General features: G+C 62.0%; 44 protein-coding genes and 4 pseudogenes (1 of these 48 running past the window's edge). 9 read left to right on the top strand and 39 right to left on the bottom strand.

Annotated elements, in window-relative coordinates; translation table 11 throughout:
- The 3 genes and pseudogenes from BFN10_RS20830 to BFN10_RS28975 form a co-directional block, all read right to left on the bottom strand.
- Nucleotides 1-971, bottom strand: the 5' portion of a protein-coding gene (locus BFN10_RS20830) for an Nramp family divalent metal transporter (RefSeq protein ID WP_071491242.1). It extends 352 nt beyond the left edge of the window; only the first 971 of its 1,323 coding nucleotides appear in the window; its start codon is at nt 969-971; its stop codon lies off the left edge, out of view.
- A gap of 41 nt (nt 972-1,012) precedes the next feature.
- Nucleotides 1,013-2,566, bottom strand: coding sequence for a DUF726 domain-containing protein (locus BFN10_RS20825; RefSeq protein WP_071491241.1), 1,554 nt, complete (start codon nt 2,564-2,566; stop codon nt 1,013-1,015).
- A 144-nt stretch (nt 2,567-2,710) separates the two neighbouring features.
- Nucleotides 2,711-2,911, bottom strand: a pseudogene (locus BFN10_RS28975) (type II toxin-antitoxin system RelE/ParE family toxin); the annotation flags it as partial.
- Between the two features lie 117 nt (nt 2,912-3,028).
- Here BFN10_RS28975 and BFN10_RS20820 point away from each other — a divergent pair.
- Together BFN10_RS20820 and BFN10_RS20815 are read left to right on the top strand one after the other, a co-directional pair.
- Complete coding sequence (locus BFN10_RS20820) at nt 3,029-4,837, top strand: monovalent cation:proton antiporter-2 (CPA2) family protein (RefSeq protein WP_071491240.1); 1,809 nt, start codon at nt 3,029-3,031, stop codon at nt 4,835-4,837.
- 73 nt (nt 4,838-4,910) lie between these two features.
- Nucleotides 4,911-5,465, top strand: a complete 555-nt coding sequence (locus tag BFN10_RS20815) for a DcrB/PsbP domain-containing protein (protein ID WP_071491239.1) — start codon at nt 4,911-4,913, stop codon at nt 5,463-5,465.
- A 67-nt stretch (nt 5,466-5,532) separates the two neighbouring features.
- Here BFN10_RS20815 and BFN10_RS20810 read toward each other — a convergent pair whose 3' ends face one another.
- The 4 genes from BFN10_RS20810 to BFN10_RS20795 are packed head-to-tail and all read right to left on the bottom strand — an operon-like array spanning nt 5,533 to nt 8,215.
- A complete protein-coding gene (locus tag BFN10_RS20810) occupies nt 5,533-6,252 on the bottom strand; it encodes an alpha/beta hydrolase (RefSeq protein ID WP_071491238.1) in 720 nt (239 codons plus the stop codon).
- Nucleotides 6,253-6,263: 11 nt separating this feature from the next.
- Entirely contained in the window at nt 6,264-7,019 is a 756-nt protein-coding gene (gene cobF / locus BFN10_RS20805; RefSeq protein ID WP_071491237.1) for a precorrin-6A synthase (deacetylating), read from the bottom strand.
- Nucleotides 7,020-7,064: 45 nt separating this feature from the next.
- The gene (locus BFN10_RS20800) at nt 7,065-7,619 is read right to left on the bottom strand and encodes a histidine phosphatase family protein (protein ID WP_071491236.1); all 555 of its coding nucleotides are present in this window, start codon (nt 7,617-7,619) and stop codon (nt 7,065-7,067) included.
- Between the two features lie 47 nt (nt 7,620-7,666).
- The gene (locus BFN10_RS20795) at nt 7,667-8,215 is read right to left on the bottom strand and encodes a DUF4865 family protein (protein ID WP_071491235.1); all 549 of its coding nucleotides are present in this window, start codon (nt 8,213-8,215) and stop codon (nt 7,667-7,669) included.
- A gap of 93 nt (nt 8,216-8,308) precedes the next feature.
- On the opposite strand from BFN10_RS20795, the gene BFN10_RS20790 reads away from it, so the two are divergent.
- On the top strand, nt 8,309-9,175 hold the full coding sequence (locus BFN10_RS20790; RefSeq protein ID WP_071491234.1) for a LysR family transcriptional regulator: 867 nt from the start codon (nt 8,309-8,311) through the stop codon (nt 9,173-9,175).
- Between the two features lie 73 nt (nt 9,176-9,248).
- Here the strand turns inward: BFN10_RS20790 and BFN10_RS20785 are convergent, their stop codons facing one another.
- The 11 genes from BFN10_RS20785 to BFN10_RS20735 all read right to left on the bottom strand — a co-directional run bounded on the left by BFN10_RS20785 (nt 9,249) and on the right by BFN10_RS20735 (nt 20,500).
- Nucleotides 9,249-10,226 carry a LysR family transcriptional regulator gene (locus BFN10_RS20785; protein ID WP_071491233.1) on the bottom strand — a complete coding sequence of 326 codons (978 nt, stop codon included), beginning with the start codon at nt 10,224-10,226 and terminating at the stop codon, nt 9,249-9,251.
- A gap of 51 nt (nt 10,227-10,277) precedes the next feature.
- Nucleotides 10,278-11,219: a peptidylprolyl isomerase gene (locus BFN10_RS20780; RefSeq protein WP_071491232.1), complete on the bottom strand. Its 942-nt coding sequence runs from the start codon at nt 11,217-11,219 to the stop codon at nt 10,278-10,280.
- Entirely contained in the window at nt 11,216-11,668 is a 453-nt protein-coding gene (locus BFN10_RS20775; protein ID WP_173668605.1) for a YbjN domain-containing protein, read from the bottom strand. Before BFN10_RS20775 ends, BFN10_RS20780 begins: the two co-directional genes overlap by 4 nt.
- 20 nt (nt 11,669-11,688) lie before the next feature.
- The gene (locus BFN10_RS20770) at nt 11,689-12,315 is read right to left on the bottom strand and encodes a DNA repair protein (RefSeq protein ID WP_071491231.1); all 627 of its coding nucleotides are present in this window, start codon (nt 12,313-12,315) and stop codon (nt 11,689-11,691) included.
- Between the two features lie 18 nt (nt 12,316-12,333).
- Nucleotides 12,334-14,034 (bottom strand): putative porin, encoded by a 1,701-nt coding sequence (locus BFN10_RS20765; RefSeq protein WP_071491230.1) that lies wholly within the window; start codon nt 14,032-14,034, stop codon nt 12,334-12,336.
- Nucleotides 14,035-14,076: 42 nt separating this feature from the next.
- Nucleotides 14,077-14,781 (bottom strand): energy transducer TonB family protein, encoded by a 705-nt coding sequence (locus tag BFN10_RS20760; RefSeq protein WP_071491229.1) that lies wholly within the window; start codon nt 14,779-14,781, stop codon nt 14,077-14,079.
- 3 nt (nt 14,782-14,784) lie between these two features.
- Nucleotides 14,785-15,210, bottom strand: coding sequence for an ExbD/TolR family protein (locus BFN10_RS20755; protein WP_071491228.1), 426 nt, complete (start codon nt 15,208-15,210; stop codon nt 14,785-14,787).
- An 11-nt stretch (nt 15,211-15,221) separates the two neighbouring features.
- Nucleotides 15,222-17,021 (bottom strand): DUF2341 domain-containing protein, encoded by a 1,800-nt coding sequence (locus tag BFN10_RS20750; protein ID WP_071491227.1) that lies wholly within the window; start codon nt 17,019-17,021, stop codon nt 15,222-15,224.
- A gap of 24 nt (nt 17,022-17,045) precedes the next feature.
- Nucleotides 17,046-18,629, bottom strand: coding sequence for a ShlB/FhaC/HecB family hemolysin secretion/activation protein (locus BFN10_RS20745; protein WP_071491226.1), 1,584 nt, complete (start codon nt 18,627-18,629; stop codon nt 17,046-17,048).
- Nucleotides 18,630-18,688: 59 nt separating this feature from the next.
- Nucleotides 18,689-19,282, bottom strand: coding sequence for a transposase (locus BFN10_RS20740; protein WP_071491225.1), 594 nt, complete (start codon nt 19,280-19,282; stop codon nt 18,689-18,691).
- Nucleotides 19,283-20,023: 741 nt separating this feature from the next.
- The gene (locus BFN10_RS20735; RefSeq protein WP_071491274.1) at nt 20,024-20,500 is read right to left on the bottom strand and encodes an Lrp/AsnC family transcriptional regulator; all 477 of its coding nucleotides are present in this window, start codon (nt 20,498-20,500) and stop codon (nt 20,024-20,026) included.
- A 159-nt stretch (nt 20,501-20,659) separates the two neighbouring features.
- Between BFN10_RS20735 and BFN10_RS20730 the strand changes: the two genes are divergently transcribed.
- The 3 genes from BFN10_RS20730 (at nt 20,660) to BFN10_RS20720 (ending at nt 25,834) form a co-directional block, all read left to right on the top strand.
- Entirely contained in the window at nt 20,660-22,447 is a 1,788-nt protein-coding gene (locus BFN10_RS20730) for a tyrosinase family protein (protein WP_083351582.1), read from the top strand.
- A complete protein-coding gene (locus BFN10_RS20725) occupies nt 22,444-24,177 on the top strand; it encodes a hypothetical protein (protein ID WP_071491224.1) in 1,734 nt (577 codons plus the stop codon). The genes BFN10_RS20730 and BFN10_RS20725 overlap by 4 nt, the downstream gene beginning before the upstream one ends.
- A 67-nt stretch (nt 24,178-24,244) precedes the next feature.
- Complete coding sequence (locus tag BFN10_RS20720) at nt 24,245-25,834, top strand: hypothetical protein (RefSeq protein ID WP_083351581.1); 1,590 nt, start codon at nt 24,245-24,247, stop codon at nt 25,832-25,834.
- A 67-nt stretch (nt 25,835-25,901) separates the two neighbouring features.
- Here BFN10_RS20720 and BFN10_RS20715 read toward each other — a convergent pair whose 3' ends face one another.
- From BFN10_RS20715 to gspG, 9 genes are all read right to left on the bottom strand, one after another.
- Nucleotides 25,902-38,144 carry a filamentous haemagglutinin family protein gene (locus tag BFN10_RS20715; protein WP_071491223.1) on the bottom strand — a complete coding sequence of 4,081 codons (12,243 nt, stop codon included), beginning with the start codon at nt 38,142-38,144 and terminating at the stop codon, nt 25,902-25,904.
- Nucleotides 38,145-38,349: 205 nt separating this feature from the next.
- Nucleotides 38,350-39,537, bottom strand: a complete 1,188-nt coding sequence (locus BFN10_RS20710) for a substrate-binding domain-containing protein (RefSeq protein ID WP_071491222.1) — start codon at nt 39,535-39,537, stop codon at nt 38,350-38,352.
- A 324-nt stretch (nt 39,538-39,861) separates the two neighbouring features.
- On the bottom strand, nt 39,862-41,073 hold the full coding sequence (gene gspF, locus BFN10_RS20705) for a type II secretion system inner membrane protein GspF (RefSeq protein WP_071491221.1): 1,212 nt from the start codon (nt 41,071-41,073) through the stop codon (nt 39,862-39,864).
- On the bottom strand, nt 41,073-42,491 hold the full coding sequence (gene gspE, locus BFN10_RS20700; RefSeq protein ID WP_071491220.1) for a type II secretion system ATPase GspE: 1,419 nt from the start codon (nt 42,489-42,491) through the stop codon (nt 41,073-41,075). The genes gspF and gspE overlap by 1 nt, the downstream gene beginning before the upstream one ends.
- Nucleotides 42,492-43,308: 817 nt before the next feature.
- Nucleotides 43,309-45,579, bottom strand: coding sequence for a type II secretion system secretin GspD (gspD, locus tag BFN10_RS20695; protein WP_071491219.1), 2,271 nt, complete (start codon nt 45,577-45,579; stop codon nt 43,309-43,311).
- Nucleotides 45,576-46,088 carry a type II secretion system protein GspM gene (gspM, locus tag BFN10_RS20690; RefSeq protein ID WP_071491218.1) on the bottom strand — a complete coding sequence of 171 codons (513 nt, stop codon included), beginning with the start codon at nt 46,086-46,088 and terminating at the stop codon, nt 45,576-45,578. The genes gspD and gspM overlap by 4 nt, the downstream gene beginning before the upstream one ends.
- Nucleotides 46,081-47,139 carry a type II secretion system protein GspL gene (gene gspL / locus BFN10_RS20685; protein ID WP_071491217.1) on the bottom strand — a complete coding sequence of 353 codons (1,059 nt, stop codon included), beginning with the start codon at nt 47,137-47,139 and terminating at the stop codon, nt 46,081-46,083. The genes gspM and gspL overlap by 8 nt, the downstream gene beginning before the upstream one ends.
- On the bottom strand, nt 47,136-48,005 hold the full coding sequence (gene gspK / locus BFN10_RS20680) for a type II secretion system minor pseudopilin GspK (RefSeq protein ID WP_156792155.1): 870 nt from the start codon (nt 48,003-48,005) through the stop codon (nt 47,136-47,138). Before gspK ends, gspL begins: the two co-directional genes overlap by 4 nt.
- Before the next feature lie 8 nt (nt 48,006-48,013).
- Nucleotides 48,014-48,463, bottom strand: coding sequence for a type II secretion system major pseudopilin GspG (gene gspG / locus BFN10_RS20675; RefSeq protein ID WP_071491215.1), 450 nt, complete (start codon nt 48,461-48,463; stop codon nt 48,014-48,016).
- A 148-nt stretch (nt 48,464-48,611) separates the two neighbouring features.
- On the opposite strand from gspG, the gene gspI reads away from it, so the two are divergent.
- Nucleotides 48,612-48,977, top strand: coding sequence for a type II secretion system minor pseudopilin GspI (gspI, locus tag BFN10_RS20670; RefSeq protein ID WP_058427240.1), 366 nt, complete (start codon nt 48,612-48,614; stop codon nt 48,975-48,977).
- Here gspI and BFN10_RS20665 read toward each other — a convergent pair.
- Nucleotides 48,964-49,395, bottom strand: a complete 432-nt coding sequence (locus BFN10_RS20665; protein WP_071491214.1) for a type II secretion system protein N — start codon at nt 49,393-49,395, stop codon at nt 48,964-48,966. The genes gspI and BFN10_RS20665 overlap by 14 nt on opposite strands.
- A gap of 93 nt (nt 49,396-49,488) precedes the next feature.
- Here BFN10_RS20665 and gspH point away from each other — a divergent pair, with 93 nt between their 5' ends.
- Together gspH and BFN10_RS20655 are read left to right on the top strand one after the other, a co-directional pair.
- Nucleotides 49,489-49,941 (top strand): type II secretion system minor pseudopilin GspH, encoded by a 453-nt coding sequence (gene gspH / locus BFN10_RS20660; protein WP_071491213.1) that lies wholly within the window; start codon nt 49,489-49,491, stop codon nt 49,939-49,941.
- The gene (locus BFN10_RS20655) at nt 49,938-50,534 is read left to right on the top strand and encodes a type II secretion system protein GspJ (RefSeq protein WP_071491212.1); all 597 of its coding nucleotides are present in this window, start codon (nt 49,938-49,940) and stop codon (nt 50,532-50,534) included. The genes gspH and BFN10_RS20655 overlap by 4 nt, the downstream gene beginning before the upstream one ends.
- 28 nt (nt 50,535-50,562) lie before the next feature.
- Here the strand turns inward: BFN10_RS20655 and BFN10_RS20650 are convergent, their stop codons facing one another.
- From BFN10_RS20650 to BFN10_RS20610, 11 genes and pseudogenes are all read right to left on the bottom strand, one after another.
- Nucleotides 50,563-50,817 (bottom strand): helix-turn-helix domain-containing protein, encoded by a 255-nt coding sequence (locus BFN10_RS20650; protein WP_071491211.1) that lies wholly within the window; start codon nt 50,815-50,817, stop codon nt 50,563-50,565.
- Between the two features lie 344 nt (nt 50,818-51,161).
- Nucleotides 51,162-51,620, bottom strand: coding sequence for a GNAT family N-acetyltransferase (locus BFN10_RS20645; protein WP_071491210.1), 459 nt, complete (start codon nt 51,618-51,620; stop codon nt 51,162-51,164).
- A gap of 25 nt (nt 51,621-51,645) precedes the next feature.
- Nucleotides 51,646-51,825: pseudogene (locus BFN10_RS28965) on the bottom strand (transposase domain-containing protein); the annotation flags it as partial.
- A gap of 499 nt (nt 51,826-52,324) precedes the next feature.
- Nucleotides 52,325-52,630, bottom strand: coding sequence for a MafI2 family immunity protein (locus BFN10_RS28960; RefSeq protein ID WP_083351579.1), 306 nt, complete (start codon nt 52,628-52,630; stop codon nt 52,325-52,327).
- Nucleotides 52,631-52,683: 53 nt separating this feature from the next.
- Nucleotides 52,684-53,046 (bottom strand): hypothetical protein, encoded by a 363-nt coding sequence (locus BFN10_RS20635; RefSeq protein WP_071491208.1) that lies wholly within the window; start codon nt 53,044-53,046, stop codon nt 52,684-52,686.
- A 464-nt stretch (nt 53,047-53,510) separates the two neighbouring features.
- Nucleotides 53,511-54,005, bottom strand: coding sequence for a hypothetical protein (locus BFN10_RS28950; protein WP_231999494.1), 495 nt, complete (start codon nt 54,003-54,005; stop codon nt 53,511-53,513).
- Between the two features lie 116 nt (nt 54,006-54,121).
- Complete coding sequence (locus tag BFN10_RS20630) at nt 54,122-54,376, bottom strand: DUF7660 family protein (protein WP_071491207.1); 255 nt, start codon at nt 54,374-54,376, stop codon at nt 54,122-54,124.
- A gap of 498 nt (nt 54,377-54,874) precedes the next feature.
- Nucleotides 54,875-55,276, bottom strand: a complete 402-nt coding sequence (locus tag BFN10_RS20625; protein ID WP_071491206.1) for a DUF6911 family protein — start codon at nt 55,274-55,276, stop codon at nt 54,875-54,877.
- Nucleotides 55,273-55,851 (bottom strand): annotated as a pseudogene (locus tag BFN10_RS29775) (DUF637 domain-containing protein); the annotation flags it as partial. The gene BFN10_RS20625 and the pseudogene BFN10_RS29775, both read right to left, overlap by 4 nt.
- Before the next feature lie 123 nt (nt 55,852-55,974).
- On the bottom strand, nt 55,975-56,718 hold the full coding sequence (locus BFN10_RS20615; RefSeq protein ID WP_231999493.1) for a hypothetical protein: 744 nt from the start codon (nt 56,716-56,718) through the stop codon (nt 55,975-55,977).
- Nucleotides 56,715-57,671, bottom strand: a pseudogene (locus tag BFN10_RS20610) (two-partner secretion domain-containing protein); the annotation flags it as partial. The pseudogene BFN10_RS20610 and the gene BFN10_RS20615, both read right to left, overlap by 4 nt.

Below are 57,671 nucleotides of genomic sequence, written 5' to 3'. Positions count from 1 at the left end.
CTTTGCCCGGACGCCAACAGCGCAATACCGAACAAGATGCTGGCAAAGGCACCGCCCACCAGCGGGTCAAGCAGGTGGTAGGCGTCCTGGATCTCGACCACCTCGGTGTGGCCGGTCTTGTGGAAAGCGGCGGCGGCGAGAATCAGGATCGCGGCGTTGACCAGCAGCGCCAGGGCCAATGAACCGATGGTGTCGATACGCGCCAGCTTGACCGCATCCACTTTGCTGGCGAGGTCCTTTCCGATCAAGCGGGTTTGCACGATGGAGCTGTGCAGGTAGAGGTTATGGGGCATCACGGTGGCCCCGAGGATACCGATGGCCAGGTACAGCGGCGCCGCGTCGCTGATGGCCGAGAGTGACGGGGCGAAACCACCGAACACGTCCGGCCAGTACGGTTTGATCAGCACCAGTTCGATAAAGAAACACACGCCGATGGTCGCCACCAGCGCCAGCATGATCGCTTCCAGGCGCCGGAAGCCACGGTTTTGCAGGGCCAGGACCAACAGCGTGTCAAAGGAGGTGATCACAATGCCGGTGGTCAGCGATACCCCCAGCAGCAAGTGGAATGCCAGGGCACAGCCCAACACTTCGGCAAGGTCGGTGGCGATGATGGAGATTTCCGCCAGCACCCATTGGGTGCGAGCGGAACCCTTGCTGTAGCGCTCACGGCACAGCTGCGCCAGGTCTTTGCCGGTGGCGATGCCCAGCCGCGAGCACAGGCACTGCACCGCCATCCCGGCCAGGCTGGCCAGCAACACCACGAACAACAGACTGTAGCCGTAGCGCGAACCGGCCTCGATGGCCGTGGCCCAATTGCCCGGGTCCATATAGCCGATGGAGACCAGCAAGCCAGGGCCGGCGAACATCAACATGCGCTTGAAGAACGAGGCCTTGGGGTCAACGGCGACGGAGCCGGCCACTTCCGGCGGGCAGAACGGGGCGGTAGCAATTTTCGGCAGGCTGAATTTCACGCGGTATCCCAGGCAAACATACAAGACAAGGATGCAGCTTATCAGTCGGACACGACCGTGCGCATCACCGTGTCCCTTGGCAGGTCGAATGCCTCCACTACCTGCACCACCAGGTCCATCTCCTGGTTCAGCGCTTCACGCTCCATGCGCTGGCGAATCACGCCGATCACCAGCACGGCCAACGTGGTGATCGAATACGCCGGGCCGGAAAATGCTCGCACGCCGCTCACCACCAGCATCGCCGCCGCCAACGCCTGGCCCACCACCGGGACTGCCGTGGCCGCGCCACGGCGCAGGATAAAACCGGTGAGCCCGGCCAGCGCCGTGCCGCTCAACGCAGTGGCAGCCGAACGGCCTACGTCAAAACGGCTGAACAAGCCCTGCTCCTTTTGCGCGGCAGCCTTGAGTTCTGCGTCGAACACCTGTCGGTCCGCGTTGCTGAGTTTATCCTTGTACTGTTCGATGAGTTTCTCGGCGACCCTGGCTTCGAGATCGGCCAGAGCGACAGTATCCAGCGCCTCGTCGAACTTGATCCCCAGCCGCCGCACCACATCTTCGGCGATCTGGCGGTAACCCACACCATGCCCACGGGCCAGGTTCATGAAGCTGTCGCCGCCCATGCGTTGCAGCTCAACAGCCAACTTGAGCGGCTCGCGCACCGTGGCGTCTATCGATGCACTGCGCTTTTGCGCCATCAATTCGGCGAGGAACTTCAACTCTTCCGGCCGGGCCTGCACCAGCGCCGGGAACAAATCGATGTCCTCCTCGGCAAAACGTACTTCAGCACTGCGCTGGTCAGAGCGGATCATGCCGCGCCGCTCGTGCAGCAGGTCGGTGTACTGCACCACCGTCTGCAACTGCGGCCAATAGGCGGCGTGATCGAAAGTCGCCAGGTGCACGTTGGTGACCTTGGCCTTGAGCGCCGGTGTCACCGGGATTGCATAACGGCCGATACAGCGTTCGGTGTCCGGCTTTATGGCCAAGGCCCAGTCCTTGCTGGAGTGGCAGTTGATCACTCGCCCCTTGAGCGGCGCCGACACCACGTCCCACGGGCTCGACGTGCAGATCGCCCCGCCCATCAACAACAGGTTGTCCAACGGCAGCTCACGGGCGGTTTCGGGGCTGGCGAGCAAGCTCTTGACCAGGATGCGCGCCCCCAGGGAATGACCGATCAGGTTGATACGCCGCACATCAAGGGATTCACCGTGCAGGTAGTTGGCCAGTTCCGGCAACAGGCTTTTAGCGACTTCGTCCACCCGCGCCTCGACGCTTTTGTAGTGATCGAGAAAATAGGCAATCGCCCTGCCCACCCCGACGGTCGCCGCGCCCAGGCTGCCGCCGCCCAGCACTGCGCCGATCACCTCCTTGAAGGGTGCAAACAGATTTTCCAGGAAATGCCCGGCCGGCCAGAACAGCATCAGGTTGGTCGAACCTTCGATACTCGCCAACTGCTCCTTGAAGCCACCCAATTGTTGCCGATTGAAGAACGCCGAATAACCGTGAACATAGAGATTGAGCACGTCGCCCTGAGGCTCGCCGCACAGTACGAAGGTGGGCTTGCGGGTGCGGTGCATTTCATCCCACTGGTGCTGCATGGGGCAGTGACTCCTGGCGACAAGGGACGGCGATAGTAACAAAGGACGAGGCTCATCGCCGTACCGCTGGGGGAAAAGGCGCCCGGTTGGCAGTAGGGTTGTATCGCCGGCCAGTGAATCTCGCACCGGTCGGGCAAGTTGCGGTCATGCAAGGCGATTGATAACCGGATAAAACAAAACCCTGCACGTGCCGGGCTTTTGCAATGTTTCCAAATGCACGTCATATAGCTTTTCTGCCATCGGGACGTGTTCCTCATACCATTGGTGTCGCCCTGTCTTGTCTCCACCGATCAGCAACAACGCACATCGGCGTGGATCAAAGGCATACAACACGCGAAGCGCTCGGAACCTTGAAAAATACTGCGTGTTCCCCCTCCTGCGCCGCAAAAACACAATTATCCAAATGTAAAAAGCGCTCTAATACCTGTCTGTTGATTGGTTTTGAAGATCCTGGAGTTCCCAATGCCCCATGAAGGCAACCTGTTACAAGCAGCCGTGGTGTTCCTGCTCGCCGCCGTGCTGACCGTGCCCCTGGCCAAACGCCTGCAACTGGGCGCGGTGCTGGGCTATCTGTTCGCCGGTGTGATCATCGGCCCCTCGGTGCTCGGCCTGATCGGCAACCCGCAAAGCGTCGCGCAGTTCTCCGAGCTGGGTGTGGTGTTGCTGCTCTTCATCATCGGCCTGGAGCTGTCACCCAAGCGTCTGTGGGTGATGCGCAAGGCGGTGTTCGGCGTCGGCCTGGCGCAGGTGCTGCTTACCGGCCTGGTAATGGGCGTGGTGGCGTTGTGGCTGTTTGGCCAGTCGTGGAACAGCGCTATCGTGCTGGGCCTGGGCCTGGCGCTGTCGTCTACTGCCTTCGGCCTGCAAAGCCTGGCCGAGCGCAAGGAGCTGAACCAGCCCCACGGTCGCCTGGCCTTTGCCATCCTGCTGTTCCAGGACATCGCCGCGATCCCGCTGATCGCCATGGTGCCGCTGCTGGCCGGCAGCGATCACCCGACCACCGAGGCCCAGGGCCTGCAACACGTACTGCAGATCCTCGGCAGCATCGCCGTGGTGATCATCGGCGGACGCTACCTGTTGCGACCGGTGTTTCGCATCGTGGCCAAGACCGGCCTGCGTGAAGTATCCACCGCCACCGCGCTGCTGGTGGTGATTGGTACGGCGTGGTTGATGGAATTGGTGGGCGTGTCCATGGCCCTCGGCGCCTTCCTCGCCGGCCTGCTGCTGGCGGACTCGGAGTACCGCCACGAACTGGAATCGCAGATCGAGCCATTCAAGGGCCTGCTGCTGGGGCTGTTCTTCATCAGCGTGGGCATGGGCGCCAACCTCAGCCTGTTGCTCAGCTCGCCGCTGGTGGTGATTGGCCTGACGCTGCTGTTGATAGGCCTGAAATTGCCGCTGCTGTATGCCGTGGGCCGCATGGTGGGTGACCTCAATCGCGAAAGCGCCCTGCGTCTGGGCGTGGTGCTGGCGGCCGGGGGTGAATTTGCCTTCGTGGTGTTCAAGATCGGCCGCGACCAGGGCCTGTTCGAACCGCACCTCTACGACGTGCTGGTATTGACCATCACCCTGTCCATGGCGGTGACGCCGCTGTTGCTGCTGGTGTGCCCGAAGCTGTTCAAGCCCAAGGCCAAGCCGGTGGAAGTGCCCGAGGAATATCGCACCATCGAAAGCGATGCGCCGCGCGTGGTGATCGCCGGCATGGGCCGTATGGGCCAGATCGTGGCGCGGATCCTGCGCGCGCAGAACATCTCGTTCATCGCCCTGGACACCTCGGTGGAAACCATCGAGCTGACCCGCAGCTTCGGCGGCATGCCGGTGTTCTACGGCGACCCGCAACGCCCCGAGATCCTGCACGCGGCCAAGGTCGACCAAGCGGAGTTCTTCGTTATCGCCATGGACGACCCTGAGATCAACATCAAGACCGCCGAGTTGGTGCGCAACCTCTACCCGCACATGCAGATCATCGCCCGTGCACGTAACCGCCAGCACGTGCACCGCCTGGTCGACCTGGACGCCTCGCCGGTTCGTGAAACGTTCTATTCCAGCCTGGAAATGAGCCGCCGCACCCTGGTGGGCCTCGGCTTGAGCCAGGCCCAGGCCGATGCACGCATCACCCGCTTCAAGAACCACGACCTGCAAGTGCTGGCCGCGCAACACGCAGTGTACGACGACGCGGCCAAGGTGATGCAAACCGCCCAGGAAGCACGGGCAGAACTGGCGCGGCTGTTTGAGATGGATCGACTGGAGGAAGAGTCCGACAAGCTGTGAGGCTGCCGGTGAACGAGATTGCGACTTTTCTGACAGAATACGCCGCAATCTTGTTCATCCCCTGGAGCGCTTCATGGCCACTTTCACCAAGACCACCGTCCTGCTGGCCCTCGCGCTGACCGCCGGCAGCGTATTCGCCGCGTCCAAGCCGACCACCCAAACTATCTCCACCTTGGGCGGCAAGTTCACCTTCAACCTGCCCAAAGCCTACGCCGCCGACACCCTGCCGGCTGGCAAGGCGGAGGACGGCACTGCCGATACCCAAGGCACGATGTACGCCAACCAGACCACGAAAAGCGTGGTGATCGTCGCCGAAACCGTGCGCAACGATGGGGTAACCATTGGGGATAACGACGCGAAATTCCTGGACGGCGCCGTGGCCGGCTTCGTCAAGGACCAGAGCGCCGCCCTGCCGGACTTCAAGAAACAGAGCGAGAAGAAGCTGACCTTCAAGGGTCTGGGCCTGCGCCAGGTGGACAGTACCGCCACCCAGGGCGGCGGCAAGACCCTGAATTCGACGTTCCTGGGCGGTTCGGGCAATCACCTGCTGGTGATCCAGGCGATTTCGCGGGCGGATGATGCGAAGGGGCATGCCGCGTTGGTGAAGCAGATTACCGGCGGGAAATAACAATCTTCCAGACAACCCGATCCACATGTGGGAGGGAGCAAGCCCCTCTCACAGTGCTCGACCACGTTTAATTCAGGCTCTTTTCCAGCCAGGCTTTCAGGTCCTGCACTTCCGTTTCACTGATGGTATGCGGCATGCCCGGATACCCGTGGAACTCCGGCTTCAATCCCAACCCCGTCAACACCTCATTCGCCCGAGTGGCCGACGCATAAGGCAGCGCCTGGTCCAAAGTGCCGTGGCCAATGAAAATCGCCAGCTTGCCCAGTGACGCATCCGGCTTCAGCTCAGCCTTGAGCACCGGCAACACGCTGCCACTCAACGCTGCAATCCCACGCAGCAGTTCCGGCCGACGCAACCCCACCTCGTAAGACATGATCGCGCCCTGACTGAAGCCCACCAGGAACACCCGATCCGGCTGGGTGTGGTATTTGGCGGTGGCTTTGCCGACAAAGTCTTCGATCAGCCGGGCGCTACGTTGCAGGTCGGCGGTCTCGCCATCGTATTCGCCGTCACCGGGCGTCTTGGTAAACCAGCGATAGCCGTGGGGGTCCACCGGCATCGGCGCGCGGGCCGACAGGTAAGTCCAGGTGGACGGCAGCGCGTCCTTGATGCCGAACAAATCCTCTTCGTCACTGCCGAAACCGTGCAGGAAAATCACCAGCGGCTGGTTGCGCGCATCGCCCTGGGTCTGTTCCAGGTACGACAACGGCAAGTCGGTGTGCAGCGTATCGTCGGCATGAGCGACGCCGACCACCAGGGTCAGCGCCAGGGCAAACAGTTTGAGCATGGGACGTGACCTCAGGGTTTGCGCAGCAGATAAGTGTCCATGATCCAGCCATTTTCCAGGCGCGCCGCCTTGCGCACCCGTTCGATTTCTTCTGCCACTTCACTGACCTTGCCGCTGATAAGGATTTCATCCGGCGTGCCCAGGTAGGCGCCCCAGTAGATGTCCAGGCCTTGATCGGCCACGGTGCGGTAAGAGTCTTCCGCGTCGAGCATCACCACCAGGGTGTCCGCATCACTCGCCTGCCCCGCCGCCAGACGGCGCCCGGTGGTGATCTCGACCGACTTGCCGATACGGTTCAGCGCCACTTTATGCTGTGCGGCCAGCGCCTGCACGCTGGTGATACCGGGGATCACCTCGAACTCAAAGGCGCAACGGCCACTGGCCAGAATCGCCTGCAAAATGCGGATGGTGCTGTCGTATAACGCCGGGTCGCCCCACGCCAGGAAAGCACCTACTTCACCGTCAGCCATTTCTTCGTTGATCATGCGTTCGAAGGTCTGCTGCTTGTCGCGGTTCAGGTCCTGCACGGCGGTGGTGTAGTCGATATCGCCGCGCACGCGCTCCGGGCACTCGGCCTCAACGAAGCGATAACCCGGCTCGGTGATGTAGGTCTCGCAGATCTCGCGACGCAGGTCGATCAACTTGTCTTTGCTCTGGCCCTTGTCCATCAGGAAAAACACGTCGGTGCGGTTGAGCGCCTTCACGGCCTGCATCGTGATGTAGTCAGGGTTGCCGGCGCCAATGCCGATGATCAGGATGCGTTTCATGGGTTGCTCTCATTGCGGGGCGTGGATTTTGCCATGTTCAGGCGCTCAGGCGTGAGTTTCCAGGCGCAGGCGCCAGACGTTGTTGAAGCGTAGCTCGGTGGCGGACAACGGTTCGACGTCGATACGGTAGAACATCGACAGCGGGAACTGCATCACCTGCAACAACGCGGCGCGGATCACAAAGGGGTGGGTGATTGCGACGATATGGCCGGGTTGGGTTTCGAGGGTTTTCAGCCACTGCGCTACACGTGCGCATAGGTCATCGACTGACTCCCCACCCTGGGCCGCGAAGGTGCTGTCGGTGAGCCAGGTATTCAACTCATCACGATTGAGCTGGTTGATGGCCTGGCCTTTCCACTGGCCGAAATCAGCATCGCGCAGGGCGTCTTCGATCACAGCGTCATTGCCGAACAAGCCCGCCGTCTGCCGAGTACGCAGCTCGGGAGCGCAGAGTAAACGCGGCTTTTTCCTATAACGCCCAGCGAGAGATCCGGCCGCCCCCTGCCAATCCATCGCCACCGGCTCGTCATCGCAGAAACGCCCCTGTTTTTGCAGGGGCGTGAGGGCATGGCAAATGAGTGTCAGACGTGTGGCTTGCATCGCAGCGTGCTTGGACCCAGGGAATGAGGCCACCAAGACTGGCGCAGTTATCCCAGTCGCGCAACGCCTTGTGCCAGATAGAGCACCTGGTAACCCGTCCCTGGGTGCTGCGCGTCCAGCGCCTTGGCCGACAAGGTGACCCGCACCAGGCGCCATGCTTGCACATCCAGCGCCAGGAACACCGCAAAGGTCTCTGCGCTGTCGGCCACCTGTTGATTGCGCCGTTTTCCCTCGGCCAAGGCCACCGCCCTGTCCGCGCCCGCCTCCAGCGGCCATTCCTCGCGGTACAAACTCACTGCGCCCTGCGCCGGGCCACGTTGTACATCCAGCGGCAACCAGCTCTCGATATGCGGGCGACCAAAGCTGTCGAGCACCTTCTGGAAGCGCTCGCCCAATAAAAAGTCAGCGGCCTGCAACGGGTCGGCCCACAGGTACACCGACGAATACACTTTGCCCCCCTGCTCGCGGGCGATAAACGCCTTGAACAGCAACCCCTCGGCGTCATCCCACAACGGCCCCAATTGCGCGGCGCGCCGGTGAATCACGCCCATGTCATAGTCGGCTGGCAAGCGGTGTGAATACTGTTTGGCAAACATGCGAGAACTCCTGTGCAAGATGAGCGTTCAGCTTGCGCAGCGTCGTTGATTTCAACAAGATATCCGTCGATATATATGCGATAAGGATTGAATATGACTGACGCCCTCAGACCGCTGGATATCGATACCGTCCAGGCCTTTGTGCTGGTGGCGGATTTCGCCAGTTTCACCCGTGCCGCCGAAGCCCTCGACACCTCCCAGGCGGCCATCAGCCTCAAGCTCAAACGCCTGGAAGAGCGCCTCGGCTACCGTCTGCTCGAGCGCACGCCTCGCCATGTACGGCTGTCGCCCCAAGGCGAACAGTTCATCATCGCCGCCCGCGCCCTGCTCAATGCCCATGAACGCGCCTTGGGCGACATGGCGACTCACACGCCCCGGCGCCTGGTCATCGGCATCAGCGACCACGTGGCCGGCCCCGACCTGCCGGCCTGGCTCAGCCGCCTGGCCGCCTACGACCCGCTGGTGATCCTCGAAGTGCGCATCGCCTCCTCCCGCGACCTGGTTGCCGCTTTTGATCGCAATGAGTTGGACGCCGTGATCGTGCGCAACGAAGGCGACCGCCGGGACGGTGAAGTGCTGGCAGTGGAACGCTTCGGCTGGTTCGCCGCCCCCACCTGGCAACACACCCCAGGCACGCCCCTGCGCATGGCGACCATGGCCGCACCCTGCGGTGTTCGTCACCTGGCGACCCGCGCACTGGACACGGCGCGCATCGACTGGACCGAAGTCTTCGTGGGCGGCGGCGTCCTGGCCGTCGGTGCTGCCGTCAGCGCCGGATTGGGCGTCGCCGCCCTCGCCCGCCGCGTGGCGCCGTCTGGCGCGGTAGATGTGAGCGAGCAATACGGCCTGCCACCCTTGCCGGTGAGTGAAGTGGTGCTTTACAGCCGCATCACCGATGTGCGCTCACGGGAGACACTGCGTGCCCTGAGCGCGACCTTTCGCGGCGTGCTGCAACACTGAAATAACTGTTTTTTGTGGCGAGCGGGCATGCCCCGCTCACCACAGGGGAATTCGGTGATCTAAGAGAAATCTGTCAGTCAAACCACTCCCGCCGACCTTCAAAGGTGCCAACGATCAGTTCAACAATCATCCGCACCGCCTCCTCATCCCGCACCTGCGCATTCACCGCCAACCACACCTGGCGCTGCATGCTCTCGGTCAATAACCCCGGCAACGCCACCAGCCCCCGGTCAAAGCTGCTCATGTAATGCGGCAGCAACCCAATGCACGCGCCACAACGGATCATCTCCAGCATCAGCGAATACGCCTGCACCTGCACCACTGCCGCCAGGCGCTCCTGTACAACCTGGTTCCACGCCTGCAAAGCCCCCACCTGCGCATCCGGCTGCCATTGCACCAGCATGTAATCGTCGAGGTCCTCCACACTGTCCGGCCGCGTGGTCAACCGCGAATAACGCTTGGCGATATGCGGCAGATACTGCAAGCGCGCCAAGGCTCGGGGTGGCTCAGTGGCAAAGCTCGGACCCGGCACCGGCCCGTCGGCGTCTGACAGCCACAGCACCACGTCCACATCCATCGCCTGCAACGACACGTGACTGTCGATGGAGATGATCTCCAGGCGCACGCTGGCATTGCGGCGCAGCAACGCGATCAGATCGCGCCCAAGGATGTCATGCAGGATCGGCTCGGCCACGGCCAGCCGAATCAACGGCTGCTCCGTCACCGGCAGGCGTCGTTCATGGGCCAGGGCAATCAGCTGCGCCTGCAGCTGCTGGCCATCTCGACTGAGCACCAAACCATTGCCCTGGTAGCTGAACAGCGAATGCCGCAGGTGTTCCTCCAACTGCGCCAGACGCTTGCGCAACAGCGTGGCCTTGATATTCAAACTGCGCGCCGCCTGCATGAAACAGCCGCAGCGTGCACTCACCAAAAAGTAGCGCGCCACTTCCGGGTCGATCTCATGGGCCAGGGCCAGCCAACTGTTGCGGCCCTCGGCTGGCGCACGATAAGCGGACGGCCCCTGAGGGGCAGACGGTTCTAGAAATGCCATGGGAGACTCCCTGTCTTGTCAGTCTGTGCATCCAATGCGGGTTGACGTGTATTACTCCAGCACTTTGTTCAACTCGGCGCCGTCGATACTCAGGGTGGCGGTATTGAGCATGCCTTCGAGGTAAGCCTTGGCGATCTGCTCCTGGCGCTGGGCACGCAGGGCCTGGGTCAGGCGTTCACGCAGTTCGTCGAGGGTCGCGGTGCGTGCCGGTTGCTGGCCGGTGAGCTTGAGCACATGGAACCCCGCCGCGCTCTGCACCACGTCCGACACGGCACCGACCTTGAGGCGCGACACCGCACTGCGCACTTCCGGCACCAGTTGCTGCAACGGCTGCATGCCCGAGTCGCCAGCGCGTGCAGCAGAGTCGGTGTCCTGGGAAAACTGCGTGGCCAGGGCGGCGAACTCATTCGGCGCCGCCTGGGCGCGACGGCTCAGTTCCTGGGCCTGGCGGCGCACACTGTCAACGGCTTGCGGGTCATTCACCGCGAGGAAAATCTGGCTCACGCGATACAACGCCGGCGTCACCCACTGCGATTTACCGCTGTCGTAGGCCTGCTGCAATTCGGCGGCGCTGGGGTAATCGGCCGGCACCTGGCTGACCGACAACATGTAGTCGCGAAACACAATCTGCTCGGCGGCGGCGCGGGTTTGCTGCTCCACGTCCTGGCGCTGGCGCCAGCCCTGGGCGTCAGCCTGTTCGAGCACCGCCTTTTGCGCCAGGCGTGAACGGATCCAGGTTTCCAACGCGCCACGATTGCCGCGCAATTGCTCGCGGGACTCGACAGGCAGGCTGGCCAGCACGGTTTTCAGTTCCATGAGGTCAATCTGCTGATTGCCCAGGCGCGCCACTGCCGGCCCGCTCGCTGCCGGGTTGCTCACCGGCGCCGGTTGCTGCGCCGCCACCGGGTCGCTGCCCGGCCGCAGGCTCAAGCCAACCGCCACCACCAGCAAGGCCAGCGCACCCGCGCCGACCATCAGGGTTGGCTTTTTCACAATACCGGCGCCTCGGCTTCAGCCTGCAACTGCGCCGCCTGCTGGCTGTATTCACGCAGGTAAACAATAAATTCCTGCAATAGACGGTCCCACAATTCCAGCTGGCTGCGCAGGTGCGTAGCGCCGACACCGGCCACCACCACGTCCATTTCCATCAGCAGGAATTCGCTCTGCACCGACAACCGCGCAAAGCGCCGCGAAGCGTTCCACACCTGGGCCAGGCCTTCGGGCAGCTCGCCCTGGATACGCAGTGCGCAGCTGTAGGTGAAATCCACATAACCGCCCTGCTCCGCCGCCGGGTTGCCGAAGCGAACCGCAAAGCCGATGCCCTGGCTGGCGCTGAGCAATTGCACGATGCCGTTTTGCTCAGTCTGGTTGACCCGGTAGCCGGCTTCCTGCAGCAACTCGGTGAGGCTCTGGGGGGTGACGCTGGTGATCAATTCGCTCATGGAGATCTCTTCCCTGTCTATCAATGATTGGCAGTTGCCTGGGGCGCATCGAAACGGCTCTTGTACAAATCGTCGCCGAAGCCCTGGGCCAGTTCCTCGAACTTGACCCGGACGCTGCTGGCGAACGGCTGGCGGATACTCATCACCTCGGCCACGTCGATTTTTTCGTAGGCGGTGAGCAACTGCCGGGCCACGCCGTACATCTGTTGATTCTTGACTGAACATTGCTGCACTTGTGTGTCACGTTCACTCAGTTGTGCCTGCAAGCGCGCTCGCTCGGCCTCTTTACCCTTGGCCAGCACCAGCAGTTCGTCATAGGCCTTCTTGAACTTGCCGATCTGCTCATTGCTGGCCGCCACCTGGGCCTGCGCCTGGCTGTGCAGGCTCTGTTGCTGGCCGGCCATTTGCTCGGCCACGGCGCGGGCCTTGTCCAGCTCGGCCGTCAGTTGCTTGATTTGCGCCTGGGCCTGCCTGGCCTGGTTTTCCGCAGCAAGGCGTGCGGCGCTGGCCTGAGCCTGCTCGCTTTGCAGGGCCTGCAATTGCTGGGTGGTGCTGCGCAGTTGCGTGCGCAGGCGCTCCTCCATGCCTTCAGCCGACGCGCCGCTGGCGACCAGCAGCAGTAACAGCCCGCAGATTCGCGTGTTCATGTGGCGTCTCCCTGCGCATCAAAAGCGCGTGTTGAGTTCCAGTTGCATCACATCCACCTCGAACGGCGCGCCATACACTTCGGACGCACTCAACCAACGCGCACTGGCGTAGATGTTCTTTTCGATGCCGTAGTTGGCGCCAATGAAGTAGCCCTTGGCGTTGGTGCCGCCCAGGTGGAACGACGAATCGTTGAAGCCGTCGGGCAAGGCGTCAGGCTGGATGTACTTGTAGCCGGCCAGTACGTTCCAGTCGCCACGCTTGCGCATTTCCAGCGCGCTGCCGAGGGTGAACGAAACCATCAACGCATTGCCGCCACTTTCAAACTGACCGTTGCTGTTGATGTTGTTGACGATCTGGCCTTCGCTGCGCTTGAGCATTTCGCCCTTGTCGTAGGCCAGGTTGTGGATGTAATTGCCCTGGGTGCGCAGTTTGAAGTCGCTTGGCAGCTCGGCATCCCAGGCCAGGTTGAGGTCGAGCACGTCGAACTTGGACGCCAGGCCCACGAACTGCGGCTGCGGGGTCAGGCCGGGCGTCGCCGGGTTGGGGGTGATGTCGCGTAGCAGGAACACGCTGTTGCCCTTTTGCATGAAGGCCAGGCGTGAACCGTCGCTGTCACAGGCCGGCTGGCCGGACCAGGGCTGGCAAGCGCCGGAGCGCTTCCCTTCGATATCGTCGAAGTGGTAGTACGCCAACGCGCCCTTGAGGCTGTTTTCGCGGTTGATTTTCCAGTTGGCGCCGATCTGCCCGCCAAACAGCCATTTGGTATCGCTGTCTTCCTTGTCGAAACCGTTGCTGCTGGCCGAGTCGGAGGTGTACTCCACCGGGAACGCGCCCAGGGTGCCGAACAGGCCCCACTCACTGTTCAGCGCGTGGTTGAAGTTGGCAGCGATACCGTCGAAGTTCAGGTCGCCCGAATACATCATGTCGGTGGAATAGAACGGGTTGGCGAAGCGCCCGGCGGTAAGGGTCACGTCCGGGCTGGCCTTCCAGCTCAGGTAACCCTGGTCGAGCCAGATGTCCTTCTTGCCAAAGCCACCGCCCAGGGTCTGGGTGGTGGACACCGGGTTGTTGTCGGAGCCGGTGCCCACCCGAATGCCAGCGGTCCAGTCCGGCGACAGTACCGCTTTCATGCCCAGGCGAGCGCGCAGGCGGAACAGGTTTTCGCGGTCCTTGGTGGTGTTGAGCAGCGGTGGCAGCTTGGTGTTGGTGTCTTTGTTGGTGTCGTACGGGCCACTTTCATTGAGCTTGGCGTAGTCGACGATCTCGTTGCTGTTGTTGCCCGAGAAGTAGCGCGACTCATCCCGCAGGCGGATATCCCCGTCAAAGCTGATGCGCGAGACCCAGTCCGGGAAAGTATTGGGCTGCGCCCAGTTTTCCTGTTTGGCAGTGGCCATGACCTCGGCCTTGACCTGGTCACGAATCTGATCCTTCACCGCCTGCGGCACGTATTGCACCCGCACATCGCCGGGGGCTGCGGTCGGGCCTGCGGCCACCAGCGGCGCGGCATTCGCCTGGCGCGCCTGCCGGGCTTCTTTTTCGGCCTGGGCGATCAGCCCGTTGGCGGTGTCCTGGCTCAGCACGCCCTGCTGCACCAGCAGACGGATCAGGTTGATGGTGACGTTTTCCGAGGGCGCAACCGGGGCCGCAGCCGCCTGGCCGACCAGGGTCGCGATGACCATGCCGACCGCCAGGGTCAGTCGATTCACGGGGGAAATCATGTGTACGCAACTCCTGTAAAAACCGTTGAAAAAAGGATTCAATCAATCCGGGCGCCGGCCCTTGAGGGACAGGCGCATGGGCAGCGTCAGCGACGCCGGTGGTTTCTGTGTGGCACGCGGCGCCTGGATCAAGGCGAGCATCTGCGCATCGGTCTCGGCATCCCCGCTGGACTTGGCCACCAGCGCCTTGGTGACCTGGCCATCGGCGCCCAGCCACAGGTCTATCTGTATCGAGAAGGCCTTCTTGCGCAGCTCAGGATCCTCGCGCATCAGCCGTTGATAAGTGCCGGCCAGGTACTGCTTGTAGGTGCCGGTCCCCAGCCCGCCGCCACCGCTGCCGGCCATACCGCCGCCCTTGCCGGCACCGATGTTGAAACCGTCATTGCCGGACTGGGCGTCGCCATCGATCTGCATCGGGTTGGCCAAATCCTCGTTAGGCGAAGGCGGCGCTTCCTCGACCGGCTTGACCTCTTCGGGCTCGGGGCTCGGCACCGGTTCCGGGACTTTTTCTTCGACCTGGGGCTCGGGCTCCTTGGGTTTTTCCGGCGGCGGTGGAGGTGGCGGCGGCAACGGGATAATCGTCGGCACCTTCGGCGCTTCACGGCGCACGCCGCTCATGTCGTTGGCCCACTGCCACAAGAACCAGGCGGCGACGGCGCCCAGCAACAGGCCGGCGCCCCACTTCAACGGGCGCAACGGCGGCGTGTTTTTCACAGGCGGTGGCGCGATCGGGATCTGTACAGTCATGACTTAGCCCTGGCTCGGTTTGCCGGTGACCAGCCCGACCTGGGACAGCTCCAGCCGGCGCAGCAGGTCGAGCACTTCGATGACTTTCTGGTACTGCACCATCGCATCGCCGCGCACGATCACCGGGAAGTCCGGGTTCAGCGCTTTCTCGATGCGCAGGCGTTCTTCCAGCTCGCCGAGAGTCACCGGATAGGCGTCGAGGAACACCTGGCCGCCGTCATTCACGGAGATGGCCTTGGTCTTGGCCTGCGACAACGACACCGAGGCGCTGGCCTTGGGCAGGTGAATCTGGATGCCCGACACCTGGGCGGTCGCAGTGAGGATAAACATCACCAGCACCACCATGAGCACGTCCACCAGGGGCGTGATGTTGATGCTGTCGACGGCCGCGTCATCGTCATCGTCGAGGGAGGCATTTACGGAAGCCATGGCGATTCTCCTCAGGCCGGAACCGATGCGTGATGTTCGCGGCGGTGCGCGGCTTCACTGTGCTGGCTCTCGCCGTGCATCTCCGCCAGGCGAGTGATGAACTCGTCGACGAACACGCGCATGTCCGCACTGACTTCCTTGTTGCGCGTGATCAGGCGGTTGTAGCCAAACAGCGCGGGGATCGCCACGAACAGGCCCATGGCTGTCGCCAGCAACGCCGCCGCCATGCCAGGGGCGATCGCGTTGATGTTCACGTCACCGGCCATCGCCGTGCCGAGGAACACCACCATGATCCCCAGCACCGTGCCGAGCAGGCCGATGTACGGGCCGCCGGCGATGGCGTTGGACAGGGTCGACAACTTGGAACTCAGGGCCTGGTTCTCGCGAGTGCGCACGCCGTCCATGGAGCAACGAATGGCTTCGATGGTGGCGGCCGACACCGACGAAGTGTCCGCGCCCTGGGCACGGCGGGTGCGGATCTCCTTGACCGCCACCAGGTACAGGCGCCACAGCGAAGAATGGGTCAGGCGCTCACCCAACAGGGCGTCGTCGGCATACATCTCCAGGCGGGTGCCGATCTGCGCGAAGTGCTCGCGAAAGACCTCGTTGGCACTGCTTACACGGCTGACCTGGCGGTTCTTGCGCAGCATGATGACCCACGACTGGAACATCATCGCCACCAGCACCAGGATGATCACCCAGGCATCCACCGGTACGGCGTTGAGCAAAAAGCCCAGGCTGCCGAAACCGAAGCCGGATTGTTCTTCATCCACCCCGTAGGCCACCAGCTTCGACTCGGCGCCCTGGGCGCTGGCATCGGCCAGCAACAGCGCAGCCGGGCGTGCCACCTTGGACAGGCGCAGCTCATCGATGGCACCGGCGAATGGCAGGTGGGTGCTGCCGGCTTCCGGCAGGTCGGCGCCAATGGCGGTCTGAGAATTGAACGCCGGCAGAGCCACTGCCAGAGTCGCGGTTTCGCGACCATTCACGTACAGCGTGACCTTATCGCCCTCGGCGGTGAACGCCAGGTGCTGCCACTGACCAGGGTTCAGCGGTTGAGTGGAGACGGCGCGCTGGCCGTCGACGTCCACGAACGGCATGCCCTGGTTCAGGCCCAGTAACAGACTATGGCCGCCGTCGCGACGGGCCAGCACCGCTTGCTCGCCGCTGGCCTGGTCCAGGCGCAACCAGGCGCTGAACGTGAACGCGCCGCCCGCAGCGTGCTGTAACGAGGGGCTGGCCGGCAACATCAACGCTTGGCCGCTCAACTGCAAGGCGCGGCCGATCACGCCGTCGATGCTCGCGCCGGTGGCGTTCAACGCGGTGTTGGCGTAGGCCGTGGTGTCCCGGGCCGGGGTGCCATTGACCCCGTCAAAGTGGTAGAGCGCGGTGTAGCTCGGGTCGAAGGTCAGTTGCCCATTGGCCGTGGCCGGTGCCTTCTGGTTGCCGTAGTACATCCACAGATCCTGGCGCTGGCCGCCTTCGACCTTGGGCACATCGACCCAGATCAGCGCCATGCCCATCAGTGGGTCGAAGCTTTCGATCTGGTGGTTGAACACGGTCTTGTCGTCGGCACTCACAAAACGCAGGTCAGAACCGTCGTCCTTGACCCCGTCAAAAGTGAAGTTGCCGGTGTGCAGGCGCACCAGCAGTGCAGTGCGACCCAGGGCCTGGCTGATCGCGGCGCCTTGGGCGGTGGTGTCTACCGAAATCTGTTTGCGGTAGTGCCAGTCGTCCTGCCACCAGGCATGGGCGGTGGCCGGGAGCGCGAAGCCCAGGCAGATCAACAGGCTCAGGAATAGGCGTTGCATGGGTGAAGTCTCCGGAAGAAAAAGTCAGAAAGTCGCCTGCACACTGAAGTGCAATCGCGAGTCCTGTTTCTGGGTGTTCGGTCCATCGAGCAGCGGGTAGCCCCAATCCAGGCTGCCGGACAACCATTTGCTCAAACTGGCGCGGGTGCCCAGGCCGACACTGGCCAGGCTGTATTCGTCTTCTTGCTCGGGCAGCGGGTCGTGCAGGCGCATGCGCGCGCCTTCGGCGAACGCATAAAAGCGCCACTCCTGCACATAACTGCCGAGGAACTTGGCCAGGGACGGCGTGCGCAGCTCCTGGGAGAGCAAGTAACCCTCATCCCCGGTGCGCTCCGCCGCCAGGTAACCGCGCACCGAAGTGGCGCCGCCGGCGGAATACTGCTCGTTGGAAACCAGCGGCCCCGACGCGAGCTGGAAGCCGCCCTTGGTTGCCGACTGCCAATCGTTGGCAAAGGTGTAGGTGTAATTCAGGTCGCCCTTGAGCACGGCGAAACTGGCGCTGGCCTTGTAGCGCTTGTAGTCGAACTCTTCGGCATCGCTGCCGTAGCCGAAGAACGCGCGGGTACCCACCACCAGGTTCAGGCCCAGGCCCAACTGGGATTGTTCGGTGTAGCGAAAGCCGTTGTAACCCAAGGTGAACGGTGCGTACTTGAGCGGCACCTGGTCGCTGCTGGAGCCGAATTTCATCTGCTCGTCGAAGTCCTTGAAGTCCACGCCGAACGAGAACGAATTGGCCCAATTACCCGCCGCCGGCAGGTTGTAGATGGCCGACACGCCGTAGGAATGGCCCTTGCCCAACACGTTACTGCCGCCGATGGTGGCGATGTTGCTGTCGGACTGGTAACCCGAGAACTGCAAGGTCCAGCGCTCGTTCAACGGCGCACTGTAGGAACCGGACCAGACCTTGGCGTTGTCGGTGTCCTGGGGCGCGGTGAAGTAGGTCAGGGAAATGCTGTGGCCCAGCTGCCAGAGGTTGTCGTAACCCAGCGTGGCGACCGAACGCAGCTTCTCGGTGTCGGCGCTGTAGTCGTTGTTCAGGCCGAGGGTGGCGTGCCAGGGGTTCTGGTCTTCCACCTGCAGGTCCACATCCATCGTGCCCGGGCGCTGGCCTTCGCGCACCAGCGGCGTGACCTGGCGCCCGGCACTGCGATTGAGGCCGGCCAACTGGGTTTGCACCGTGGCAAAGTCCGGCACCGCGCCCTCCTCCAGGGCCGGCACCTGCTCGCGGATTTCCACCGGTGAATAATGCTTGGCGCCGACCACCCGTACGCGGCCAACCTTGGTTTCGCTCACTTGCAGGTAGACGATGCCGTCATCGACCTTCTGCTCCGGCAGCTCGACAAACACCGACTGGTAGCCACGCGCCTGGTAGATCTTCTGCAATGCATCGCGGGCACCTTCGATATCGTCCAGGGTCTTTTGCGGTCCCAGGAACGGGTACACCGCCTCCTCGATCGTCGCCGCATCGAGCACGGTATTGCCGCGCACGAAGTACTCATTGACGTCGACCCTGCGCGCCGCCGCCTCTTCCTCGGCCAACACCGGTTGCGCCAGGCTCCCCAGCGTTACGCAACACAGCGCCAGCGTTAATTTGAACAGATGCTCCACACCGCCCCCTGACTGTCTGATTGTTTGCACCGTCGCCGAATGCCCGGCGTACGGCCTGCTCAATTGCTGGTGATCGCGGTGTTGCCGTGGCGTGCCAGCCAGGTGTGCAACAAGGCGAAGTTCAACGAGAACTCCGGCATGTGCAGCAAGGCGCCACAAAACACGTCACCGATGATTTTCTGGATGAGTTGCACCGCACGCGGGTTGTTCAGCAGCGTGGCGATGTCGCGAGTCAGGACATGAACACTCCAGACCTTCTGGTTGAGGTCCAGGCCGACGAACCAGCGGAACAGCAGGTTGTAGTTCAGCTGTTCATGCAGTTGCTGCTCGCTGGGCACCGAATACAGCAGTTGCAGCAGCAGGATCTGCAGCACGGTCGGCGCAGGGATCGACATCACGGGTTCGGCGGTGAGCCAGTCACGGTGCTGGTCGAGCACTTCGTCGATCTGCGGGCGCAGCAACACCAGGGAATGGCCTGCCGGGATATAGCTGGCCACTTCCTTGCGGGCGCCCTGCCAGTCCTCCTGGGAGACAATCCATACCCAGGGTGCGCCGTAGCGATAGACCGACACCGGCTTCTTGCGCGCCGCTTCGACGATCTTCGACAGGCGCTGGTCGAGCTCCTGCATGCCCACTTTCGAGTAACGTTCCATAGTTCCCATCGCCCCACTCCTGGCATCCTGCTTGCGGCTGAAAAGCTCACCTTTCTGGTGGGCTCAAGCGCGTTACACAGAGGAGACGGGAGTGGCCATGGGCTACCGAACTTTTGTCATGAAAGCTTCATTTGGGATTGGGTGGGGGGCAATTCTTGGTGGTGTGTATATCCGTTATTTGGGTAACGGCGGCTATTGGTTCCGCCCTTACGGCGGCTCACTTTTGAAAAGCCGGAATGCCGGCCCAGTCAAAAGTAAGCAAAACGCTCTTGCCCCAACACTCGGCACCTCGCTTAGGCTCGGTGTACCCGTAATCCGACAGGGATTTGGGGGGCCGCCTAACATCAAAATCAAAAGCAGATCAAAAGCCAGAGCCAGAGCCAGAGCAAACCACCCTTCAACTGATACATGAAGATCAAACTGTGGGAGGGGGCTTGCCCCCGATGGCGGTGTGTCAGCCAACTCATCAGTGACTGACCCACTGCCATCGGGGGCAAGCCCCTCCCACACTTTGACCGAGTACCGGCCATACAATCCGGTCGGCTCCAAGGCCGCCGCGCTCTTGCTTTTGATCTGGGATCGCCCCGTCAAACACGCTGGCCGAACCTAGGCGAGGTGCCGAGTGTTGGGGCGAAGGCCTTTTGCTTACTTTGGGCTGGGCCGGCATTCCGGCCTTTCCAAAAGTGAGCCGCTGTAAGAGCGGAACCCTAAGTAGCCGTTACCGAAGAAACGGATATGTACTCAACTTCGAGAACAAAACCCAACCCCCTGCAACGGCAACTCATAAGACTTCTTAACCGTCCTAACCACCAACGTCGACGAATAGGTCCGAATCGGAATATCCCGATAAGTCTCCAGAAACCGATAGATATACTCGGTGTACTCCGCAGCATCCCGAAACTTCGCCACCATCACAAAATCAAACTCCCCCGTCATCAGGTAACAATCCTGAATCTCCGGATGAGTCGAAAGGATGTGCTGCATCTTGCGGTCAATATCCTGGCTATCCCTGTCCAGCTTGATCAGGAAAAACGCCGTCACCTGAATGCCCAATTTGCGTTCATCCAGCACCGCGACCTTGGCCTTGATGATCCCCACGCTCTCCATGCGACGAATCCGCCGATAACAACTGGTGGAAGACAGCCCCACGCTGTCGCTCAACAACTCCAGGCTCTGGTCGCAATCCTTCTGCAACTTGCCCAGGATCTTCAAATCCATGGCGTCTGTCATCGGTTCCGAATCGTCCTTGAAAAAATGCAATGAATACGTCGCAAAGACGGGCCAATTTGCACAAATCCTGCGCAGTGGCTAGTTAACATCGTTCCAGCTTAGCAGCCCGGCCAACACCTGGCCTGAAGGCGGCATGAGAGGGATCTGATGATAGTCGCGAAACCGACATGGACCGGTGATATCAAGGCGCTGTTCAGCGCCCCCTACTGGATACCCGCCGCCCAGCGCGCCGCCGTCGCCGCCACCTGGGTCGGTTGCATGAACGCCTATGAGGTGTTCCTGGAAGACCCGGCCTCGGTCCAGACCTGGTCGCAAACCATCTACCAGCACCTGGCCTCGCGCAACATGCCGCTGACCACCGATCAGCAACAGTTCTGGCCGATGGATGCCCTGGAAACCTTCCGCCTTTGGGTCAACCAGGGTTGGCGGCTGGACAGCATCTCGCCGTTTGACCTGGCCGAGCGCATTCCGCCACCGGCATTGCCACACCCGGTCAAGCGTGTGCGCCAGGACATCCGCTCCCTGAGCCCCGAAGCACTGAACCTGTACCGCGCCAAGCTGGATGACGTAATGCACATCGGCGACCCCGACAGTGGCTCGCCCTGGCAGCGCTATGCCTACATCCACACCAACTGGTGCCTGCATTACCAGGAAGCCTTCGCCCTGTGGCACCGCGCTTACCTGCTGTACCTGGAAGCACTGATCGACTGCGCGATCCCCTACTGGGACTGGATGGCCGCAGACGCCAGTGTCGACGGCAGCCCCCAGGCCGGCTTGCCCCAGGCGTTCCTCGATGAAACCTACGTGCACCCCCGCACCGGTGTGGTGCGGCGTAACCCGTTGCGTTATGCGGCGGCCAAGGATGGCTGCTCCAAGGTCTGCGCCACCGCGCCGGTCGAGGGTGTCGACTGCCTGTACGTGCAGCGCAACCCGCTGTTCTACACCCAGGGCGAGGCCTTTCGGTTCGAGCGCACCCAGCTGTATGGCATGAGCCGGATCTTCCAGCAGCAGGTGGTCGATGCGCTGGCGTTCACCACCTTCAGCCAGCCCCAGGGTGTGCCAGGCTATCCGTGGGCCAACATCACGGCCTTCGACCCGCCGCAACCGGACAACCTGTACCCCAACCGTGCGCTGAATTTCGACGGACTCTACGAGCAGCCCCACGACAACTATCACGGCTGGATCGGCGGCGACATGGCCGACAACGCCTACACCGCCTTCGACCCGGTATTCTGCTCCTATCACGCCAACATCGACCGCATGCTGGAGGTCTGGATCCGCGCCAACCCGGCGGCGCAGTACACTACCCAATGCCTGTTGCAACCCTTCGCCGGGCATCAGGCCGATGACGTGACCTTCACTAGCGCCGACGCCTGGCGCTACACCACCCTCGGCGACATGGCCCAGGACAGCCGGCACATCGGCTACGACTATGGCACGCCAGTCGCCCCGCAGTTCGGCGCGGCCAAGGCTGCGTGCTGCCGTCAGTCCCAGGCGGCAGGCACCGGTCCGTGGGTGGTGTTCGACCATGTGCGCTGCACCCACGACACCTACCTGATCGACGTCTTCCTCAACCAGCCCGACGCCACCGCGCAACACGCCCGCGCCGATAACCCGCATTACGTCGGGCGCTTCAGCCGCATCGGCATGGGCCTGGTCGACGACAAGGGCCGCTGCGTCACCCTGGGCGTGTCGCGGGCGCTGAACGCTGCGCGCAATGCCCGGGTACTCAAGCTCAAACCGACCGACACAGCGCAGTTATCGCTGGTCGTGACCCACTCCGATAGTGGCCAGGTATTGACGGCCGATGCATACGCGCCGCTGCCTGGCTTTATCGCCGAACTGGTGTGGGACGACCCGCGCCAAACCTCTGCCGGCCCCGCTCCGGGCGCCGGTTGCTGCTCCACCAACACCGATGCTGGAGAACCGACATGAGCACACCCTTCACCCAATTCACCTCCCCTGCCGAACAAGCGCCCAAGGACTACAACAAGTTGGGCCTGGAGGACCAGTTGCCGGCGTTCGAAACCGACTGGAACAACAACGTCACCGGCTGGACCCAGATGTCGATCATCGGCAACCCCTGGTCCAACCTCAACGATGCACCGCGCTCGGGCTATTACAACCCGCTGGAGAGCGGCTACGGCACGCTGAAGCCAAAGACCATCACCTGGCAGCCCTTCCCCAATCGGCTGTGGACGTTTTTCTATAACGAGGGCGCTGCCGTGGTCCCGCAACTGGGCGGCAAGGCCATGACCCTGGACCAGGTGATGCAACTGACCGACCACGGCCAGATCACCCTCAACGACACCCTCTATTCGCTGTACCCGGACCCCAAGGCCACCCAACTGCAGATCCCCAGCGTGCTGTGCAAATCCATCAACTGGAACGGCCCCTACGCCGACTTTTCGCCCTCGGGTCCACGGGGCTGGCTGGACGAATACTGCGAGTGGTCGATCACCCGCGACCCCGACGGCAAAATGCGCAGCATCATGTTCACAAGCGAGAACCCGGCGTATTTCCTGACCATGTGGAACATCGACCCGGGTGCCGTGCTGGGCCTGTACCAGGCGTATGTCGACCCGCAGGTGAAACTCGAAGACCTGTACCTGCGCTACACCGCCGACGGCCCGACCGGCAAAGCCGGCGAACCGGTACTCGACCCCACCACCGGCCAGCCCGCCTACGACACCGTGAACAAATGGAACAGCGGCACCGTGCGCATACCGGGCGTGTCGGGCGGCGCGATGCACCTGACTTCCGGCCCCAATACCCTGAGCGCCGAGATCTACCTGGCGGCGGCGGCCACCATCCTGCGGCCACTCACCAGCAGCCAGAACCAGCAGAGCCTGATCTGCTGCGCGCAATACGGGCAGAACTACCGCAACTCCGACCCGCATATCGGGTTCTCCGCGAACCAGGCGGCGGTCAACAACCTGATCTCGTTGACCAACCCTATCGGCCTGTACCTGCAGCAACCCAAGTCCTTCAGCACCTGGAAAGGCCCGCAAGGCCAGGATGTCAGCAGCTACTGGCGCGTTACCCGTGGCACCGCCGGCACCGGCCCGAACAACTCCGACCAGATTCTCCAGGCGGTCTTTGAGGTGCCGGCCAGCGCGGGGTTCTCGATCAATGAGATCACCATCAACGGCGCGCCGATCGACTACGTGTGGGTGATCGCCAACGAACTGAACGTGGCCCTCAGCGTGACCCCTGCGCCGCTCACGGCCCAGCCCAAGGAGTGTGCCTGCGTGGCGGCCAACACCACCGATGCGCAACCCTGGCCCGTGCAGTTGCTGCCGATTGACCTGTTCTACGGCCAATCCCCCAGCGACTTGCCGGCCAGCTTTGCCCCCGGCAGCTCAGGCCAGTTCGTATTGGTGGTACAAGGCGCCGACCCGAACACCACGGCGGCGGATGCACGGGTGCAGTTCTCCAACCCGGGCATCACGGCCCAGGTCACGCAGTTCCTGCCGGATGCCTCGGCGATTCCCGGCCAGACCGACGGCGGCGGCACCCAGGGCTACATCATGACCATCACCGTCAGCAGCAACGCGGCGCCGGGGCTGGTCAGCGTGCGTGCGCTGAACCCCAGCGAAGCGGCCAACCCGAGTGCCTCCGAGCACCCCTGGGAAAGCGGCCTGGCCCTGGTGCCCAGCGCCTGAGTGCCTCCCGGCCGCCCATGCCTGGCCTGGGCGGCCGCCCCTTGAGTCTTGAGCAAGGAATGCGATCATGAACGGATGGCTTCGCCCGCTGCGCCGGGCACGCTTGCGTATTGCCTGCGCAATCACCTGCACCCTTCTCCCACTGCTGGCCGCCACACCGGCCAATGCCGCCTCGGACGCCCAGAGCTGCGTCAGCCAGCTGGTGTTCGATCCCACCAGCGGCGGCTTCCTGCCGGTGAACAATTTCGGCACCGAGCAGGCTTTTCTCAATTGTTTCGGCTGGCAGTTGTTCATCGCCATGAACTGGCCGGTCAATCCCGGCTGGCCGGCCAACCCAAGCCTGGCCGGTGAGCCGGACACCCAAAGCAGCGCGGCCCAGTTCGGCGTGCCGCCAACCCCCGGCCAACCGATGAGCAATGCCCCGGTGTGGGCCAGCTACAAGGATGCCAGCGAAATCTTCCTGCCCGGCGCGGCCAAGCCGTCCGGCTGGGGCGTGGAAACCCTGGTGCCGTCCAATTGCACCGCCACCGGCAACCTCAAGGCGTTTGCCACGGGGGCGCGTAAATTCATCACCGCCACCTCGGAAAGCGCGATCAACCGCAAGCACCGCTTCCACCTGTCCAGCGGCACCCAGGTGACCCTGCCGGATTCGATCATGGAAGCGTCCGGCGGCTGGCTCACGGACCAGTCGGGCAACCTGGTGTTTTTCGAGCGCAAGGTGGGCAAGGCCGAGTTCGACTACATCGTCGACAACGGTTTGTACGACGCCGCCAACCAGCTGATCGTGGCGCAAAACAGCGACAACCGACACCCCGCCGGCCTGTCACTGCCGGCCGGCAAGCCGGTGCGCGAGCTGCCGGCCAAGGCGCTGCCCCAGGAGGAGCTGGGTGCCCTGGAACTCAAGGCGGCCTGGCGCGTGCTCACCAACAAGCCCGACTTGTACGGGCGCTACCTGACCACCGTGGCCTGGCTGCAACGCCCGGACACGCTGCAATGCACCCAGGAAGTGATAGGCCTGGTAGGGCTGCATATCATCAACAAGACCCAGACCCAGCCGAACTTCATCTGGACCACCTTTGAGCAGATCGACAACGTGCCCGATGGCGGCGCCGCCCCACCCCAGGGCTACAGCTTCAACAACCCCGAGTGCACCGGCGATGCCTGCGCGCCAAACGTCGCCCGCGTGCAGTGCGACGCCACCCACACGCCGCCCGACTGCACGCCCCTGGACCAGCCGGTGCAGGCCACCCGGCTCAACGCCACGCCCCAGGACATGCAGGCGCTGAACACGGCGGTGCAGCAGACCTTCGCCCAGCAGACCCAGGGCCAGTCGGTGTTCCAGTACTACAAACTGGTGAACGTGCTGTGGTCCAAGACGCCCAACGCCCCCAACGATCCAGGCCCTGGGCCGAACGTGAAGGTGCCGCTGTCCTATGGGCCGTTTGTCAGCGACCAGAGTGTCGTGGTCGCCAACACCACGATGGAAACCTACGTGCAGACAGACAACTGCAATGACTGCCACCAGTACGCGGCGATTGCCGGCAAATCCGGGCTGGCGTCGGACTTCTCGTTCCTGTTCGGCAATGCCGACTCGGCGAAAAATACGCGGCTGATCAAACGCATCGAGTCGTTCAAGACCCTCAAGGACAACCCGTAACCGGCGCAAAAAAAGGGGCGATCATTGATCGCCCCGAACGGTACATCGAGAGGTCCCTTCCAAAGCCTTACAAACTGATCTGCTTGCGCTCCTCATCCGTCAGCCGCGCTCGCGCCTGTTCGCTCAGCGGCCCGGCGCCCAGCACCTGCACCGGGCTGTTGGGGTTGTAGCCGGAGGTTTTCTGCGCCGGCGCAGGCTCCTGCGGCAACGGTTCGGTGCCCAGGCTCAACACTTCCACGGTCATGATCGACGGCCTGCCCTGTTTGGCGGCCGCCTGCTGGCTGCGCGCCGCGTCTTCCGCGGCCTGGGACGCCGCCGCTCCGGCCGCGCTGGCCGACGTCATGGCGTTGGTGTTGACCGCAGCAGACACCGGCACCCCGGACGACTTGCCCTGGCTCTGGATATTCGCCGCGTTCACCACGCGCAAGGCGGCAATGTTGACGTTGCCGGACACACGAATGCCCGCCTCGCCGGCATCGATGGTGCCCAGCGGTGCGATCAGGTCGATGTCCCCCGCCGGCACTTCCGGGATCGGGTTGAGCGTGGCGATCCCCGCACCGGTACTCGGCACCGACGGCGACAGGCCGACGTTGCCCCAGTTGTCATACACACGCTTGGGCGGCGTGTACACCACGGTGGTCTTGGAACCGCGCCCGGCGTTGATGTCGCCTTCGCTGGTCCAGCCCATGATCGAGCCGCCGAAGGTGGTCATGATGCGGCTCTGGCCCAGCAGGATGCTGCCCAGGGAATACAGCTGGATATCCCCCGCGCCCTGGGTGATCACCCCCGCCGTCGACGGTGGCGCCGCGCCTTCGATACCGAAGGTCTGGCTGCCGCCCGGCGTGAGCATCTGGATGGAACCCCCGAAGTTGGTGTGCACACCCGCGCCACCGAACATCGTGATGTCGCCTTTGTAGGTGATCGGGTTGCCGGCCACGTCCTTGTCCGGGAACAGCGCCGCAATCGCCGCGCGGCCACGCAGGTAGCTGCCCTGGCGCACGCTGCCAGCGGTGTTGTACTCACGGCCGGCGGCCTTGAGCTCGGCGAAGTACACGTCGCGGGCGAACACCCGTTGTTGCTCGGCGGGGAGCGCCGCGTAGTAAGTGCGGGCCTGTTCGGCGTCTCCGGTAAACCCGAAGCGCTCGACCAGCCAGGCGAGCAATTCCCTCTCGTAGGTCTTGGCGACCTTGCTGCCCTGGATCGACTCACCCGGCAGCGCCAGGTTGGCGGGGTTCAAGTAAGCCTCGACAAACCGACGGTAGTCCGGCCCCTTGGGCCCGACACCGGCTTGCAGGACGATGCTGGCACCCGCTCGGTTGTCGCCGGCCGCCACGGCGCCCAGACTGTTCACGCCCACCTGATCGTCCATCTGGATAGTGCGCCCGGCCGTCAGCTCAAGGGTCCCGGGGCCCGCGACATTAAAACTGCTGTAGAGGATGTCGCGCCCGGCGCTGGCAATGGAGATATCAGTCGCCCCCGTGTGCACGAACAGGTTACCGATGAACGTGTATTCACCGGTGCTCACGTCCCCGCCAAGGGCACCATTCAAGCGGGTGCCGCTGCTGACGATATCGCGCCCGGCGAGCATCCAGACCGGGCCTGCACCTTCGTAGTAGGTCTGACCGAAGCGTGGATCGTTTGCCCCATAGAGACTGAGCGCCCGTCCACTGTTGACCCCCAGCAGGTCACCGCTGAGCGCATAGAAACGCGCCGGTTCCAAGGCGCCGCCCCATGCCATGCTCGCGGTGTCAGGGCCAAACGCGAACAGCGGGTGAAGCCCCAGGCGTGCGATGTTGCCATCACTGGAAAGATTGCCGCTGCCTGCGACCGGCAAGCTGTTGATGAAGCCCAGGAACGCCGGACGCTGGATCGTCGCCAGGCTTTGCGGACTTGCGCTGGAACGGCTGATGGTCAAGTCGCCGCCGTAGATCGAATCGCCCGCCAGCAATTCCAGTTGACCGTTGGCCGACGGTGCCAGCACCAGCGCCTGCAATGGCTGCGGCACATTCGGGTTACTCGTCGACGCACGGCCGTAGTACAGGCTGCCGCTGGCGGCGACCGCACGCAATGTGGCGGGGTAGACCGCCGCCATATCGGTTTCCAGCGTCTGGGTCAGTGGTGTGAGGTTACCGCCGGAGGAGAACAGATCGACTGCCGTACGGTCGGTCCACAGGCTGAACCAGCTCTGTCCTACCCCGTTGACGCCTTCCTTTGCGTAGGCCAAGGCATTCATCTGCGGTACGCGGCCTGGATCGGCGACATCCTGGAGGACCAGGTCGCCCCGGGTAGCCAGGCTGAAGGTCGAATCCCCTGGCAGCAGGCTCAAGCCGCCGGCCGCCATGGCCGAGGTGGAGCGCAGCGGGTCGTAGGCGCGCACTTCGCTGGGGCTCTGGTCCCTGGACTGGTTGCCGTAACGCAAGGTCAGGCTGCCCAGGCTGCCGCCCGTCACTTGTACGTGGCCGCGCAGGTTCACCAACGAGCCATTGAGGTGATCGACGGTGACCTGACTGGCGGGGTTCAGCGCATCGCCCACCCGCAGGTTCAAGTCGCCACCACCGCTCAGTTGCACACTGCCATCGGCCGCGACCCGCCCTGTACCGCCGACCGCCAGAACGAGGCCTTGGCTGCGTGGGCTGACGTTCTGGGCGGTTGACGACAGCGCACTGATGATTCCCGCATTGCCCCCCACATCAACCGTGAGGTTGCCGCCACCCAGGGTGCCGAACCCGGTAAAACCGACCATCTGGTCCGAACGCACGTTAGCGACGTAAGAACCGAAATTGATCCACCAGGCGGTCGCTTGTGCCTGGCTGCCCTCCAGGTTATTACCCTGTCGCCACAGCCAATTGCCGACATTGGCTGAATCCAGCCCCAGGTCGACAGGCACAGGACGCGCAACGCCATTCTGCGCAGGGCTGGTGATATTGCCTGTCAGGTCGCCCCCCACTTTGACCAGCACATTGCCGCCCGTGTCTGGGTACCAGGCGCGGTACAGGCTGTCGGGGCCACCGTTGACCCACTTTTCGTTACCGCCGACGTTACCCAGGACCTTGCCATTGCCGCCAAGGGCACGCTTGAGGTTATACGGGTCGCCAGCCGAGGTGCCCGTGGAGGAGCTGCCGGCGGTGTAGACACCGTACAACGACTCCATGCTCAGGTTGCCGCCTGCCAGCAAATCCAAGTCCGCAGCGCCGGTGCGGATGACACTGAAACGCGTACTGCCGCCCGCCAGCAAGGTGTAGGCATCGCCCTCGGACGAGCAGTATTCCGGCATATCGTCACAAATCCCGGGGTAGGCGTAGCCATCATTCACATCGATGGGCTTGCCCACCATGCTGTTGTCGCCATAGACATCCAAAGAGCCCTGCTCGGTCCAGACCAGCGCACCCTGCCCGTACATCCCATAGTGACTGTCGGCCAACCGAAGGTTGCCGGTGACCGGGTGCGGTTGCAGCAGGCGACTGTCCGCCGCGCCGGTATCCGCGCCGGCCACCAGCCGAATCGACCACGCTTGCGAGCCTTCCTCCAGCATCGGCGCAATCGCCCAGTTCTTGCCCTGGCGCCCGGCATCGGCGACACGCAGCTGTACCGACGCCGCACCGTCCGGCAACTTGACATCGGTACCCGACGGCAACAGCGCGCCACGGGGCAAGACTTTACTGCCTGCCAGCTTGAGGCTGGTAGCCAAAGGCACTCCCTTGGGCCAGATCAGCCCGTTGACATTGGCCGCACTGCCCAACAAGGTGCCGGCGTCCAGCGTGCTGCCGGCGGCGAGGGTCTGGCTCTGAACCAGCAGCGTGCCCGCGGCGAACAGCACATTGCCCGATGCGTCCCGCACGGCGGCGGCCAACACCGTCCCGGCAGGCAGCACCAAGGACTGGCTGAGCGTTGCCGCGACGGGCAACCGCGTGCCAGCAGGCAGGAACAGCGGCTGCGTCGGCACATCGAAATTGAGCGTCACGCCGCCTGGGAACAGGGTGCCATCCGCCAGGGTCACACCACTGCCCGGCACCACCACCGTGCCGCCGGTGTAGTCGATACCTGCACGCAGGACCCAGCCATTGTCATCATCGGTTTGCGGCGGCGGCGCAAAGCCGTCGTTGATGCTGCCGTAGATATTCAGGTCGCCACCGGCGCGCAGGGTCAGGCTGCCGGCCTCGGTAGGTTGGGTCGACTTGAGGCTGGCGTAGCGATAGCCGGACAAATCCAGGTCGCCCTGTACCACCAGGTCGCCGTCGGGCGTCTTGCTGATAATCTCCACACCAGGCCGCAGGTGGAAAACATCGCCGTAGGTGGCGTTATTCAGGCCTGCCAGTTTGTTCTGCAGCAGGTTGGTATTGCCGAGCGCAGCATTGATGAACGCCGTGCTCAGTGCGTGCTTGCCGTCGAGGTAGGCTTGGTCGATCGCCTGGTACGGACGTCCGTTCGGGGTGGCATCGGTCCTGGTCGGGGCATCGTCGTAGGTGACCATGCCATTGAGCGCGATGGAGCGTGCGCCGGTGATGGTCAGGCGCCCACTGGCATCGATGGCAATGTCATCGCCGCCCAGACGGGGCGCGTTGAGCTCCAGGGTGCCGAGACTGCGTCCGTCATTACCGGCCCCTGCCCCCGTGCCATGGCGCAGGTCGATGCGCACGCCATCGGCCAGGGTCAACTGGCCCTGGCCTGAGCCGAGCACAACGGTGGCGCGGTTCGGCGCGTCGATGACCTTGCCATAACTGTCCACGCGCACTTGCGTGCCATGGGCATCGAGCACCGCCGTACCGTCCAGGACCAGGCCGTTCCTGGCGGCCAGGTTGATGCTGCCGACGCGCTCGCCGCTGGCGTCTACCAGGCCGGTAACGCGCAGGCTGCCATTGTCTAGCGAAACGTTGACGCTGTTGGCCTTCACATCGCTGCCGATGATCAGATCGCCTTGCTTGAGCTGAAAGCTGCGCGAGCCATACACCTGGCCTTGATTGAGGCGTTGATTGAGGGCGGCGAACTGTTCATTCAATGTGCCGCTTGTGCCCAGCCGCTGGGCCTGGATCTCCACCGCGCCCGCCAGGTAAGGCACCCGCGTACCGCCGGCATCGTAGTCGCCGCTGCTGCCAGCGACGATCCTGCCCGCCAGGTCGACGGTGCCCGCCGCGCCCTCTACGGCCACCGCCCGCAGCCGACCCGCCTGGTTGTGCTGCGCCGACAGGTCGATGGTCGAACCGACCGCCTGCAGCACGTTGCCCGCACGGCTTTCCAGCAGGACCTCGCCGCCAGCGCTGTATTTAGTCAGGTCGTTGAAAGCAATGGCCCGGCCGGCCACATCGATCAAGGCCGCATCAGTCAACACCACATCGCCACGGGCGCCCAGGGTGAGCTTGCCGCTGGGCAATACCACCGCGCTGGCCAGGCGGATGCTGTCACCCTGCAAGGACAACTCGCCGCCAATGCCCTTCGCTTCGCCCACCGGCCCCGCCGAGGCGCGCACATCAATCGCGCCACCGGCTGTGATCCGGTTGACTGAGCCGGCTTCACCGCTCATCAACGGTGTGAGGATATTCAGGTTGCCGCCGTTGTAGGCAAAGCCCTTGATCGCGTCATAGGCGCCCTGACGCTGATACACCGAGAGGCTGCCCTTATGGTTGGCGGTGATGCGCTGGCTGGCGTTCAGGTTGACGTTGGCAAAGCCCAGGGCCAGGCGGTCAAAGGACTGGGTGGTGCTTGGCTGGGCAAAATCCCCATAGCCGAACTCGATGCGCTCGGCATGGATATCCAGGCGCCCGCTGCCGCTGCCGGCACCGTCAGTCACTGCCGCCACGGGCGGTGTCGCGGCCCCCTGCCAGATCAGGTTGGCGGTATGGATGGTGGCTACATCGTTGGCGCCGCCCGCACCATAAATAGCCGGCGTGGACAGCATCAGGTTGCTCAGCATCGACTTGCCGGTCGCCGAGTCATAAGTGTCCAGGGTCGTGGTGCCATAGAAGTTGAAGCTGTCGCGTGCCGACAGTTGCAGGGTTTCCAGGGCCGGCGCGCCAAATTGAGTGTCCCCCCGCAGCAGGCGCTCCAGGACTTGCTGGGTGAGGGTCATGCCCGCCGGCAGGCGATTGCCGGCAGCGGCGGCGGCCAAGGCTTCGGGGCTGCCGACGTTGATGCTGGATACGCCCAGGTTCAGGTGACGGGTGCCATAACGCACGTCCGCCCCCATCTGCAGGGTGCTGTCGGTCAAGGCAACGAGTGTGCCTTCGGAATACAAAGCGGTCTGGCCGCTGCACAGCGTGCCAGTGCAAGCCCCCAGCTCGATCCCGCCGCTGGTCACACCTGCCATCGGCGTTGCTGCGACCACGTTGAGCAGGCCGTTGGACACCGCCAGCATATTGGGCATGTTGTACACAAAGCCGTCACGTGCGTCATAACTGGCCTTGCCGCGACCGATGGTGTTGATCGAGGCCCCCTGTTCGACGGTTACCTTGCCGGTAGAGGACACCAGCAACACTTCCGGCGCCGCCAGGTTCGCGCCTTCGCGCAGGTTGATGTTGCTCAAGGCTCCGTTGGCCAGGTTGATGTAGTTGCCGCCCTGACCGTAGGTCACCACGGTCAGGCCACCGATCAACAGACGCGCCGCGCCGAGCGCGTTGAGGCTCTCGGCCTCGACGCTGATGCCGCTGAAACCCGAGGTTGCGCCCTTGCCTGCCGCGACGATCTCAATGTCCTTGCCCGTGCTCCTGTTGCCATTGGTCAACGCCACGGTGCCACCGTAACCGCCGTCGGCGGCCTCGAAGCGACCGATACCCTTGAACGAAAAGGCATTGGCACCCGCCCCCGGGCTGAGGTTCAGTTGCAGGGTCTTGGCATCCACCGGCAACAGCGCACGCGGCACCCCGAGGCGGGCCGCGTCGGCCACGGCGAATTGCGCATAACGAGTCTCGTTGTATTGGGAATAGCGGCGCAGGGTGTCGGCGGCGGTGAGGATCACCTGGCTCGCCGTACTGTTGCCGATGCCGGTATTGGCGATGGACAAGCGCCCCGCAGTGGACCATGAGCCGTTGCGCAGCAACTGGGTCGTGCCTTCGCTGCCGAGCCCCGCCAAGCCGTTGATTTCCAGGCGGAAGGCCCCCGGCATCAGGGCATAAGTGGACGGCATCAAGGTGTAGGTGCCCGCTGTCAGCCCCGGCACACCGGCACCGATCGTGATTTGCTGGCCAATCAACGGGTCGGTCGCCCCGCCCTCCGGCCCCACCGGGGCATAGCCCGGTTGCGCGCCCGGCACAATCGCGTAGACCGGGTTGGTGCCCAGCCCCGGCAACACAAAACCGCCGGTTGCCCCGAATTGCACCAGGGGGTTGTAGCGCGCATCGGTAGATCCGCCGCGCCCGGAAATAAACCCGGCCCCAAGCAGCTCGCCGCCACCGGAAAGGTCCACGGTAGCGTCAGGCTGCACCACCACCGATTCGCCACCCAGGACCATCCCGACATTCAGGCTGCCGTTCGCGTTAGGCAACGCCCCCTGCCCAAGGAACGTCACAGTCTTGCCGTTGTATTTGTAGACCTGGCCGTCTACCGTGCCGCCGTAGGGCAACACCAGTCCCTTGCCACTCACCGAGGTCAGGCTGCCGGGCAGCAGCTCGACGCGGCTGGCCCCGAGGTTGCCGATTTCGATCAGGCCCAGGGGCGCACGCACCACCCCGCCCTGCTTGATCGTCGGGCCGCCCAGTTGCAGGCGGCCAAACGCCGAGTACGGCATGGCGGCATCAGCAGTCCCCGTGCGCGCGATCGTCAAGGTACGGGTCGGGTCGTACTTGAAGCCAGAGAAGGCATCGATAAAGCCGGCCAGCACCCGTGCGCCAACGTCCGTCGCCGGGTACAACTGCGCGGCGCGCAGCGTCATATCGCCTTTGGTCATCAACTGAGTACTGATGCCATGCGCGATCACGTCCGCCCCGGCACCGGCCAGGAAGCGCAGGTCACCCTGGCTGCTCAACTGCACATCATCGAAGCCACGGCGATCGATGCTCTGCTTGCTGGCATCGCTCAGCGTCAGGTCACTCTGGTTGCCGAACAGCACATTGCCGCGCACGTCGATCAGATTGCCACTGGCCTGGAACAGCGCCTGGCTGGCACGTTGCGACAGGTTGGACGCCAGCACCGGATGCAGGTACTGGTCCTTGCTGGGGTCCAGCGGCGCAAGGATGCCGGCCAGCAGCAGATAAGGCGCAGACAGGTTGATGCGAGCGTTGGCGGCGGCGTTTTCGGCAAGGCCCATGGCGCCGCTGTACAGGCGCAGGCTTTGCCCCATGTTCAGCGACACATCACCGTCGAAGCTCAACACGCCGTTGCTGAGCAAGGCCAGGTTATCAAAGCCGCCGGTGGTGACCTGGTCCACACCGAGGCGGCCATGGCCGTACTCGAGGGTGTCCGGGAGGGGGCTGGCTTGATGGGACTGGCTGAGCACCAGTTCACGCACCTTGAGCATCGGGTCGGTGACCGCCGCCTTGAGGTAGTAAGGCGTTTCCAGTGCCAGCGATAAACTGCCGCCCGCCGCCGCGGCACCGCCGGCCCGGGCGACCAAGCTGCCATCCAGATACAGGCCATTGTTGGACGCAACGCTGATGCTGCCGCCATTGCTGGCCACCTGCACCCGGCCCTGGCCCGGAATGTCGAGCATCGCCTGGGCACCGGAAGCGTCCAGGCGCGCGCCGTCGCGCACCACCACAAACAGGTCGCTGGCCTTGGCAATGCCGGTGGCCAGGTCAATTTCGCCGCCGAGGCTGATCCTGCCACCCTGGCCGACCTGGCCGTAGAGGCGCCCGCGATTGTCCGCGGCACTGATCGCACGGGCTGCTACATCGATCACCGCGTGGTCGCCGACCCAGATCGAGCGGTTATGCCCGGCGGCATTGGCCACCTCGGAACCGACAGCGGTCAGGCCTCCCAGATTGACGCTGCCGCCCCAGGCATTGAGCGTGCCGTTGACCGTCAACTGGCCGACGCTGCGCAGGTTGATGCTCTGGCCCGGGTCGACGTTGATCACCGCGCCCCGGCCCACTGTCAGGGCCGTGGTAGCCAGTTCGGCCGCCGTGGATTCCTGCCGACCGGCAGTCAGGCTCAGGCTGGCGCCACGGCGCTGGGTCAGCACGCCTTTGGCAGCGTCTTGCTGATACAGCGCAGGGGTCCAGCGCTCCAATACCGTGGCAGGGTCGCCTCCCGTTGGCGCAGCGGACGTCTGCTCGCCAAGGCGATACACCGGCGTGGTGACATCCACCTGGGTGCCGTCAGTGACCAGCAGGCCCTCGTTGCCGGTGATGTCATAGGCCGAGAAGCCCTTGTTGAAGAAGTCTTGCGCCAGTTGCACGGTGCCGGCGTCAGGCGCCCCGGTGCTGTTGCCGATCTGTACCTTGCGGGCCTGCAACGCCAGGGTGCCGCCGCCATTGACACCATAACCGCGAATCTCGCCCTCCAGCCCCAGGCTGCCCAGTGCACCCAAGGTCACGTCACCGCCCTTGCCGCCGATGAGCTTGCCATCCACGCCGAGCGTGGCGCCGGAAGACGCCTCCACCACGCTGCCTGACGCCAGGTTCAGGTTGCCGGTGCTGCGCAGCGACACCCTGCCGCCGTTCACATAGGCCACGCCTTCACCAAGGCTCGGGTCCAGCGCCAGGTTGTTCCAGCGCCCGGCGGCGTCCAGCTTGACGCCTGTCGCCACATCGACCCGTCCGCTGCCCGCGAGGATCACATCGCCGACGGTGTTGCCCGCGTTGAGGTTGACCTGAGTGAGGATGTTGCCCGCGTTGATACTGCCCCCCCGGGCGGTGAGATTGGCGTTGATACCGACCCCCGGCCCGAACAAGGTGATGTCGCCGCCGTCTGCCACCTTGAGCGCACCATTCACCGTGATCTGCTGCTTGGCGCCCACCTTGATCGCGCCCAGTTGGTAACCGTTGAGCGGGTCGCTGTCGAGCACCATCTGGCCCTGGCGATCCGCTGGCAGCGCCGTGGTGAGGTCCAGGCCATCGGCGATTTTCCGGGTATTGCCATCGATCAGCACCTGGTCGGTGGTGCCGCTCAGGGCATAGCGCAGCGTGCCGGTGGTCTTGTTGTAGATCGGAATGTACTGGCCGATGATCAACTGCGCCCGCTGGGCCATGGCCTTCTTGGATTGCTGGTAGCCATCTAGGTTGATGTTGGGCGCCTGGGTCTGCCGATCGCCCTGGAACACATCACTGATCAACTGACCTTCCAACACCGCACTGGTGGTGCCGACCACCAGTTTGCCGGCGTCGCGGCCTACGGTGTAGCCGGCCTCGTAGCGGCGTTGCGGCGCGATCAGCGGGTTGTAGTAATACTCGGTCTGGCCCCAGCGCGCGCTGGTGTCTTCATAGCCCTTGTAGAACCCCGAATAGAGGATGTCGCCGGGCGCCTTGGACAATTCATACAAGCGGCCATTGGGCCCCTTGAGCCAGGTCTGCTGGATGTAACCGGCCTGCACGTCCACGGTGCCGCCGGACAGGTTGATCTGCGCGCCCGTCTGAGTGACCACATCCTTGCCGGTAAAGGTCACCGTGCCGCCCTGGGCCATCCATTCGCCGACCGAATGTCCTTGAGTACCGAGGTAACCGCCCACTTCCAGCAAGCCGCCGGCGGTGTACCAGCGATCCGTCGCGTAACCGTTGGTGCCTGCCGGTACAAACACCAGCTCGCGCAGGTCGACCCACACATCGTTGTTGATCAGTTGCCCGCCGTCACGGTTCACCGGAGCATCACGCTGCTCGTTACCCTGCACGTTGATCTTGATCGTGTTGGATGCCATCGACACCTTGACGCCGACCGCGCCTGAGACGTCGATCATCGCGCCATCGCGCACCAGGCTGCGCCCGGTAGCGCTGACCGCCACCTGGCCGCCGGTGGCCAGGGTGATCGAACCCTTCTGGAAGTCCACGGAGCCACCGCTGACGATCTCGACGCGTGATTGGTCGGTACGGTCAGCCACGGCACTGAGGTGGTTGAACCGGCCGGTGATCAGGTTGGCGGGTGTTCCGTCGAGTTTGATCAGCCCGTTGTCTTTCTGGCTGTTGAGGGCGGTGCTGCCACTAGCGTCCAGCAAGATCGCGGTGGTGCTGCCCTCGCCCAGGGTCACGCTACCGGTGCTGTCGCTGGCAGCGTTGAGCAGATGAATCGTGCCGCGAGTGTCCACCGAGGTGCTGGCCAGCGCCACGCCGTTTTGCTGCACCTGGTGGCCGGTGAGGGTGATATCGCCGGTGGAGGCCATGATCAGGCCGCTGTTGGTGACTTTGCCTGCGCTGCTGCCAGGGTTGAGGCTGGTCGCCACCTCATTGCCACGCGTGGTGGAGCGGTCGTTGCCCGTGGTGCCGACACCCTTGCGGATGTAGAAACTGTCGCCGGCGGCCAGGGTGGTCTGGCCCTTGGCGGTGATGACGGTGCCGGCGTTTTCCACTTCGGTACCGAGCAGCAAGGCATAGCCGCCGGCGTCGGTGGAGGTGGCCGGATTGTGGGTCTGGATCAACGCACCGCGCTGCACCTGGACCTTGCCCGCCGCATCGGTGAAGGTCGGCTGGGTGCCGTTGGCATCGACGTAGAGGCCGCGTTGGGTGAACTGCTCGTCGGTGATGTTCGCGGCGGCCGCCACCAGGTTGCGCACGTTGACCTGGCTGGTGCCGCCGAACACCACGCCGTTGCGGTTCATGATCATCACCGTACCGGCGCCGTTGATCTGGCCCTGGATCTCACTGGGGCGCGCATTGGGATCGTTGACGCGGTTGAGCACCGCCCAACTGGCCTGCTGCTGGAAGTCCACGGTGGTGTTGCGCCCGACGTTGAACGTCTCCCAGTTGAGGATCGCCTTGTCGGCGGTCTGCTCGATGGTCACCGTGGTCTTGCCGCCGGACTGGATCTGGGTCGGGTTCTTGGCGTGGGTCCAACCCTGGGTCAGGCTGTTGTCGACCTGCAGGCCGCCCTTGCCCAGGCCATCGGGAATCGCCGAGACCTGACCGAACGCCGCCTGTCGCCCTGCCGCTTGCGCAGCCTGCTGGGCCGCAATGGCCGCGACACTGGTGTTCAAGGTACTGATGGAGCGCGCCAACTGCTGCTTGACCCGCGCCTGCTGGTTCAATGAAGGAATCCCCGGCACCTGGCCGGCACCGGTACGCGCTGCCGTGGCCGCCTGGGACGCGCCCTTGTCGGCAAACCAGCCGGAACTGAACGCCGTGGCTGCCTGGGCGTTACCCGCCACCATCAATAAGGCAATGGCATGGGCCAAAGGCTTGAGACGCAGGACGGTCTCGGGGGCTTTCAGGTTGACCGGTGATTTGCAGCGGACCATCGGGAATCTTCCTTCTTTGTTATTACGCAGGGAGCAGGACAGGCTCACGTATGAGGATTAGGCGGTTGGCGAGGGACACGACTGAACTTCTGTCATGCAAAGTTCACATGACGCTGTCGGCGCGGCGGTGAACAGCACAAACGCAAAAATCAGCAACGGCGCAGGCCGTTGCTGATCAGGTGTTGCGGGTCTTTGAAAGCGTGGGTTACAGCGGACGACCGATGCCGTTGCAGACGTTGGTGTTGCCGATGCTCAGGGCATTGGTGGCGGTCAGGAAGCTACCGCGAATAGCGATTTTCCAGTTGTTTGGCAGTGGCACGAACGCGTTGGCTTCGATCGCTGCGTCGTTGTTGGCAGACGAACCGTAGTGCTTGGTGAAGAAGTCACGCACTTGGGTGGTCTGGGTGGCATCGGCGTAGCACTGGCTGAAGATCACGTTGGTGAAGCCCAGGATCGGGTAGCCCGACGTTGGGTAAGGCACCACACCCGCGGTGTTGGCTTTGCCGAACACGGGCACCCAAGCGTCAGGGTTGCCACGGTCAGCGACAGCAGGCAACGGCACGGCATTGATGGCGGCGGATACGTTGCTCGCTTTCGGCGATACACCCTGGACCGCCACACCGTTGACCACGTCCTTGCCCACGCGAGCGACTTTAGTTGCGTCATCCAGACCGGCCAGGGTCGGGGCGGCGAAGTCAGGGCTCATGTAGGTGATACCGCCGTCGGTACCGGCCAGGGTGGTCATCACGCCTTGGCTGCCAGTTGCGGAAACCGCGCCGGCAGGCAAGCCACCGGTGTAGCTGGTGCCGAAGGTGGTGGTGACATTGAAGGTGCCGGTTTCAGCGCACTTGGCATTCAGAAAGCGCGTGAACAGTTCGGTGGTGCCACTGCTTTCGCTGCGGTAAACCACTTTGATGGCGCCACTGCGACCCGAACCTGTGATACCGCTCCAGTCGGCGATACGGCCGGAGAACACACCGCACAGCTCGTTGATGCTCAAGTCAACGGCCGCAGTCCCGCTTTTGTTGAACGGGATGGCAACCGAAGTACCCACCGATGGCACTTGGATCAGCTTGCCCCAGGCAGGTTGCTTGGCCGACGCATACGTCGACAGTTCAGTAGCGCTCAGCTTGGAATCGCTGCCCGCCCAGTGCACGTTCAGGTTGGAAACGCCAGCCTTCAACTTGGTGTAGTCGTTGGTCAGGAAAGCTGCCTTGCCATTGCCGCTGCCCACACCGATGTACGGGGCAAAACCTGCGGTCAACACGCCAGACGTCTGGTACAGCGCTTGTGGCAGGGTTGCGCCGCCGCCGTTGATGTCAGCCATTGCAGCCTGGGCCGAGCACAGTGCAGCGAGGGTCATGGATACCGCGAGAACGTTGCGCTTAAACATGAAGAATCTCCTTTCGTCGTGTTTGTACGTTTGGGGTAGAGGGCTCTTGCATGACGCCATGGCTTCGGTCCCGAGCCGTGTTCAGGGGGGTGGCCAGGGGTTAAAACCATGGGACAGAAATTCGCAGTTTCCGATGACGTTTGTAGGAAAAAACCTCGGGAGGAACACCTTGATTTTTAAAAAGATTCTCGGGTGTTCCGGTCATGATTCCGAGCGCTTTGGGCGCAGGTGACAGTCAGGTTTCAGCGCGTATGGCTGGAGGCGACATGAGCTGTCGGAATGTGACGGAACGAGGAACCCGAGGTTGGACGGGAGCAGGTGCGGTCAGGTGACCAGTTGGTTGATCTCGATGATCGGCAACAACACCGCCATGACGATCACCAGCACCACGGCCCCCATCACCACGATCATCAGCGGCTCCAGCAAGGCGGTCATGCCCATGGCACGCCGTTCGATATCCCGCGACAGTGTCTGCGCCGCGCGCTCCAGCATCGGTGGCAGCGAGCCGGTTTTCTCGCCGCTGGCGATCAGGTGGATCAGCACCGGCGGGAAGACCTTTTCCACCGCCAGCGCCGGGGCCAGGTTGACGCCCTCGCGCACCTTGGCGGTGGCATCGCTGACGCACTGGTCGAGCCGGTCGTTGGACAAGGTTTGCCGCGCGGCCTCCAGGGCACGCAGCAACGGCACCCCGGCACCGCCGAGAATCGCCAGGGTCGAGGCGAATCGTGCCGTGTTCAGGCCCAGCACGAAGCGCCCGATCAGCGGCAAACGCAGTACGCGACTGTGCCAATTCAAGCGCGCCACGGAATTGCGCAGGTACAGGCGCCAGCTCCAGAAACCGCCGACGATCCCGGCAAGACACAGCCAGCCCCAGGCGCGGATGAAGTCACTTGCGTTGAGCATCGCCAGGGTCAGCCCCGGCAGGTCCTGGCGGGCCTGGGAGAACGCACTGACCACCTGGGGCACCACGTAGCTCAGCAAGAAAATCACAATGCCGATGGACACCAGCCCCACCACACCGGGGTAGATAAACGCGGTGAGAATCTTGCCACGCAGGTTGTTGCGCTCCTCGATGTAGTCGGCCAAACGCTCCATCACCTGGGCCAGGTCACCGGACTCCTCCCCCGCCGCAATCAGCGCGCGGTAGATCGACGGAAAATCCCGAGGTCGCGCCGCCAACGCATCCGCCAGGCGCATGCCGCCCCGCACATCGGCGCGCACGGCGGCCAGGGTCTGGGCGATATGCTTTTTCTCGGCCTGCTCCACCGTAGCACTCAGCGCAGCTTCCAACGGCAGGCTCGCGCCCAGCAGGCTCGCCAGTTGCCGCGTGGCCCAGGCCAGGTCGTTGTCCGACAGTTTGGCGCTGAACAGGCTGCTGCCCGTCGCGGCCGGCTGATTGCCTTCGATCTGCACCAGCAACGCGGTCAAACCGCGACTGCGCAGGTTGGCAAAGGCTGCGCTCTGGCTGTCGGCCTCCACATGCCCGGCCTCGACTTTGCCGCTGCTATCGGCGGCTTCATAGCGATAGCGATTCATCAGGCGTCCCGTGTCACACGCAGGATTTCTTCGGGGGCGGTGGCACCGCTGCGCACCCAGCGTTCACCGTCTTCACGCATGCTCAACATCCCGGCGCGGCGCGCGGCCAGGCGCAGGTCCTGCTCGTTGGCGCCCTCATGAATCAGGCTGCGTACCGCATCGTCGACACAGAACAACTCATGGATCCCGGTACGTCCGCTGTAGCCGACCTGGTTGCACTGCGCGCAGCCGACCGGGCGCCAGGTGCCGGGCGCGGCGGGGTCTTCCTGCTTGCAGTGCGGGCACAGGCGCCGTACCAGGCGCTGGGCCAACACCCCCAGCAGGGACGACGCCAGCAGGAACGGCTCCACCCCCATATCGATCAGGCGGTTGACCGCCGACACCGCATCGTTGGTGTGCAGGGTCGCCAGCACCAGGTGACCGGTGAGCGAAGCCTGCACGGCGATTTGTGCGGTCTCCAGGTCACGGATTTCGCCGATCATGATGATGTCCGGGTCCTGGCGCAGGATCGCACGCAGGGCCAGGCCGAAGGTCATGTCGATCTTGGCGTTGACCTGGATCTGGCTGATACCCGGCAGGTCGTATTCCACCGGGTCCTCCACGGTGAGGATATTGCTGGTGCTCGCATCCAGCCGCGCCAGGGCGGCGTACAGGCTGGTGGTCTTGCCACTGCCGGTGGGTCCGGTGACCAGCACGATGCCGTGGGGCTGGCGGATCAGCGTATCCAGGCGTGCCAGCAGCTGCGGCTCCATGCCCAGGGTTTCCAGCTGCAGGCGCCCGGCTTGTTTGTCCAGCAGGCGCATGACCACCCTTTCGCCATGGCCGGTGGGCACCGTGGACACGCGAATATCGATGGGCCGCCCGGCCACGCGCAGGGCGATACGGCCGTCCTGGGGCAGGCGTTTTTCGGCGATATCGAGTTGGGCCATGATCTTGATCCGCGAGACCAGCGCGCCATGCAATGCCTTGCGTGGCGAGACCACGTCACGCAGGGTGCCGTCGACACGGTAGCGCACCACGGAATGGGTTTCGTAGGGTTCGATATGGATGTCGCTGGCTTCGTCGCGGGCGGCCTGGGTCAGCAAGGCGTTGATCATGCGGATCACCGGGGCGCCGTCCTGGGTGTCCAGCAGGTCAGTGACTTCGGGCATGTCTTGCATCAGGCGGTCGAGGTCGACTTCGTTTTCGGCGGCGCCGACGACGGCGGCGGCGCTGCCGGTGTCGGCGTAGGCGGCGGTGAGCAGGCCGTCGAGTTCGTCGTCGCGTACCTGTTCGAGGTGGGTTTGGCCGAATTGGCGGTGGACTTCGCTGATGGACCAGCCGGGGGTTGAGGGGCAGACCGTCAGCAGCATGCCTTGGTCGCTGGGGCGCAGGATGATGCGTTGGGATTTGGCCCAGGCGTAGGGCAATAGGCTCATTGGGTTGGACCTGTTTTTAGGTGTACATATCCGTTTTTTGGGTAACGGCGGCTTATGGTTCCGCCCTTACGGCGGCTCACTTTTGAAGAGCGCAAAAGTAAGCAAAACGCTCTTGCCCCAACACTCGGCACCTCGCTCAGGCTCGGTGTGCCCGTAATTCGACAATGATTTGGGGGGCCGCCGCCACGCGCCATCCATGGCGCGGGGCGGCTAAACCGGCATCCCTGCCGGTTTACCCCCCAAATCCCTGCCGAATTCCGGCCAGCGTGTTTGACGGGGCGCCTAAGATCAAAATCAAAAGCAAAGCGCGGCGGCCTGGTAGCCGACCGGATCGTTGAGGCGTGCGCGTTCCCCCTGAGCCGGGCTTGCCCGCGATGGTTGTTAACGATGACGTGGGAAACCAGAATGCACACGGCGCGCTCACTGGTATTAGGGCTGCTTCGCAGCCCAACGCGGGGCAAGCCCGCTCGCCACAGTAAGGCGGCGACACAGAACAAAAAACGTATCCACGATGCGCAGCGAGTCGCTCTTGCTCTTGATCTTCGGCGCCCCGTAAAACCACGCTGGCCGAACGCAGGCTTGAATCCGTGGGTAACCCGGCAGGACACCGGGTTAGCCACACTGGGCCATGGATGGCCCATTGCGGCGGCCCACGGATTCAAGCCTTCGTTACGGCACACCGAGCCTGAGCGAGGTGCCGAGTGGTGGGGCGAGGACCTTTTGGTTACTTTTGGGTCCTTCCAAAAGTGACCCGCTGTAAGAGCGGAACCATAAGCCGCCGTTACCGAAGGAATGGATATGTACACGGTCAAAACGTTCAAGGCCGGCCCCCAGGAATCGCCTTGTCCACAGAAGGCAACTGCGGCGCCTGCACATCCGGCATCGCCCAACTGTGCTCCGGCTGCAACCCCCCTTGCGCCCTGCGCATAAACTCATACCGATTCAACGTAATACTGCGCCCCGCCCCACTGTCCCGAATAATGTACGGCCGCAAGAACACCATCAGGTTGGTCTTGTTCACACTGCGCTTCTCATTGCGAAACAACGCCCCCAACCCCGGAATATCCGACAACCACGGCACCGCGTCATTGCTCTGGCTATACCCATCCTGCAGCAACCCGCCGAGCACCATGATCTGCCCGTCATCCAGCAAAATACTGGTATCGATAGCGCGCTTGTTGGTCACCGTACCCGCCTCCACCGACGCCCGCGCATCCACGGTGCTGACCTCCTGATAGATATCCAGCTTCACGGTGCCGCCTTCGGAAATCTGCGGCCGCACGTTCAACTTGAGCCCCACCTCTTCACGCTGCACGGTCTGGAACGGGTTGTTGCTGGTGCCCCCGCCGCCGGTCACATAACTGCCGGTGACAAACGGAATGGTCTGGCCCACGAAAATACTCGCCGCTTCGTTATCCAGGGTCAGCAGGTTGGGCGTGGACAATATGTTGGTGCCGCCCTTGCTCTTCAGCGCACGGGCCAACACCTTGAGGTCGAGTACCTTGCCGATGCCGGGAATATCAACCGTGCCGTTGACCACCCCCACATTCAGCCCCTTGGGCAGCACATCAATACTGGTGGGGCTATTGGGCTTACCATTCACGCCGCTACCGCCGAGGTTCACGCCACCAAACCCGCCCTTGCCCCCCAGGTTGCCGGCCTGCCACTGCACGCCAAACTCGGTGGCATCGTCCTCGCCGACTTCCACGATCAAGCTTTCGATCACCACCTGGGCACGGCGCTGGTCGAGCATGTCGATGACTTCGCGCAGGTTGCGGTACAACGGGTCCGGCGCGGAGATCAGCAGGGTGTTGGTGGTGGCGTCGGCCTGGATCGTCACGCCGCCGGCACTGAACGCGGTGTCCTGGTCCTTGGGGGTGCCGTTGGTGCCGGTGGTCGAGCCGGTGACCTGGCCATAACCCGACTGCACGCCGCTGCCGGTGGGCGTGCCGCTGCTGTTTTGCGCATTGCTCGCGCCTTGGGCGGTGTTCTTGCCATTGCCGCCCATGGCGCTGAGCTTGCCCCGGGCATCGTCGCTCACGCCGGAATCGCTCTCGCCGGTGAGCAAGCCGCGCAGTGACTGGGCCAACTTGCCCGCCTGGGCGTTGCGCAGGTACACCACGTGCATATTGCTGGGGTTGCTCTGGGCGTTGTCGAGTTTATAGATGAGGTTGCGCGCCAGTTCCGTCCGCTCCGGGCTGCCGGAGCGGATGATGATCGAGTTGGAGCGCGGGTCGCCGACCACGTTGATCTTCTGGGTCTGGTCGGCGCCCTGGGTGTCCAGCAGCTCGGAGACCATGGCGGCGATGTCCACGGCGATGCCGTTCTGCACCATCACCACGTCGGTGTCGATGGCACTGGGGGTGTCGATACCGTTGATGATCTGCGCCACCCGCGCCAGGTTTTCCGCGTAGTCGGTGATCACGATGCTGTTGTTGCCGGGGTAGGCATTGATCGGGTTGTTCGGCGACACGATGGGGCGCAGCACCGGGATCAGGTTGACGGCGTTTTCGTATTGCAGACGGAAGGTGCGGGTCTGCATGCCACTGCTGCCGGCGCTGTAGATCGGCCCGCCGAGCAGCTTGGCATCGGCCTCGGGCACCACCTGGGCGACGCCGCCCACATCGACCACGCTGAAGCCCTGCATGCGCAGCGCCGCCAACAGCATGTCGTAGGCCTGATGCGCCGGCACCTGGCCTTCGCTGACCAGGGTGAGGTTGCCCTTCACACGCGGGTCGACCAGGAATTGTTGGCCGGTGGCGCGGGAGAGTGCGCGCACCACGGCCTGGATGTCGGCGTCGACAAAGTTGAGCTGCACCGGTTGGTCACCCAGCGGGTTGCGGGCCTTGACGGTTGCCGGGGCATGGCCGCGAGCACTGTTGGTGACGCGGTGCTGTACCGGCGCTTTGGGGGCGGGTTGGCTCTGGCGGTCGAGAACGGTCTCGCCACTGCGACGGGTGTCCGCCAGGGGCTGGCCGAGTTCGCTGTCCACCAGCAGCGGCTTGGACGCGTCCTGGTTGCTGCACGCACTCAGGGCCAGCACCAGCAACGGCGCGACCATACGGAAAGGGGGGACTGACCACTTCATGAAGCTTCCTTAGCGCCAAGCGCCTGATCCATGCGAACGGTCCCGGACACAGTGCCGGCCGAGTTGTCGACGGTATCGAGCACGCGCTGCAAATGCGCCTCGGACACCTCCAGGGAAAACGAACGGGCATTGCCCAGCAGCCAGCCCACCACCGCATCGGCCGGGGCGTTGTCCAAGGTCAGGCGCCACCCAGCGGGTTCGAGCGCCTGCAACTGGTAATGCCCCTGCAGACCGGCACTGTCCAGGGCCTGGCGCAACGCGGCTTCGTCGCCCGGCCTGGGCGCGGCGACGTCCTGCAACAACACCTGCAAGGCCTCGGCCTGGGCGCGCAGCTTGGGGGTTTCGGCCTGCCAGTAATCGATCTTCTTCAACGCGGGCTGCACCAGCACCAGCCAGGTCAACAGGCTGGCCAGGACCAGCCCGGCGCCACCGAGCATGCGCTTTTCGCGCAGGGCCAGGCCGCTCCAGAACACCCGGGCCTGGCTGCGCAGTCGCTGCACTTTATTCATCGCCGGCTCCGGCTTTTTCTGCGGGTGGCACGGGAGCAATGGTCCAGGCCTGGCCCTCGCGGCTGGCGGTGAAACCGGCCTGGGCCAACGCCGCCTGCCATTCACCTTCGGCGGTCGGGTGACGACTGTCGGCGAGCAGCTCGACACGCAAGCGCCCCTGTTCAAACGTCAGGTTGTCGACACTGCCGACCATGAACGGCAGGTTGCTGCCCACCAATTGCAGCAGGCCGGGGAAGCGTTGGCCCGGGTCGGCGGCCGCGCCGGTCTGGCGTGCGGCCAATTGCTGGCGGGCCTGTTGCAAGGGGTTGAGCACCACCGGCAACGCCGGAAACGCCTGGCGCACCTGCTGGCTCATCAGCGCCTTGAGTCGCTGGCCTTGCTCCACCTGGCGCGCGGCGTACAGGTTGAGGCCCAGGGTCCAGATGGCCGTGGCCAGCACCACACAGGCCAATGCCCTGCCCCACCCGCCGGTCGAGGGCTGTGTGAGGCGACCGTGCAACCCCCACATGGGCAGCGGCCCACTCCAACGCTGCGCCGCTGCCACCAATGGCAGGTCCAGCGCCTGCAAACCCAACGGGTGCACCGTGCCTTGTTGCAGGCTGTCACGGGTCAGCAGGTAGCCGTCATCCAACGCAGCGGCGCCCACCGGTAACGCATAGGGTGCCGGGTACAGGCCGCGCAGCTTGAGCGGCAACTGCGCCAACCGCTCCAGCCCGGCCTTGGGCACCCAGGCCACCTGCACGCGCCCATCGCTTTCACGCGGGCCGTGGGCCACCTGCATCTGTTCAACCGGGCCGAGGATCAACGCTTGTGCGGCACAGGCCACGGCGGCGGCGGTCTTCGCCGCCGGCAATGGCGGCAGTTCCAGGCTGGTCAGCAGGCTGTCCCGCGGATGCAGGAAACAGTCCGCTGCCTGGCGTGACTGGCCCAACTGCGCCAGGCTGGCGTCGCCCTCTTCAATGACCACGCCACGCTCCACCCAGGCAAACCGGACCTGGCTCTGCGCACTCAATTGATCCAGCGGCGGCAGGCCAATGCGCAAGCGTTTCATACGCCCACCCGCGCCCAGATCACCCGGGGCTGCCGGTCTTCGGGGCGGTGCAACAAGGCGTCGAGGCTGACCCGCCGCTGCTCGCGCCGCGCCTGGCCCCGCACGCGGAACCACTCGCTGGTGATGCCCACCTGCACCGAATCCACCGCCACTTGCGGCAAGTGCAGGCGGTTGACGAAATCACCCCGGTTGATAAACCACTGCCCGCTGTCACGCTCAGCCACCAATCCATGGGCCTGGGACAGGCTGAGCTGGGGCACAACCGCACTGAGCACTTCGGCGCTGGCGGTGTTGCCGTTGACCCAGGTCGGGCCGGGCAGCACGCTGATATAGGCCTGCATGCGCTGCAACACCAGGGGATCAAGGCCTTCGATCCCGCTCAGCTCATCCAGGCTGCGCAGCATCGGGTATTTGGCGGGCGGTTCATAAGAGGCAATCACCCGCTGACTGATGCGCCGACTCACCGCCGGGTCGACACCGATCAGGCGGCACAGCCGTTCAAAACTCTGCAATTGCTCGGTGTCCACCTGCTCGCGGTTGACCAGATTGCGCAGGTTGAACTTGCCCTGCTCATCCTCGATACGCCCCTCGAAGGCACCACCCTGGGCCCGCGCCCAGGGTTGATCGAGACGGGTCAGCACGTCCTTCTGGCGGGCGTCCCAGAGCAGCTGCCGGCTGCGCTCCAGGCCGCCCTGCAACAGCCATTGGCCCTGGATGCGCAGCTGCTCGGCTTCAAGGCTGCGGGTGAATACGGTCTGGCGCGTGAGCATGGCGCCGGCCAATACCGCCACCACTGCTGCGATCAGCAAGGCGCTGATAATCGCCATGCCGCGCTGCTTCGCCACTGGGGGCGAATACCGTTTCATGGCGGGCCCTAGAGTTGCCAGGAGCCGATATCGGCATTCACGCCATCGCCATCCGGTTGGCCGTCGGCGCCGAGGGAGAACACATCCACCTCACCATTGGCGCCCGGGTTGAGGTAGTGATACGGGTGGCCCCAGGGGTCGTTGGGCAGGCGATCCAGGTAGGCGCGCCAGTTGCTGTTCTTGGCGTCGGCCGGGCGTTCCACCAACACCTTGAGGCCCTGGTTCATGCTCGGGTAAGTGCCGTGGTCGAGGCGATAGAGTTTCAGCGCCTGCATCAACCCGCCGATGTCCTGCCTGGCCGCCGTGGCCCGCGCCTGGTCCGGCCGGTCAAGCACCTTGGGCACCACCATTGCGGCGAGGATACCGAGGATGACCACCACCACCATAATCTCGATCAAGGTGAAGCCACACTGCCTGTGAGGGCCTGGCAATGGGGACGTTAGGCGCGCGATATCCATCTCGACATTCCTTGGCTTGAGTGCAATTCGTGGCGCAGTGTTGCAAGAACACATGTCAGTCGTATTGAAATTCCTCGGGAGTTTCAGTCGCCAATCGGTCAACTCCCGGCGCTAGTCTGCGGGCCTGTTTCCCGGCTTTGAGAGCGCCATGTACGGCCGTCGCAAGGAGCAAGGTTTCACCCTGATCGAAGTGCTGGTGGCGCTGGCGATCATCGCCGTGGCCATGGCCGCCGCCGTGCGCGTGGCCGGGTTGATGACCCAGAGCAACGGCCTGCTGCGAGACAAATCCATCGCGTTGCTGGCGGCGCAGAGTCGCCTCGCCGAACTGCGCCTGGAAGGCCACCTGCGCAGCGGCAAGAAGACCTTCACCTGCGATCAAGGCCGCCTGAAACTGCGCTGCGAACAAACCATCAACGCCGACGGCCGTCTGTTCCAGGTCAACCTGCAAGTGCTCGACGCCAGCCGCGAAGCGCCGCCCCTGGCGCGGCTGGACACCCAGGTCATGGCCGAGTGAGCAGCGGCAACGCAGGCCCCGGCGGCAACTTGTCGAGGTTGACGCGCTGCTTCTCGCCGCCGCGCTCGATCTCCACCCCGTCGCCTTCAATGGCCGTCAGCCGCACACCGGGGCTGAGGCGTTCACCCAACAGAAAGCTGCGTGGCGGGCCGTCATTCAGACTGAGGATCGCCACCGCCCCCCGTGCCCCCGCAAGTACGCCGGTGACTTTGACCTGCAACGCCGTCGGCGCATTGGAAAACCATTGCAGCGCCGGGTTATCGCTGCGCGCCGCCAGTGCCTGGGGCGTGGCTTGCGGCGTGTGGGATTCGGCGCTGGTGAGCAGCAGCGGCGTCCATACCGCCACGCCCGCCAGGGCACCCAGCACACCCAGCGCCTGCACGCCGTGGGCCAGGGTGAAACGAGGGGCAAATGTCATGGGGAGGACCTCCTGTTTGTCCGTCGCACCAGCCTACAGGTCAATTCGCACGCTTTTATTTCACACACTCCCCAGTTCTCCAGGTAGCCCGCGATGAAACAGCAAGGCTTCACCCTGATCGAGCTGATGGTGGTGCTGGTGATCATCGGCATCGCCAGCGCCGCCATCAGCCTCACCATCAAGCCCGACCCGCTGCACCTGCTGCGCAAAGATGCCGAGCGCCTGAGCCAACTGCTGCAAGTCGCCCAGGCCGAAGCCCACGCCGACGGCCGACCCATCACCTGGCGCGCGGATGCCAAGGGGTTTCGCTTCAACCGCCAGCGGGACGACGGCCAGGGCCTCGATACCTTTGAAGACGACGACCCGTTGCGCCCACGCCTGTGGGAAAGCACGCCGATGCAGATCAGTCTCGAGCCCCGGCAAACCCTGGTGCTCAACGCTGAATGGATCAACCCACCGCTGCGCATGGTGCTGTCCGACGGCCAACACAGCCTGAGCCTGCAACGCGACGCCGCCGGTTTGATGCGCGTGGTCAGCCAACCATGAAGCCGGCACAGCAAGGCTTCACCCTGATCGAAGTGATGGTGGCGATCATGCTCATGGCGGTGGTCAGCCTGATCGCCTGGCGCGGGCTGGACAGCGTCACCCGCGCCGATCAGCATTTGCAGGCAAGCACCGAACAGACCGAAGTGTTGCTGCGCGCGCTGAACCAGATGCAACGGGATATCAGCCTGCGTGCCAGCGTCGAACTGACGCCCCCTGAAGCCACACAAACGGAGGGATTGGCCGCCGTGACCGTGCGCAGCTCCGACAGCAAGGGCTTTCGCCTCGACGTGATCCGCAGCGCCCCAGCAGCCGGCGATGGCCTGCAACGGGTACGTTGGTGGCTCAAGGGCGACGCACTCTACCGCGCCGCCGCCCCCGCACGGGACCGCTACCCGCTGCCGGCGGCAAAGGACGGCGTGGTGGTGCTGACCGGCGTCAGCGACCTGCAGGTACGCGTATGGGAAGCGGACAAAGGCTGGCGGCAACTGAGCGGCAATCACCGCGAAGACCCGCTGGGGCTGGAGATCAGCCTGGTGCGGCAGACGCCACAGGGAGTGGAAAAATACCGGCAGGTGGTGGGACCCTTGAAATAGAGGCGGCCCTTTGACCGCCCCACCACTGTCATCGTCCGCGCTCGCCGGTCTCGAGCCACACTTTGCTGACGCTCAAGGTTGTCGCCAGTTTCTCCACACGATCCACCGGCAGCCCGCGTGAAAACCAATTGTTGAGGCACTGCGGGCTGACGTGCATCCATTCGGCAAAGGCCGTGGGCGGGATGCCGTAGGTGTTGAGCACCAGACGCAGGCGCTGGCCGGAATGAAGGGTCGGGGGTTGTGGTGGGGTGTGGCGCCGGGGGGATTTTTTTCGGGTATGCATGAGGTGGGCGGCTCCCTGCCGTGGTGGATTGCTCCGTGAACTATAAAACAGCGCAGGCATGAAACAGCAGGTGTCTGGGAGGGCTGGAAAAGCATAAAACGAAATGACCTACATATTACAGTGAACAATTCCTACGACTCGATAGGAAGCTGAACGCCGGTCACGGCTGATCGACGTTCGGGTTGAACTGACTTGACCACGCATTACAACAATCGGCGTTGCACCGCTTCTTCCAGGGTACTGCGGGTCAAGGCATGCACCACGTCCTGCGTGTTCTTCTGGAAAGGAATGGCGACGATCGATCGCGGGTAACACACCTTGCTTAGATTTTTGCTGTCATTGCCTCAAGGCTGAGTATGACTAGCGTTATGCTCGTCGAGATCAAATCTTTTCTGCATAAAAAACCGATTGTATCCAGCGACCGGGTAATCTTTGAGTTCTCCAAATATGCTGAAGCCGAGCCGGCGGTAAAAGTCCGGAGCCTGAAAAGAGAATGTGTCCAGCCAGATACCTTGGCAGCCTTTCTCACGCGCCAGCGCTTCCACCTTGTTCATCAACTTTGCGCCCAACCCTTGCCCTCGGGCTACTTCAGGGACTACCAGCAACTCAACAAATAACCACTGCCCAGAAATTTTTGCGTATAGCCCACCTTGCGTCGCCCCTGCGTCATCCTTGATCAAGAACGCAAATTTTTCAGTTCCGATGAGCCCCGTTTGTGCTTGGTTGTATTCGCGCAGCGGTGCCAAAATCGCTTGGTAATCGACTTCTTGAGGCGTCTCATTTATCTCAATCCGTAAGTCCACAGCTTTCTCCTTGAGTAGTTTGTGATTAAGCGTGCGACCAACGATGTGTTAACAGGTTGGTAGCGTCCCCTGCCCGCTGCGTGGGCAGACGAGTCAAAACGTCCTTCATGCAAGCATACGGATTATGTCCGTTCATGCGCGCAGACTGGATCAAAGTCATAATCGCTGCCACCCGCTTTCCGCTGTGTAGCGATCCGGCAAACAACCTCTTTTACCTTCTTATACCTTTTGCCCCAACTAAAGTTTAAAGAGAATAGAAAAATCCGGACCGAGCTCATTTCTCAAGTGTTCAGCTAATCGCTCTCCCTCTCGCTTGAATTCGCGCTCTAACTCCTCACTCTCGAACCCAGAGTTTGGCGGGTAATCAGCATTCAGGGTTTCATCGTATATAGCGGCCCACTTTGATAGACGCAGCTGAAGCTCTTCAGAGATAGGAAGCTCGCAGGGAGCTATGTCCCCATACTCATCGGGGGACATATTCCAAAGCGGATGACACTGATAATCCGCCATCAACTTTATATTTTTCATATAACGCGGCCCCTTGGATTTGCACCGACGACAAAGCCGTTGTCGCCAACAGTCACAGCAATTCGATGCGGCTGCCCATTAACAGTTAACTCATAAATTGGGCGCCCAGCTCCAGAGCCTTGATAACCAACGAGCTGGATCCCTCAGGGTCTGACCCCGTTTTCCAAAGTCAAAAATCACTCTTTTCGACGATAAACGACCCTCGCAGCTTCCGACAAACTAGGTATATCTTCGTTGCCTACAAAAACTTCCGACCTGCATTTTAAATCCGCCCCCTGGTAAGCAGTATATTGACATATGATATCTTCTACCTCACCAACATCATCCTCTATATTTTCTTCAAGATAAAATCTTATTACCCAAACATCATCCTCACAATACAAAACTACCATCCTGAAGTTTGGAGTAACTGCCCCCAACATCGCTTGAACAAGCATTAAGACTTGGAAATTCCAAGCTTTCAATTCGGCTTCTGCATTCATTTTTGAGTCCAATTAGGATCCCTCAGGGTCAGACCCCGTTTACCCTTATAAAATTAAGTATTCCCTAGATAAACGACCCCATCCGAGAACTCCATAAGCCAAGGCTCAGTTGATGACGAACAAAATGCATTCAAGACGCGGCCGTCAGATAATTTAAAAAATGGATCGATTGGCTGAGCATCGATAAGCCAACCTACCTCAACAATGGATAAGCCTAACAGCTCAGAAACATGGTCAAGCACATCGTCATCCCAACAAGCGAACAGCAACTCCCCCCCCTTAGACACACGCCACGCACTCTCGGTCTGAAAGCTCCAACCCGCAGAAAAAAGCATCAAAATATCGCCATCCCAAAATACTCTTTCAATTTTCATAGGCAACAAAAGGGCCACAGCTTGCAAGAATGTATTCGTCATTTAGTCCACCTGCTCAATATGCGTACGCTCTCTAATCCACTGCTTCCGTTCAGCCTTCGATAAACCCTGCGGGGCTGCGACGGCTTTCCAGTAGTAGGATCGACAGGTCCACCATTAGCGTTCTCGAATGAGGCGCGCTGGGGGCTTCGACCATCCGCCTGCATCACCCGAACTCGCGAACCATCAGGCAAGATGTATTGAGTTCCGAAAAAAGGGAACGAATTTATTTAGGCTTGGCGCTGCTCGGCAAGCACCAAATAAATCTGTCCCCTTCTCTTATGGCGTGGATCGCCACCTTGGGTAACGAGCCGTCCGCCAGGACGTTTTTCATGTAATCCCCTACCAGGTTGAAACTGGCCGCCGCCAAGGTGTTGAACAAAGCATTTTTCGCCGCGTCACTGACACTGCCGCCCTGCCCCAGGGCTTTGTTCAGTCCCTCAGGGTCTGACCCCGTTTACCTACGTTTACCTATCCCTTTTCTCGCCATAGCCGATAGATTGATAAAAAGTAACAGTAGGCCCGTAATCCTGATCTGAATTCGAAACCTCTACAGAAAAATTACATCCTGGAAATTTGTCCTTTAAAACTAGCCGCCATGAAAAAGCAATAGTGTCAGCTAGCTGCTCAAAAACGACATCATCAACTTCATCCGTACAGCCTGAAAAAACATCGTACATGTGAGTGTGGTTCATTATTTTTTCAACTGCAGAAATATCCCCATCAAGTTTCTTTAACCATACCAAAAAAACTTCATGATCATATTTAGCATTTAAAAAAATCGCACCTTGACTGATAAAAAAATCAGGAAACAACAGCCTGCAAAATAGCAGACAGTCTTCAGGCTTACAAATAGCACTCATATAGGAAAATATATCTATATTATCTCTCTCAGCCCAGCTTGACGCCCATAGCTCGTATCGACTCAAACCGCTAAATTGCCCAAGCGTATTTACTTTCATTATGGAATCTCATCCGAATTGGTAGGCCGGGGAGCCAGTTTAGTAGAACCTGGAACTGCCTCTCCAGTTGAAACAAGTACTCCTTTAGCCCAAAAAAAATAATTAAACCGCTATTACTATTCGTAAATTTTAGATGCAAACAATATTTTTGCAAATGTTTGCCAACTAGGGATGAGAGCTTCATCATCCCCAGAGTTCAGTGCATAGAAATTCATTGCTCGTACCCAAGCTTCCATTGCATCCAAAAACCTTTCCAGCGTAGGGTTTTCCCATTCACCTGAATTCAACTCCAAATCCTCCCTAAGCCCACAAATAAAATCTGCAAACTCCTCTCTTGTTTTAACACTCTCAATCATCTTATCTAAATCCATAAGTCACCTATTTACAAACCCCACGAACACAAATTATAGAACCGTTGTTTGGTGTAGTCATCTTCCTTCCAATTTCCTTGGCTATTTCGGCCTCGGTGGCGGGAACGATTTTGATGGGCACGCCGGCAGCAGATGCAGCTAGAACTCGCCGATTATCTAAGCTATAGACTAGGCCATCCTTTTCGAAGAAATCGGGGTCAGACCACCAATATACATTGGCGCACTAATCGGGCACACTAATCGTGGTCCGCCCCCTATTCCCCAATAATGTGCAACGGGATATACGGCAGTATAACCCTAGGACGGCGAACCAAATAAATCCCCAAACAAATAAGAGCTTACAGCTTAGCCGCCCATCACTAGGCCAACAAAATCGAATAAGTACAAAAAAAAAAAAATAAATCATATTTTAAAAGAGCAATTCTGCTGAACTCTAAAAATCGCAAAGCCGTGGCCTCCCCCCTATCTTTTCAGGTCCTAGGCTAGCAGCAAAATTTTTTAAGCATTCAACACTGCAAAGCTTACATCACCGGACCTCAAAAATTCTTGAAAACAAGAAATAACGATATCTATATTTCTTGTGACAACACTCGCCGGATAGTAATCGTCCAAAACATCAACCAATTTTGCTCCAGCCGACGTATTATTAAGAGTACGCACAACATGCTCACCATCATCAAGGTATTGGTTCAGCATCAGAATATAATTTCCGGATTCAGCATAAAGATTGATTTCGTAAGGTCCGGCTTCAGGTGCTGGGGAAATAGACAACGAAACGACGCCGTCGACTTTACTATATTCAAATATAATGGACCTTACCTGTTCCATGGTCGGCTTATCAATTAGAGGGATTTGCGATCTGCCATGCTCAGGACTAAGGGTATACCCTCCGATGATCATCTATTTTCTCTCCTTAATAGACTTGCCGCGCAGGAACTGGGGTCGGTCTGGCAACTGACGATGGCGTCAATGTCCTGCTGGAGGCTCAGTTCCTGGAATTTGCACGTGGCATCCTGGATGCAGGAGGCGTCGGTGCATCGGGCTATCTGTTTGGCGGCACGTTCCAGTTGGTTGTGTGACAGGTAGTTGTATTGCGTAGCGTTCTTCGCCACCCAGCTGCCGGTCTCCAGCTTGGCGGCGTCGGTGTCGCTTTGTGCCGCAGCCGCCAGTACGCCGACGATCTGCGAACTCATGGTGAGCAGGGTGTCGTTGCCTTTGACCAACGTATCCAGGTGGCCAACCAGTGCTTCGCTTGCCGCCGCCGCCAATGCGCCGGTCTTGAAGTCGCCGCCGGTGGCTTCGGCCAGCAAGCCACCGACCATGGCGTGGATCGCCACCTTGGGTAACGAGCCGTCCGCCAGGACGTTTTTCGTGTAGTCCCCTACCAGGTTGAAACTGGCCGCCGCCAAGGTGTTGAACAAGGCATTTTTCAGCGCGTCACTGACACTGCCGCCCTGCCTCAGGGCTTTGTTCAGTCCCTCAGGGTCTGACCCCGTTTACCTTTTTTAAAAAACTGATCGGCGTCACTCATAAATTTCGTTGGACCTGGAACTGCCTCTCTAGTTAAAAAAAGTACTCCTTTAGCACCAACTAAAATGTCAATTTAATCCAAATAAAATCCGCCTGAGAGCACGTTGTTTTTCTAGGGTTGAACCATCAGAAAAAACCTTATCAGACGTTACAACTTTTAAAAACCTACCACACTCATAAACTTTAAATCCCTGGCTTTCCAACAACGAAATGCTGGCAAATCTATCCACACCAGCTCTCTCCCAGAAGAGGTTTCCTAGCCACATAGTGCTTCCAATCGCTTCAATATATCCTTGCCTGGGCACGTTACGGCCAGGATTCCCTGAGGTATCAATTTCCATTTGATCCAAGGGGGGAGGTAAACCATTTGACTTCATTGGAAGACCTGAAAGAGGGCGCCCCACGCATTCATACTCTAGAGGGTCTGTAGCGTTCTGCCAAAAATCATATTCGACATCAGAAACCCATGCCTGAATAAAACCTTCAACGCTGAGAAAAGGCCCTATTTCCTCTTTCAACTTAGTATTACTATAACCCTCTGATTCTTCTAGTACCAAAAAGCAATAACCCAGTGCTGGAAGCAACCCGAATCGGAGCTCAAACCCGCTAGACATCAAACCACTCGGCCAAGATTTTTTTTTCAATATTTTCTTTTCAAGCGTTTTAATATCAATCTTAACCCCATGCAGAAAAAACACCGTGGGGGAGGAAAACTTATTTAGAAGCTTCTCAACCAAGGCCAGCATCTGCAAACCACTGATCGACTCGATATCAAAAACAAACTTAAATCGCTTCATTTTTTCAGGTCTCACTTGAACTCTTTAACAACCACTTTGACATTATATTCACGTCCGAATTCGATAAGCGATTTAGCAGCAGCCGAACCGCCAGGCTGAACTCGCAGATCAAGCACCATATTTGCTGGTACACCATCGACTTTCGCGCCATTTTTTCCTAAGTCGATAATATGATCTTGCATTCGGCCTAACCACGTACTTCCTGCCGTATCTACAGATTTCAGACTAACGAGCGTATTACCATTCTGAAAATCAACAAGCGGGAAATATCCATTTCTTTCGGCTCCTACGTTATACCAGCCGCTCTGCGGTGAATACTCAGTTTTAGCAAGGTATGACTCAATGTCTACCCCTCGTTGAGTCGGTTTAAGAGTCCAAATCTCTGAAAGATTCGTTTTGAGATCTTTTGGCCCCCCCGCCGCAGTCCCCACCCCAACCGCCAGTGCGATCTTCAGGTTGTCCGCAATGTCCTGCGCCTGAGCATCGCTCAGTGCCCACTTCGACTTGAGCGACTCGACCATCGCGCCCACCGAGTGCTCGGTCGTGGCGGTCGCCAGCATTTCCTGAAATTCGTAATTGCCGTTGATCAGGCTCTGTACCGCCTCCCGTGCGTCTGGCGAGGCGTAGTCGGCGATGTCGCGGATGGCATTCAGGTTCGCCAGGGTGTTGGCGACTTCTTTGGAGCTTGCCGCGCAGGAACTGGGGTCGGCCTGGCAGCTGACGATGGCGTCAATGTCCTGCTGGAGGCTCAGTTCCTGGAATTTGCGCGTGGCGTCCTGGATACAGGAGGCGTCGGTGCATCGGGCTATCTGTTTGGCGGCCCGTTCCAGTTGGTTGTGTGACAGGTAGTTGTACTGTGTGGCGTTCTTCGCCACCCAGCTGCCGGTCTCCAGCTTGGCGGCGTCCGTGTCGCTTTGTGCCGCAGCCGCCAGTACGCCGACGATCTGCGAACTCATGGTGAGCAGGGT

The organism is Pseudomonas extremorientalis (genome assembly GCF_001870465.1).
Taxonomy (GTDB): domain Bacteria; phylum Pseudomonadota; class Gammaproteobacteria; order Pseudomonadales; family Pseudomonadaceae; genus Aquipseudomonas; species Aquipseudomonas extremorientalis.
Note: the sequence above shows the minus strand (reverse complement) of the source record. Positions and strands in the feature narration are given on the sequence as shown.

Coding starts and splice junctions, on each gene's coding strand:
- BFN10_RS20825 (WP_071491241.1), bottom strand. CDS start 2,566: ATGCAGCACCAGTGGGATGAAATGCACCGCACCCGCAAGCCCACCTTC.
- BFN10_RS20820 (WP_071491240.1), top strand. CDS start 3,029: ATGCCCCATGAAGGCAACCTGTTACAAGCAGCCGTGGTGTTCCTGCTC.
- BFN10_RS20815 (WP_071491239.1), top strand. CDS start 4,911: ATGGCCACTTTCACCAAGACCACCGTCCTGCTGGCCCTCGCGCTGACC.
- BFN10_RS20810 (WP_071491238.1), bottom strand. CDS start 6,252: ATGCTCAAACTGTTTGCCCTGGCGCTGACCCTGGTGGTCGGCGTCGCT.
- cobF (WP_071491237.1), bottom strand. CDS start 7,019: ATGAAACGCATCCTGATCATCGGCATTGGCGCCGGCAACCCTGACTAC.
- BFN10_RS20800 (WP_071491236.1), bottom strand. CDS start 7,619: ATGCAAGCCACACGTCTGACACTCATTTGCCATGCCCTCACGCCCCTG.
- BFN10_RS20795 (WP_071491235.1), bottom strand. CDS start 8,215: ATGTTTGCCAAACAGTATTCACACCGCTTGCCAGCCGACTATGACATG.
- BFN10_RS20790 (WP_071491234.1), top strand. CDS start 8,309: ATGACTGACGCCCTCAGACCGCTGGATATCGATACCGTCCAGGCCTTT.
- BFN10_RS20785 (WP_071491233.1), bottom strand. CDS start 10,226: ATGGCATTTCTAGAACCGTCTGCCCCTCAGGGGCCGTCCGCTTATCGT.
- BFN10_RS20775 (WP_173668605.1), bottom strand. CDS start 11,668: ATGAGCGAATTGATCACCAGCGTCACCCCCCAGAGCCTCACCGAGTTG.
- BFN10_RS20770 (WP_071491231.1), bottom strand. CDS start 12,315: ATGAACACGCGAATCTGCGGGCTGTTACTGCTGCTGGTCGCCAGCGGC.
- BFN10_RS20765 (WP_071491230.1), bottom strand. CDS start 14,034: ATGATTTCCCCCGTGAATCGACTGACCCTGGCGGTCGGCATGGTCATC.
- BFN10_RS20760 (WP_071491229.1), bottom strand. CDS start 14,781: ATGACTGTACAGATCCCGATCGCGCCACCGCCTGTGAAAAACACGCCG.
- BFN10_RS20755 (WP_071491228.1), bottom strand. CDS start 15,210: ATGGCTTCCGTAAATGCCTCCCTCGACGATGACGATGACGCGGCCGTC.
- BFN10_RS20750 (WP_071491227.1), bottom strand. CDS start 17,021: ATGCAACGCCTATTCCTGAGCCTGTTGATCTGCCTGGGCTTCGCGCTC.
- BFN10_RS20740 (WP_071491225.1), bottom strand. CDS start 19,282: ATGGAACGTTACTCGAAAGTGGGCATGCAGGAGCTCGACCAGCGCCTG.
- BFN10_RS20735 (WP_071491274.1), bottom strand. CDS start 20,500: ATGGATTTGAAGATCCTGGGCAAGTTGCAGAAGGATTGCGACCAGAGC.
- BFN10_RS20730 (WP_083351582.1), top strand. CDS start 20,660: ATGATAGTCGCGAAACCGACATGGACCGGTGATATCAAGGCGCTGTTC.
- BFN10_RS20725 (WP_071491224.1), top strand. CDS start 22,444: ATGAGCACACCCTTCACCCAATTCACCTCCCCTGCCGAACAAGCGCCC.
- BFN10_RS20720 (WP_083351581.1), top strand. CDS start 24,245: ATGAACGGATGGCTTCGCCCGCTGCGCCGGGCACGCTTGCGTATTGCC.
- BFN10_RS20715 (WP_071491223.1), bottom strand. CDS start 38,144: ATGGTCCGCTGCAAATCACCGGTCAACCTGAAAGCCCCCGAGACCGTC.
- BFN10_RS20710 (WP_071491222.1), bottom strand. CDS start 39,537: ATGTTTAAGCGCAACGTTCTCGCGGTATCCATGACCCTCGCTGCACTG.
- gspF (WP_071491221.1), bottom strand. CDS start 41,073: ATGAATCGCTATCGCTATGAAGCCGCCGATAGCAGCGGCAAAGTCGAG.
- gspE (WP_071491220.1), bottom strand. CDS start 42,491: ATGAGCCTATTGCCCTACGCCTGGGCCAAATCCCAACGCATCATCCTG.
- gspD (WP_071491219.1), bottom strand. CDS start 45,579: ATGAAGTGGTCAGTCCCCCCTTTCCGTATGGTCGCGCCGTTGCTGGTG.
- gspM (WP_071491218.1), bottom strand. CDS start 46,088: ATGAATAAAGTGCAGCGACTGCGCAGCCAGGCCCGGGTGTTCTGGAGC.
- gspL (WP_071491217.1), bottom strand. CDS start 47,139: ATGAAACGCTTGCGCATTGGCCTGCCGCCGCTGGATCAATTGAGTGCG.
- gspK (WP_156792155.1), bottom strand. CDS start 48,005: ATGAAACGGTATTCGCCCCCAGTGGCGAAGCAGCGCGGCATGGCGATT.
- gspG (WP_071491215.1), bottom strand. CDS start 48,463: ATGGATATCGCGCGCCTAACGTCCCCATTGCCAGGCCCTCACAGGCAG.
- gspI (WP_058427240.1), top strand. CDS start 48,612: ATGTACGGCCGTCGCAAGGAGCAAGGTTTCACCCTGATCGAAGTGCTG.
- BFN10_RS20665 (WP_071491214.1), bottom strand. CDS start 49,395: ATGACATTTGCCCCTCGTTTCACCCTGGCCCACGGCGTGCAGGCGCTG.
- gspH (WP_071491213.1), top strand. CDS start 49,489: ATGAAACAGCAAGGCTTCACCCTGATCGAGCTGATGGTGGTGCTGGTG.
- BFN10_RS20655 (WP_071491212.1), top strand. CDS start 49,938: ATGAAGCCGGCACAGCAAGGCTTCACCCTGATCGAAGTGATGGTGGCG.
- BFN10_RS20650 (WP_071491211.1), bottom strand. CDS start 50,817: ATGCATACCCGAAAAAAATCCCCCCGGCGCCACACCCCACCACAACCC.
- BFN10_RS28960 (WP_083351579.1), bottom strand. CDS start 52,630: ATGAATGCAGAAGCCGAATTGAAAGCTTGGAATTTCCAAGTCTTAATG.
- BFN10_RS20635 (WP_071491208.1), bottom strand. CDS start 53,046: ATGACGAATACATTCTTGCAAGCTGTGGCCCTTTTGTTGCCTATGAAA.
- BFN10_RS28950 (WP_231999494.1), bottom strand. CDS start 54,005: ATGAAAGTAAATACGCTTGGGCAATTTAGCGGTTTGAGTCGATACGAG.
- BFN10_RS20630 (WP_071491207.1), bottom strand. CDS start 54,376: ATGGATTTAGATAAGATGATTGAGAGTGTTAAAACAAGAGAGGAGTTT.
- BFN10_RS20625 (WP_071491206.1), bottom strand. CDS start 55,276: ATGATCATCGGAGGGTATACCCTTAGTCCTGAGCATGGCAGATCGCAA.